The sequence below is a fragment of the Sulfitobacter sp. SH24 genome (assembly GCF_965641895.1).
Classification (GTDB): Bacteria; Pseudomonadota; Alphaproteobacteria; order Rhodobacterales; family Rhodobacteraceae; genus Sulfitobacter; species Sulfitobacter dubius.
Window position 1 is genome coordinate 2,779,908 of the sequence record NZ_OZ282575.1, and the last position, 54,238, is coordinate 2,834,145.

Sequence of the window (54,238 nt, forward strand, 5' to 3'; positions counted from 1 at the left end):
AGGTCTTTGCTCACCTGTTCTGACAGCGCGGTTTTCGGCGGCACCTCAGCCTGTGTGGCAAAGCCGGGCTGCAAGGGCACCCCATCCACATAGCGCCACATGAAGCTGTCAAAGCCCTCGCGTGCCTCCAGCTCCTGCCAAGCACGGGCATTGGTAATCGCGGCCTCAATCTTGCCCCGGTGGCGAATAATTCCCGGATCGCTTAGCAGGCGCAGCACATCCGCCTCGCCCCATTCGGCGATCTGATGCGGATCGAACCCGGCGAAAGCGGCGCGAAAGTTGTCACGTTTTTTAAGGATCGTGATCCAGCTTAGCCCGGCCTGAAATCCGTCGAGAATCAGTTTTTCCCAAAGCGCGCGGCTGTCATATTCGGGCACGCCCCACTCGGTGTCATGGTAGGCTTGGTAAATCGGGTCCTCCCCGGCCCAGTCACAGCGCTGCATCTTTGCCTCTCCCGCCCGTGATCCACCGCGGAAAACGCCGCTGATTAAGACCGTGTTATCACCTTTGCGCCCATACCCACGGCAGGACAGAAAGAAGAGTACCGCCGTGCCCCGTCGATTCCAACGCCCTATCGCCGATATCCCCCCCGGTGGGGACAGCCCGCTTAACCACGCGATAACGCAACGCGATGCCGCGACGCTGGAAATGGTGCGCGACGCCGTGGCGCACCGTCAGACCCTGCTGGCCTTTCAGCCGGTCATGCGGGCCAGCGATCCGACGCGCATTGCCTTTCATGAGGGGTTGATCCGCCTGCTTGACCCCACGGGCCGTGTGATCCCGGCCAAGGACTTCATGCCAGCGATTGAGGACACGGAGACCGGGCGGCAGGTGGATGTTCTGGCCCTGCGCCTCGGGCTGAACGCGCTGCACCACCACCCCGGACTGCGGCTGTCGATCAATATGTCGGCCCGCTCCATTGGGTATCAGGAATGGACCCGCGTCTTGCGCCACTGGCTGGCCCGCGACGCGACCTTGGGCGAACGGCTGATTCTAGAGATTACCGAAAGCTCCGCCATGATGGTGCCGGAACTGGTGGCGAACTTTATGGATCAGTTACAGCCTTATGGCATTTGCTTTGCCATGGATGATTTCGGGGCGGGGCAAACGGCGATCCGCTATTTCAAGGATTTCTACTTCGACATCCTGAAACTCGACGGGCAGTTCATTCGGGGCATCGCGACAAACCCCGACAACCGCGCCCTGACCGCCGCGCTGATGTCGATCGCCACACATTTCGACATGCTCACCGTGGCCGAATGTGTGGAGAACGCGGCTGACGCAGCGGTCCTGGTCGAGATGGGTGTCGACTGTTTGCAGGGCTACCATTTTGCCGCCCCCACGACCCGGCCTGCCTGGCTTGGGTTCGACCGCATGCGCGCCACAGGCTGACCGCAAAAAGAGGGTAACGCCATGTCGGCAGCGTGCCGCTGCCTGCTCAGTTGCCGCATTGCAGCGCATCCGCTATCACTACATCAGAGGGACGGGAGCGCCCACGCCCGACGATGGCGCGTGTCGGTGTGCCCCCGCCCAACAAGGTAGAGGAAAGTCACATCATGACCAATGTCGTCATCGCATCCGCCGCCCGTACCGCCGTGGGCAGTTTCGGCGGGGCGTTTGCCAATACACCCGCCCATGATCTGGGTGCCGCCGTTCTAAAAGAACTGGTGGCCCGCGCCGGGGTCGACCCGTCCGAAGTCTCTGAGACCATTCTGGGGCAGGTGCTGACCGCCGCCCAAGGCCAGAACCCCGCGCGTCAGGCGCATATCAATGCGGGCCTGCCGAAAGAAAGCGCCGCTTGGGGCATCAACCAAGTCTGCGGCTCGGGCCTGCGCGCCGTGGCACTTGCAGCTCAGCACATCCAACTGGGCGATGCGAGCATCGTTTGCGCCGGTGGTCAGGAAAACATGACCCTAAGCCCCCATGCGCAGAACCTCCGCGCGGGTCAGAAAATGGGCGACTTGCAGTTCATCGACACGATGATCCGCGACGGTTTGTGGGATGCCTTCAACGGCTACCATATGGGCCAAACCGCCGAGAATGTTGCCGAAAAATGGCAGATTTCCCGCGACCAGCAGGACGAATTCGCCGTCGCCTCGCAAAACAAGGCCGAAGCCGCCCAGAAGGCTGGCAAATTTGCGGATGAGATTGTCGCCTATACCATCAAAACCCGCAAAGGTGAGACAGTCGTCGATCAGGACGAATACATCCGCCATGGAGCCACCATCGAAGCAATGCAGAAACTGCGCCCCGCCTTTACCAAGGACGGCTCGGTTACTGCGGCCAACGCCTCCGGCCTCAACGACGGCGCGGCGGGTGCGCTGCTGATGAGCGCTGATGAGGCTGAAAAGCGCGGCATCACCCCGCTAGCGCGGATCGCCTCCTATGCCACCGCCGGTCTTGACCCGTCGATCATGGGTGTCGGCCCCGTCTATGCCTCGCGCAAGGCGTTGGAGAAAGCAGGCTGGAAGCCCGAGGACCTAGACTTGGTCGAAGCCAACGAAGCTTTCGCCGCGCAGGCCTGTGCCGTGAACAAGGAAATGGGCTGGGATCCGGAAATCGTGAACGTCAACGGCGGTGCCATTGCCATCGGTCACCCCATCGGCGCCTCCGGCGCGCGCGTGCTCAATACTCTACTGTTCGAAATGCAGCGCCGCGGAGCCAAAAAAGGTTTGGCGACGCTGTGTATCGGCGGCGGTATGGGTGTTGCCATGTGCCTTGAGCGCCCCTAAGACTATATTCGGCGCGCAACTTTATTGCGCGCCGAAACATGCATTTGCAAGAACATTACCTTGAGGGAGGGATTACATGTCACGCATCGCTTTGGTCACCGGAGGCAGTCGCGGCATTGGCGCGGCCATCTCCACCACGCTGAAGGACAAAGGCTATACCGTCGCCGCCACCTATGCCGGCAATGACGAGGCTGCCGCGAAATTCACCGAAGAGACCGGCATCAAGACCTATAAATGGAATGTGGCAGACTACGAGGCCTCCAAAGCAGGGATCGAACAGGTCGAAGCCGATCTTGGCCCTATCGAAGTGGTCGTTGCCAACGCAGGCATCACCCGCGATGCGCCGTTCCACAAAATGACCCCCGATCAGTGGAATGAGGTCATCGCGACCAATCTCACCGGCGTTTTCAACACGATCCACCCGGTCTGGCCCGGCATGCGTGAACGCAAATTCGGGCGCGTGGTCGTGATCTCTTCGATCAATGGGCAGAAAGGTCAGTTCGCGCAGGTAAACTATGCCGCCACCAAGGCAGGCGATCTGGGCATCGTGAAATCACTGGCCCAGGAAGGCGCGCGCGCAGGCATCACCGCGAATGCGATCTGCCCCGGCTATATCGCAACCGATATGGTCATGGCCGTGCCCGAAAAAGTCCGTGAGAGCATCATCGCGCAGATCCCCGCAGGCCGTCTGGGTGAACCCGAAGAAATCGCCCGCGCCGTGGCCTTTTTGGTCTCGGACGATGCAGGTTTCATCAATGGCTCGACCATCTCAGCCAATGGCGCGCAATTCGTCGTTTAACTGGCGAGACCTATCAGGATTGAAAAGGCCAGCCCTTCACGAGGCTGGCCTTTTTCATATTGGCTAGGGGCGACATCCGCCCCTCCAAGCCACCGCGCGGCATGAGTATGCGCCAGCCGTAAACAACAACTAAGCTGCCGCCCCGCCAAGACGGAACGACAGCCATCAAGAGAGCTTTAACTCTTGTTAAGGATTAGCTCGACAGTCGGCTAATCTCCTCCTTCAGGCGCAGTTTTTCCTTTTTCATGGAAGCCACTTTTAGATCGTCCATACCGGGGGCGCGTTGAGCAGTTTCAACCGCCTCACTCATTGCCTGATGCTTTCGCTTCAGGGTATCCAGATGTGCGCTCAAAGCCATACAATCCTCCATGATTGGTGTTTAGAAATTCAGTGGACCACAGCGCGACACACAAGTCACGCAGCACCGCAGCATAGGGGTGAAGTTGGTGAAAAAATGCTTAAGAAGTAGGAAAAACCAGCGGCGCACCGCTGCGCAGGACCGCTTCGATTTCGGGCACATAGCTTTTGCCGTCACCTTCATGCCGCGTGCCGAGGTGCATGGCATAGCTGTGATGTAATCGGAATGCGCCCCGACCGTTCTTGCGGGCACGCAAGAGAATCAGCTCAGGCAACCGCCCGACCCGCGAGGCCAGGGGCAGCACTTCGACCGATCCCATCTCATGCGGCAGCGCCGCCAGAAGCTCGGGCAGCCGCTCCGCGCGGTGGATAAAATGCGCCTGCCCCTTGGGTTTTAATCGTTTCGCCGCCATGCGGACCCATTGCCGTAAGGGCGTGGCCTCACCCAAGGCGGCCTCTCGCCCCGGATCGCGGGACTGGACCGAAGCCGCGCGGTCAAAATAAGGCGGGTTGGCCAGCACGTGATCAAATTGCCGTTGGCGTAGATGTAGGGGCATGTCGGTCAGGTCCGCTTCGACCACCTCCAACACATCTCTGCCATTGCGTCGCGCGAGATCGGCGTAGGCAGGCTGCAGTTCACACCCCGTCAGCGCCAGCCCCGGCACCCGAGCGCCCAAGCACAGCACCGCAGCCCCCACCCCGCAGCCCAGTTCCAGCACGCTTTGGCCCGCGGTCGCTTCAACACTTGCGGCCAGTAAAACCGGGTCCACCCCGGCGCGATAGCCCCGCCCTCGCCGCGGCTGCCATAGGTGCAGCTTGCCGCCCAGAAAGGCGTCACATGTCAGATCATCTTCGGCAAAAAGGCTCACAGCCCGAGGGGAATCTCATTGTCGCGCATCACCCGCAGGGCGGCGTCGTGATCGTTGGGATGCACCATTAAGCGGCGTGGGAAAATTCCGATGCCCCCTTCGAGCACGCTCATGTTTACGTCCATTTCAAAGCAGTCTATATCCTCCCCCCTGAGAAGGGCGGTGGCAAAGGCGATGATGGTCAAGTCGGTGCTGCGCAAAAGTTCCTTCATATCAAAGATGTAGAGCCGGATCACCGGCATGTCGAGCGGGACGTGGGAAATAACAATGAAAAGTGATGCAACGATGAAACCGCACGACCGCATGGCGGCCTATTTGGCCGATGATATGGATGCCGTCAGCGCGCTGATCCGCGAGCGGATGGCGTCGAAACACGCGCCCCGCATCCCCGAAGTTACCGCCCATCTGGTCGAGGCAGGCGGCAAGCGTCTACGCCCGATGCTGACACTCGCGGCGGCGCGGATGTGTGGTTACGACGGCCCCTATCACGTCCATCTGGCCGCTACGGTGGAGTTCATCCACACCGCGACGCTGCTGCATGACGATGTGGTGGACGAAAGCGCCCAGCGGCGGGGGCGGCCCACGGCGAATCTCTTGTGGGACAACCAGTCGTCGGTGCTGGTCGGCGATTACCTCTTCGCGCGCAGCTTTCAGTTGATGACCGAACCGGGCTCAATGCCCGTCATGCGCATCCTGTCCAATGCTGCGGCGACGATTGCAGAGGGCGAGGTGTTGCAACTGACAGCGGCGCAGAATTTGGCTACGGACGAGGCGGTCTACCTGCAAGTCGTGCGGGGCAAAACGGCGGCGTTGTTCTCGGCCGCGACGGAAGTGGGTGGCGTGATCGCCGACGCGCCAGAAGGTCAGGTCAAAGCGCTTTACGACTATGGTGACGCCCTTGGCATCGCATTCCAGATCGTCGACGACCTGCTGGATTATCAAGGCGATACCGGCGCCACAGGCAAAAACGTGGGCGATGATTTCCGCGAGCGCAAGCTGACCCTGCCGGTGATTAAGGCCGTGGCCAAGGCCGATGCGGAGGAGCGCGCCTTTTGGGTGCGCACCATCGAAAAGGGCAAGCAGGAGGATGGTGACCTCGACCATGCGCTGATGCTGCTGTACAAGCACGACACGCTGACCGCGACGCAGCGCGATGCCTGTGACTGGGCGGAAAAGGCCAAAGCGGCGCTTGCCCCCCTGCCCGACCATGAGTTGAAAGACATGTTGATCGATCTGGCCGACTACGTGGTCAGCCGGATCAGCTAAGCGGCCAGAATCGGCCCGGCGGCGACCCACCAGTGGAGCGCGGCGGCGCTGATGCGGTGGGCGGCGGCTTTAGCCTGCGCGGCATTGGCGTAGAGGCCGAAACAAGTCGCGCCGGAGCCCGACATCCGCGCCAGCGCCGCGTCGCTCAATGCCTCTAGACAAGACGCGATGACCGGTTCCCGTGCGATGGCCGGGGCAGCGAGGTCATTGCGCTGCTCGCGGAGAAAATCGATGAGATCAGAAAAGCCTGCGAAAGTCGGGATCACATCCGGCATCGGCGGCTGGTTCTTGTCGCTCAGGGCCGAGAAGACAGCAGGCGTCGGCACATCCACACCGGGGTTCACCAGCACCATCTGGCAGGGCGGCAGCGCGGAGAGCGGCGTGAGGACCTCCCCCACCCCCTGCATCCGCTGCGGGCCGCGTGTCAGGCAAACCGGCACATCGGCCCCGAGCCGCGCCGTGTCTGCGGGCAGCGGGACGCCCCAATGCGCGGAGAGCAAATCTAACGCCGCCGCCGCATCTGCAGAGCCGCCCCCGATCCCCGCGGCAGCAGGCAAATGTTTCTCCAGATGCAATGCCGCGCCCCGGCCCGCGCCAGCGTCCAACATCTCTGCCGCCTGCAACACGAGGTTGCGCGCATCGGTCGGCACCCCTTCGGCCCGTGTGCCGCTCACCGTAAGGCTCAGGTCTTCGGCGGGGACTACATGCAACGCATCGCCCACGCCAGCCCTGACCACCAGCGAATCCAGCAGGTGATAGCCGTCTGCGCGTTGTCCGGTGCAATGTAGCGTTAGGTTCACCTTGGCCCAGGCCATCCGCGACGCCGCAGCGCCGGGGCTAGCGGGTGCCGCATCTTCCAGAAAGCTCATTCGTCCGCAGCAACCTTCAAGGGCGGCGCGCCTTCTTCGGACAGCACGGCATCAAGCCCCACTTCCAGTTTACGTCGCATCCGCTCGGGGTCGGCCTCGGAATCCGCATCGGTGAGGTCGACGAAGGACAGCGCCCGGCGCCATTGGAACTCAGCCTCGCGTTTGCGGCCCACGGCCCAGTAAACGTCTCCGAGGTGATCATTCACCACCGGATCGACGGGCTCCAACTCAACCGCGCGTTCCATCTGCTCCACCGCCTCGTCGTAGCGGTCCAGACGGTAGAACACCCAGCCCAGAGAATCGACGATATAACCGCTGTCGGGGCTGGCCGCGACGGCGCGTTCGATCATGTCCAACGCCTCGTCCAAGCTGCGCTGCTGTTCGACCAGTGAATAGCCGAGATAGTTCAAGACCTGCGGCTGCTCGGGGTTCAGTTTGAGCGCCGCGCGGAAATCAGCCTCGGATCCTTCCCAATCGCCACTGCGTTCCTTGGCGATGGCGCGGGCGTAGAACAGCACCCAACGGGCGCGGGCGGTTTCGGCGGTCAGGTCAAGCGCCTGATCGTAGGAGGCAATGGCCGCCTCATAATCTTCCTCGGCCCGCAGCATGTCGCCCAGCGTGGAATGCACCACGGCCAGATCACCATGGCTCCGCGCAAGCTGCTCTAACACCTCGATGGCCTGCGCGGTCTTGCCTGAGCGGCGCAGCGCTTCGGCACGGCCCAACTCGGCGGCGTGATAGGCGGGGCTATTGGCAGGCAGGGATTTATACTCGGCAATCGCCAGATCATGTTCTCCGAGGTTTTCCAAAAGGCTCGCCGTCAGCAGCAGCGCGTCGATGTGATCGGGGCGCAGGTAGCGGGCGATGCGGGAATAAAGCAGCACATAGTAATCCCCCGCCGCCTCATTGCGCAGAACGGCGGCGAAAGTGAAGAACACCTCGGCCATCCCGGCTTGGGCGTCGGGCATATGGCTGAAGGGGGCGGGTGTGTCCTGCTGCAAGGCTTCAATCAGCCGCGCAATCTCTGGATCGGTGTCATCGCCAAAGCCGTTTTTGAGCACGGCCAGCGCATCATCGCTGCGACCCAATTGGCCCAGAACCTCAGCATGGGCCATCACTCCGCGTCGGGTTTGACCCGCCGCCCCTGCCGCATCACTGGCAAAGATCGCCTCCGCCCCTTCGAAATCCCCCACGCTCGCCAGCGCCAAGGCTTTGTGATACATCACAAAACCCTGCATCCCGGCCTCTTCGCTCAGGCCGTCGAATGCAGCCATTGCGGCAGTCACATCGCCCGCGCCCATATGCGCCCATGCCTGAACCAGCCCGCCGACCCACGGACCAATGGCTGACGTGTCACGCTCTAACAATGCGCTGTAATCGCCCTCTTTCGCCATGCCGGCGACGAGTGCCATCTCCGCCACTTGGCTCTTGGTGCCAATGGTAATCATGCTGCGCGCCAGCGGCAGTGCTTTTTCCACTCGCCCAAGCGACAGGTAGGACAACACGGCGCTTTCCATCAGCTCGATATTCTTGGGATCACGCGCCAGCGCCTCGGTGTAATAGCGCGCGGCCTCGGGGTAGTCGCTGTTCACAGCCGCATGGCGCCCAGCCAAATAGGGGCCCGCGACCGATTGCGCCATCAGTGGCGCAGAAAGACCGATGCAAAGCGCCGCAACGCTGGTGAACCCTAGAACATTCCGAAACATGCAAACCGCCTCATATCGCTTTGCGCTCAGGCTATCACCTCTGGGCCCGGGTGCAATGGCGCGGTCCCGATGAAGCATGCCGCTGACGACATTTCGCCGATTCAGATACAAAAAAGGACCGACACGCCCTCGCGTATCGGTCCTTTCAACGTGCCCTTTGGCGGCCCGTTTACATGTTTGGGTAGTTTGGCCCGTCGCCGCCCTGCGGGGTGGTCCAAACGATATTCTGCGTTGGGTCTTTGATGTCGCAGGTCTTGCAGTGAACACAGTTCTGGAAGTTGATCTGGAACCGCGTCTCGTTGGTCTTCTCATCCTCAACGAACTCATAGACCCCCGCGGGACAGTAACGTGCCGAAGGGCCTGCGTATTTCGGCAGGTTCACCTCGACCGGAATGCTCGGGTCTTTCAGCTTAAGGTGCGCGGGCTGGCCTTCCTCGTGATTAGTAAACGAGAAGGCCACGTTGGTCAGACGGTCAAAGCTGAGTTTGCCGTCGGGCTTGGGGTAGTCGATCTTCTTGTGCTGATCCGCAGGCTCAGTCGCTTCGGCGTCCGATTTCCCGTGGCCGAGCGTGCCCAAGAGCGAGAAGCCGAGCGTGTTGGTCCACATGTCAATGCCACCAAGCGCCAGCGAAGCGGTCAGCCCGTATTTCGACCACAGCGGTTTCACGTTGCGCACTTTCTTGAGGTCCGTCGCGATCGGGCCTTCGCGGACATCGGTCTCATACTCGGTCAGCTCATCACCGCCCCGGCCTGCTTGGATCGCGGCATAGGCGGCCTCAGCCGCTGCCTTGCCCGAGAGCATGGCGTTGTGGTTGCCCTTGATGCGCGGCACGTTGACCATGCCCACCGAACAGCCGAGCAGCGCCACACCGGGGGCCACCATCTTGGGCATGGACTGATAGCCACCCTCGGTGATCGCCCGCGCGCCGTAGGCGACACGTTTGCCGCCTTTAAGCAGTTCGGCCACCATCGGGTGATGTTTGAAGCGCTGGAATTCCATGTAAGGAAAAACATGCGGGTTCTTGTAACCAAGGTGGACAACGAAGCCGACGTAAACCTGATTGTTCTCAAGGTGGTAGATGAACGACCCGCCGCCCGCATTGCTGTTCAGCGGCCAGCCCATCGTGTGGGTGACGGTGCCCTCGCGGTGCTTGGCGGGGTCGATCTCCCAAATCTCTTTCATGCCAAGGCCGTATTTCTGCGGCTCTTTACCCTCATCCAGACCGTATTTCGCAATGACCTGCTTGCTCAGGCTGCCGCGCACGCCTTCGGAGAGGAAGACATATTTGCCGTGCAGCTCCATGCCCGGCTCATAGCTTGGGCCGGGGGTGCCATCGGCCTGACGCCCCATCTCACCGGCGACAACGCCCTTAACTTCACCATTCTCGCCGAACACAAGTTCAGAGCAGGCCATACCGGGGAAAACTTCGACGCCCAGTTCCTCGGCCTGTTCGGCCATCCAACGGCAGACATTGCCCATGGAGACAATGTAGTTGCCGTGGTTTTTCATCAGCGGGGGCATGGGGAATTCGGGGATGCGCAGCTTACCCGCCTCGCCCAGCAGATAGAAGTTGTCTTCTTTCACCGGCACGTTGATCGGCGCGCCTTTTTCTTTCCAATCGGGGATCAGCGCATCCAGCCCGCAGGGGTCAAGCACCGCACCCGACAGGATATGCGCGCCCACTTCCGAGCCCTTCTCCAGCACCACAACATTGCAATCGGCATCCAACTGCTTGAGCCGGATCGCAGCCGACAGGCCAGCAGGCCCGGCGCCGACGATCACAACGTCATATTCCATCGCTTCGCGTTCAATCTCGGCCATTTTTGGTGCTCCCTCACGGCAAATTCGGTTTGGATTTGGCTAAACCACCGCCGCGCGCAATGCAATCGCGACCCTGCGTTTATTGCGCAAAACGTGGTCGCAGCGACATAACATGACGCGCGACCTATCAGGCCGCCGCTTCGTCCCCCATCAAATAGCGCGAATGGTCACGATTTCACCACCACAATGATCGTGGTCATATTGCACAAGCAAGATACGATTGACGGCATTCAACCGCCGATCTTGAGGCCGTTAGGCACTTGCAATTGGCGGGCAGTTTGGGTCAGGTAACTGCCAAGTTGACACGCAATTGGCCGCCCCCCGGCGAAAACCCGGGTGCGGCCCTCATTATATAGGCACACCGCCATGGAAAAGATCCCGATGACCCGCGACGGTCACACCGCGCTCGAAGTTGAACTCAAGCATCTCAAGTCGGTTGAACGTCCCGCCATCATCAAGGCCATCGCCGAAGCGCGCGAACATGGTGACCTGTCGGAAAATGCCGAGTATCATTCCGCCAAGGAAAAGCAGTCTTTCATCGAAGGCCGCATCAAAGAGCTTGAGGGCGTGATCTCGCTCGCGGATGTGATTGATCCCAAGAAACTGTCGGGATCGATCAAGTTCGGGGCCACGGTGACGCTGGTGGACGAAGACACCGACGAAGAGAAAACCTATCAGATCGTTGGCGAATATGAGGCCAACATCGAAAAGGGCCTTTTGAACATCAAGTCGCCCATCGCCCGCGCGCTGATCGGCAAGGAAGAAGGTGATTCCGTCGAGGTGCGCACCCCCGGGGGGCAAAAGTCCTATGAGGTTCTCAAGATCGTCTACGCTTGAACGGGAAGGCTGACATGGCAGAGCCCGACGCTTCCGCACCCCAAGACCAAGCCCCCCGCGCCCCGCGCGGCGGGAACGGCGCCGCGCGGCCTGCGCAGATCGGTCTCTATGACCGGCCCAAGGGCAGCAGCATCACCGAAATTGAGATCATAGCGGGCGGGCTTTCAGCGCTTTGGCTGCTCGGCACGGCGATCTATTTCACCTTTATCGCCGCAGAGGTGCCAGAAGGCGCGAGTGAGGCTGGGCTGCGCGGGTTATTGACCCTGCTGGTCGTGGTTCTTCCCGTGGCGATGATTTGGGTGGCGGCCACTGCGGCGCGTGCCGGGCGGGTCATGCGCGAAGAAAGCCAGCGCCTGCAAGCTGCAATCGACGCCATCCGCCATTCCTATATCTCGCAACAGCAGGGCAACAAGCCTGCGGGCGAGAGCAGCATTGCACGTAAACTAGATGAATTGACCGCCAGCCTCCGCAAAACCGAGATTGCGCTGGCGGGTCTTCATGGCCGCGAAGAGCCAGCGCGCCCTGCGGTCCCTGCCCCCGCGCCAACACCCCCCGCCGCCGAAGATCAGCCCACGCTGGCGCTTGGCACGCAGGCGGGCGATATGACCCAACCGCTGTCTGCCGAAGATTTTACCCGAGCTTTGAACTTTCCAGAAACGGCTGAAGATAAAGCAGGTTTCGACGCACTACGCCGTGCGCTGAAAGACCGCTCCGCCGCGCAGCTTGTGCAGGCCGCGCAGGATGTGCTGACCCTGCTGAGCCAAGATGGCATCTATATGGACGACCTGCGCCCCGACCGCGCGCGCCCCGAGGTCTGGCGGCAGTTCGCCAGCGGTGCGCGGGGCCGCACGATTGCGCCTCTCGGCGGAATTCGGGATCGCTCCTCGCTGGCGCTGGCCAATGCGCGGATGCGGCAAGACCCGATCTTCCGCGATGCCGCGCATCACTTCCTGCGCCGCTTTGACCGGACCTTTGCCGAGTTTGAAAAGCAGGCAACAGATGAGGAAATCTCGATGCTGGCCGACACCCGCACCGCCCGCGCCTTCATGCTGCTGGGCCGCTGCGCGGGCACCTTCGATTGACGCGCGACCTTAGCTGGTAAAGCTGCCGTAAGGGATAAAGCGCACGGTGTCGCCCGGCTTGATGTCGCGGGCGGCCTCGTCCAACTCTACCAAGCCTTCTGCCCAGCTTAACCCGCTGATCCGACCCGACCCTTCTGAGGCAAAGACCTCGGCCCGGCCATTGCGCATCCGTGCGCGCAGGTATTCCCGCCGCCCGGCCTTTTTGCGTTTGTCGAACGCCGCGGGCACATCAAAACCTTGAGGTTCCTGCCAGCCGTGTCCGGCGAGCAGCGCCATGGCGGGCCGGGCGAAGATCAGCGAACAGACCATCGCCGCCACCGGATTGCCCGGCAGCCCGAAGACCGGCACCCCCTGCCACATCCCAAGCGCCAAGGGCCGCCCCGGCTTTACCGCGATCCGCCAAAGCTGCATCGCCCCCGCTTCGGTCAACAGGGCCGAGACGTGGTCTTCGTCCCCCGCCGATGCGCCGCCGCTGGTGAGGATTACATCGACCTGCGCTGCCGCCGCATCAAGCCGCGCACGCAGCGCGGCGCTGTCGTCGGCCACGCGGCCCAGATCGACCGCCTCATGGCCAAAGTCGGCGACGAGTTGCAGCAGCATCGGGCGGTTGGCGTCGTAAATCTGCCCGTCGCGTGCTGCCTCCCCCATCTCGACCAATTCGTCGCCGGTGGAGATCACGCCGACCTTGAGCCTTTCGCGCAAGGATACCTCCGCCACACCGGCGGCAGCCAGAAGCGCCAGCTCCGCCGGGCCGATGCGCGTGCCCGCGGCGAGGATCACTTCGCCCGCCTGCACATCCTCCCCGGCCTTGCGGGTGTTGGCCCCCTGTTTGACCGGCCCGTGAAAGCGCAGCACGCCCCCCTCGGCGGTGACATCCTCTTGCAGGATGACAGTATCGACGCCTTCGGGCAGCGCCGCGCCGGTCAGAACGCGGATCGCTTGGCCCGCAGGCACCGCGCCGGGGCGATCGCCCGCCGCCGCGCGGCCCGGCACCAGCGGCATTTCGTGCAGGCCTTCGCCCCGGCCCCCGGCAAAACCATAGCCATCGACCGCCGTGTTGGGCAGCGGCGGGTTGGCGCGGATGGCGGTGACATCTTCGGCCAAAATGCGCCCCCCGGCATCGGGGGCAGGCCGTATCTCGGCCTCTGTCACCGCGTGAAGCCGCGCGCGCAGCAGGTCCAGCGCATCATCCACCGGGGTCCAATACACGCCGGGCGGCAGGGCAAAGCAATCGTTGCGCAGGGGCGGCGGTGCGGTGGTGGCAGGTGCCGTTGGGGCGGCGATCAGCCCCACTTCGTGCAGGATGAAGTCGGCAATCGCACGGGTGTCGTTCAGATCAAAAACAGGCCGGTCCATCTCAAGCGCTACGTCGCTGGCCACCGCCCGCACCGTAGGGTCATCCGGCGCGATCAACGGGTTTCCGGTCTCGGCCCGATGGGCTTCGACCTTCGGATGTCCGTCACGTTTGTAGCCTTCGATCAGCACCAGATCGACGGGCGAAAGCCGTGCGAGATGCGCCTCCAGCGGCGGCTCTTCGGCCCCGCGCAGCTCATGCATCAAGGCAAAGCGCGCGCCGGAGGCCAACAGCACCTCGAGCGCGCCCGCGATCCGGTGGCGGTGGCTGTCCTTGCCGGGGTGGTCCACGTCGAAAGTGTGATGCGCATGTTTGACGGTGGAGACGGTAAACCCACGGCCCGTGATCTCCGCCACCAGCCGCTCCATCAGCCCGGTCTTACCGGCGTTCTTCCAACCGACGACGCCGTAAACCCTCATACCATCGCCTCTGCTTTCGCCAGATCCTCGGGCGTGTTCACGTTGAAGAATGCCGCCTCATCGGGGAAGAGCGCCTCGCGCCCGTCGTGGCGTTCCGTCCAGAGCACCACCTTGCGCAGCCCGCCCGCCAGGGCGCTGCGCAGATCGTCCCGCAGCACCACGGGCCAGAGGCCAAAGGTCGGATGCCGCGCCGTGCCGCGCTTCGCGTCCGGCGTTGCGGCCAAGGCGAGCGGATGGGCCATATCATCGGCGGCCAGCAGCAGACGCGGCACCAGATCGCAGGGGAAGAAAGGCGTGTCGGCGGCAGCGGTCACGATACTCTCGGCCCCTTGTTCGGCGGCCCAGTCCAGCCCGGCAAGCACCCCCGCCAGCGGCCCGGCGAAACCCTCGATGCTATCGGCCAGCACCGGCAGCCCGAGGTCGGCAAACCGCGCCGCATCGCCATTGGCGTTGAGCGCCAGCCCCGCGACCTGCGGCTCCAGCCGGTCGATCACCGAGGATAGCAGCGTGCCCTGCCCCAGCGGCAGCAGCCCCTTATCGCCGCCGCCCATACGGGTCGCCTGCCCGCCCGCCAGAATGACGCCAAGTGGTTGTTTCATCGCTTTATTCCTTCGCGCCCTTGCGGCCGCTTTTGCGCGGCTCCTCGGCCACGGTGGTCGGATCCGCGTCGCGGATCAACCGACCCTCGCCCGCCAGACAGGTAAATCGCTGCCCGCGCATCCGACCGATCAGCGTGAGGTTCACCTGCTGCGCAATCTCCACCCCCCAAGCGGTGAAGCCCGAGCGGGACGCCAGCACCGGAATGCCCATCATCGCCGTCTTGATCACCATCTCAGAGGTCAGCCGCCCGGTGGTATAGAGCACCTTATCTTCGGCCCCCACGCCTTCGGAGAGCATCCAACCGGCGATCTTGTCGACCGCATTGTGGCGGCCCACGTCTTCCATATAAACGAGTGGCCGGTCGCCTTGGCACAGCACGGTGCCGTGGATCGCGCCAGCTTCAAGATAAAGGCTCGGCGTGCGGTTGATCTTGGCCGCCAGCGCATAGAGGTCCGAGGTGCGCACCGGCGTTTGGGGCAGACGCACATCGGCCAGCCCCTCCATCATATCACCAAAAACGGTGCCCACGGCGCAGCCGCTGGTCCGGGTCTTGCGCTGCATCTTGTCTTCGTAATCAGTGGCGCGTTTCGTGCGAACGACGACGGTCTCAAGCTCTTCGTCATAGTCGACACCGGTGATCTTCTCGTCCGGGCGCAACATCCCCTGATTGCGCAGAAACCCGAGCGCCAGATAGGCCGGATAGTCGCCGATGGTCATCGCGGTCACGATCTCTTGACGGTTGAGGAATATCGTCAGGGGGCGCTCTTCGACCACATTGATCGCCACCTCCGCGCCGGTGTGATCTACGCCAGAGACATTCCGCGTCAGTCGAACAGCAGTGGGATCGGGGGCGATCAGATAATTGCTAAGTTCATTGTCGCGGGCCAATTGTATCCCCTTCCGGTTAGGTCTAAGCCTTTGACATTATATTTAAGAGTTCGTCATGGCCATCACCACCACCAAATCCGCCTATCGCAAAGGTATCGTTGACGCATTGCCCTTTGTGCTGGTCATTATCCCCTTCGCCTCGCTCTTTGGCCTTCTGGCCACCGAAGCCGGGTTGAACGTCTTTGAAACACTGACCTTCTCCATTGTGGTGATCGCGGGGGCCGCGCAGTTTACGGCCCTGCAGCTGCTGCAAGAGGATGTACCTACGGCCATCGTGCTCGCCTCGGCGCTGGCGGTAAACCTGCGGATGGCGATGTATTCGGCCTCTCTTACCCCGTGGATCGGAGGCGCGCCGGTCTGGCAGCGGGCACTGGCGGCCTATATGACGGTGGATCAATCCTATGTCGCGGCCATGACCCAATATGAACGCGCCCCAGAAATGACCGTGCCGCAACGCATGGCCTACTTCTTTGGGACCGTGACCCCGGTGGTGCCGCTTTGGTATATTTTCACGCTTGTCGGCGCGATGGTCGGCTCGAGTGTCCCTGACAGTTGGGCGCTGGATTTTGCGATTCCGATCACCTTCCTTGCTATGATCGCGCCGATGTTTCGCACATTGGCCCATGTGGCCGCGGCGCTTGTCGCAGTGATTGTAAGCCTTATTGCCGTTAATGTGCCCTATGCGCTTGGGCTGATCATCGCGGGGCTCGCGGGTATGATTACCGGCGCGCAGGTTGAGGCATGGATGGAACGGCGCAAGCCGGGGAGCATGGCACGATGATTGATAAAACCGCACTTTGGACCGTAATCATCGGCCTCGGGCTGGGCAGCTTTTTCCTGCGCTTTGTCTTTACCGGGCTGGTGGGCGACAAGCAGATGCCTGCGTGGCTTTTGCGGCACCTGCGCTATACCGCCGTGGCGATCCTGCCCGCGTTGGTCGCGCCACAGGTGTTATGGCCCTCGGCCACCGATGGGCAATTTGATCTGCCCCGAGTCAGCGCCGCCGTGGTCACGCTGGGCGTCGGGCTGTTAACGAAAAACGTACTCGCCGCGATCCTGTCAGGAGCCGTGGCGCTTTATGGTATGCTGTACTTGGTCGGCTAAGCGCGGGCGTTACTGGCGTGCCAGTTCCGCCGCGCGCAGGGCATCGATCACGTCGCCCTCATCGTCTTCGTAATATTTCGTGGTGGTCACGCCCGGCAACGCCTCAAACCGCTCTTGCAGTTTGACGGGATAGAAGGTCGATCCAACATTCTGAAAGCCGGGGATTTCACCAAGGATCCCGCTGGTGGCACTGGCACAAAAAGCACCGGGCACGGCACCGTGGGTCGTAACCAATTGCAGCGCCCGTTCGGCCACGGCGGGGGTTACTTGAATTTCTTGGGTAACAACGTGAAAGGTACTGCGCGCATGGGCCGATTTGTAGGCCTGCAACCAACCCGGCGTCACACCGTAAAGCACATCGCCCCGTTCGACCAAACGCGCATCGCGAAACGATCCTGCTGGGTCAAAGATCACGCGCTGCGACCCATTCACCATCAGCGCGGTATGACCGCCACTGCCCGTGCGGTTGTTCACCATGGTCATTAATGTCAGCGAAGGCGGTTCGGGCGAGCGATAGGCGGCACGCGCGACGACGTCGGGCGGGCTATCGGGGCTTTGATCCACCGAACAGCCAGCCAACACGCCTACAAGCGCGATCGCAGTCAAGAGAGTTCTCAAAGGCTTACCCTCTTGAACAAGAGTGTGGGTCGATTAACCAGCAAAGAGCGCCAGCAGAACCAAGATCGCGAGGATGACGACAACGCTGCGTGTTACGAAGGTCATGAACCCGTCAAAGGTCTTTTCCTGAGCATCGTAATCCATGCTACCGTGTTCATGTTCAGCCATTTTCGTCTCCCTAGGAAAATCTGTTCGCGGTGATTAACCTATATAATTCTCCCTGTCACGGGGGGATAACAATCTGAATACCATACTAGCAATAGGCGAAACTGCGCGTTATAGGGGAATTTGATAGGCGGCTGCACGCCACGGATTCGTGCAAATTCAAGTTTTCTCCAGATCAGCGACCAAGCGGAACCCAATCCTCTTTGGTTCGGCATCTGGGGCCTTCTTTGGCAGCGCGCGCAACATCACATTCAGTTGTCCCACATGTTGTACCAACTGCGCCCGTGCGCCTGCTGGATCGACGCCGTAGAATGTAATGATGTCCGGGTCGAAATACCCCATTCCTTCGATCCGAAGCACGCCTGCATCGCCCCCTGCAAAGCCAATCGCCGCCTCGTGATCGTTGTCGAGCTTTTCTTCAAAGTTCTTGAGATAGAGCACCACCCGCTCATAGGCCCATTGGGCCGGAGATTTCTGCTTTACCGACTTGTCTGTGACCGATTTAGGCAGGGGCTGATCGCCTGATTTGGGCTGATCCGGGTCCGTATGCACCTCATGCATGCGCGGCAATGCCGCAGCTTCATAGGCTTCGGCCGCTGTTTTCACTTCATCACCCATCGCTCACCCCCTGCGCTGATACACCCAAGCGCCGTCGGCTTCGCGCAACTCGCGCGTGGCGTCTCCGGCTTGGTAAAGGTGGCTTAGATGGGCGACGGCTTCAACCAGTGCGAGGCCATATTCCGCCTCGCCGATGTTGCGCTTGAACAGCGACGCAAAACATTCGGATGCTGATTTCGGCGTGTCGATATAGGCCAGCAGGCGACGCAACGCAGAGTGATGGTTTTCGATCAACTGTTTCAAGCGCGTCGGCAGACCGGTGAAGGGCAGTTTATGCCCGCCCAGCACCAGATGATCCTCGCGCGCCAATGGAAGAAGACGCTCGCAGGCTTCAAGCCACTCCCCGATCGGATCGGCCATCGGCTCGGTCGGGTAGACGCCGATATTGGGACTGATGGAGGGCAGGATTTGATCGCCCGCAATCACCAGATTGTCGTCCCGGCTCCAGAATGTTGCATGTTCGGGCGCATGCCCATTGCCGATATGCACCTCCCAATCGCGCCCACCCATGCGGATCACATCGTTCTGGCGGATACGGGTAAAGCCCAACGGCATCGGTGCCACGACGTCAGAAAAGTTAAAGGGCCGCTCGCTGGCGCGTTTGTCATAAAGCTCGGCCGCCATGCCCGCCTTGCGGTAAAACGACAAAGATTCGGCGAGCGGCACCTCTTGAACATCCAACGTCAGCATCCGCGCGGTCAGCCACGCAGTGCGGGTGGTGACCAGCTCCGCACCGAATTCGCTTTGCAGCCAGCCCGCAAGGCCTACGTGATCTGGGTGATGATGGGTCACGATCACACGGGAAATAGGCTTGCCACCCAGTGGGCCTGCCATCAACCCACGCCAAAGCCCCTTGCTACGGCGTGAGGCAAAGCCCGTATCGACTACCGTCCAGCTATCGCCCTCGTCCAATGCATAGACATTGACGTGATCCAACTTCATCGGCAGCGGCAGGCGGAACCAGAGCACCCCCGGCGCCACCTCGATTGCCTCCCCCTCGGCGGGCGGCACATCCCACGGATAGCGCAGCCCTTGGGGCGGTTTCGGCGCCGCGACGGGGATGGTAGCCTGCTCAGACATCAGCGGCTCAGGTCTTCAACTTCAAGCGCATAAAGGTCCTCTGCCCCGGCCTGCGCATGGGCCAGCAGACCCTGATGCTCGGGCAAGAGACGTTGGATATAAAAACGCGCCAGCTTCTCACGCGCGCCGCTGCCGCTTGCGGCTTTTTCGGCCATCGCGGCTTGTAGATGCAGATGCCCACCCAGCACACGGGCAAAGGCGCGCAGATAGGGCACGGCCCCGGCGAAACGCTCATTCATGTCCTTTTGCGCGGTCATCCATTCGGTCGCCTCGCGCAGGGTTTCGCTGGCCTGCCAGACGGCATCGGCCATGCGCGGGAACGGGTCGCGCGCGGTCTCGGCATCGGCTTCGATCTCGTCAAGCAGCCGGTTCGCCGCCTCGCCGCCGTCCATCATCTTGCGGCCCACAAGGTCCATCGCTTGAATGCCGTTGGTGCCTTCATAGATCGCCGTGACACGCACGTCGCGGCTGAACTGCGCGGCGCCGGTTTCCTCGATAAAGCCCATGCCGCCATGCACCTGCACACCCATCTCGGCAACGCTCATGCCTACGTCGGTGCCGAATGCCTTGGTGATCGGGGTCAGGAACGCCGCCCGCGCCGCCCATTCGTCGCCCTGTCCGGCGCGCGCCATGTCGCTGGCATAGGCACAGCTCAGCGCGATGGCGCGAGAGGCAAAGATATCGGCTTTCATGCTCAGCAGCATCCGGCGCACGTCGGCGTGATCCACAATGGTGCCGGTGCCGCCTTCGACGGAGGACCGGCCCTGCTTGCGCTCCAGCGCATAGTCCAGTGCCAGCTGATAGGCGCCTTCGGCGGCGCCGATGCCCTGTTCGCCAACGCCAAGCCGGGCGTTGTTCATCATGGTGAACATTGCCGCCATGCCGCCGCCCTCACGGCCAACGATCCAGCCGGTCGCGTTGTCATATTGCATCACAGCGGTAGGCGAGCCGTGCAGGCCCATTTTGTGCTCAAGGCTGACAACGCTCACGCCATTGCGCTGACCCGGTTCACCATTCTCATCAGGGATGAACTTTGGCACGAGGAACAGGCTGATTCCTTTGGTGCCCGCAGGTGCCCCCGGCAGGCGGGCAAGAACCAGATGGCAGACATTGCCCGCGAAATCATTGTCGCCCCAAGAGATGTAAATCTTCTGGCCAGAGACCGCATAAGTCCCGTCGCCATTGTCTTCGGCCCGGCTGCTGAGCGCGCCCACGTCCGAGCCCGCCTGCGACTCAGTCAGGTTCATCGTACCGGTCCACTCGCCGCTGATCAGCTTAGGCAGGTACAATTCCTTGATCGCGTCGCTCGCATGATGCTCCAGCGCTTCGATCTGGCCCTGGCTCATCAGGGGGGCGAGTTGCAGCGACAGGCAAGCGCCGCTCATCATCTCGTTCACCGCGCTGGTCAGGGTCATCGGCAGGCCCATGCCGCCAAACTCAGGGTCAGCCGACATGCCGATCCAGCCGCCCTCAGCGATAGCGGCAAAGCCTTCGGCGAACCCGGGAGAGGTGCGCACGATGCCGTTTTCCAGCTTCGCCGGGTGCAGATCTCCGCCCCGTTGCAGGGGCGCGAGCACATCATCACAAAGACGCCCGGCCTCCGACAAGATCGCGCTGGTCACGTCATCCGTGGCCTCCGCATAGCGATCAGTGGCACGGAGCGCTGCGAAATCCAGCACATCCTCGATCAGAAAACGGTAGTCATCCACGGCGGCGCGGTACGGCATATCATATCCTCCTGAAAGGCGCGCTTGATCTGGCAAGCCTGACATGGCCTTGTTAAAGGCGGGTTGGCGTTGCCGCCAGCATGAAATGCCCGGCCGCTGCTCGCAACCCAAACGCGGCGTCACTGGATGCCGCGTATCCGACAGGCCCAAATCCGGTAACACGCCCATGCCCAACACCTTGACTGAGACGCTGACCCCCACGCCCCAAGGCATCGCCCGTGCGGCCCATTTGCTGCAAGATGGGGCGCTGGTCGCCCTGCCGACCGAAACGGTCTATGGCCTTGGCGCAGATGCGCGCAATGGCGAAGCGGTGGCGGGCATCTACGCGGCCAAGGGGCGGCCCAGCTTTAACCCGCTGATCGTGCATTTGCCGGACGTTGAAACCGCCAAACGCTATGTTGAGTGGACCGAGCAAGCCGACCGACTGGCACAAGCCTTCTGGCCCGGCGCGCTGACCTTGGTACTGCCACTGAAACCTGACAGCGGGCTGTCGTCACTGGTGACCGCCGGCCTGCCCAGCCTTGCAGTACGTGTGCCAGCGCATCCGGTAATGCGGCAGGTCTTGCAGGCGCTCGACGGCCCTGTTGCCGCCCCCTCGGCCAATCCATCCGGCAAGATCAGCGCCACAACAGCGGCGCATGTCATGGCAGGGCTTGCGGGTAAAATCGCGGCAGTGATAGACGACGGTGCCTGCGCTGTAGGCGTGGAAAGCACCATTGTTGGTCTCACTGGCCCCCGCCCTGCCCTTCTGCGTGCGGGCGGCGTACCGGGCGAGGCGCTCGAAGCGACGCTTGGCAGAGAGTTGGACATAGTCGACGGAGCAGAGATCATCGCACCGGGGCAACTGGCCTCACATTACGCGCCCGGCGCGGCGGTGCGGTTGAATGTAGGGCAAGCGACAGAGGGCGAAGTGCTGCTCGGTTTCGGACAGATGGACTGCGACCTCAATCTCTCCCCTTCCGGCGATTTGACTGAGGCGGCGGCAAACCTGTTTGACCACCTTCATCGATTGGACGCGACCGGCCAACCCATTGCCGTGGCACCGATCCCCGATCATGGGTTGGGCCGCGCGATCAACGACCGTCTGACCCGCGCCGCCGCCCCCCGCTGATAAGTTCAGGCGTGGCCAGCCGAGGCCGACAACCCTAGCGGATCAATGCCCAGCGTTTTAAGCGCCGCGCCCCATTTCTCACCATCTGGTAGATCAAAGATGACTTCGGGCGAGGCCTCACAGGTTAACCAACCGTTTTGGGCGATCTCGCCCTCCAACTGTCCCGGACCCCAACCCGCATAGCCCAGCATCAACTGGGCACGCTCGGGGCCTTTACCGGTAGCGATGTCTTCTAGGATGTCGCGGGTGGCGGTCAGGGCAATGCCATCACCCACCCGCAGGGTCTCAATGGCAGAGCGGTATTCGTCAGAATGCAGCACAAAACCGCGCCCCGTCTCAACCGGACCGCCGAAATGCACTGCCAGTGTTTTCGCATGTGGCGGCGGCGTATCGTCAACCAGTTGATCCAACACATCCGACAGGCGCAATTCCGGCGCGGGTTTATTGACCATCAGCCCCATCGCGCCCTGTTCGGAATGCGCCGAAAGATAGATCACAGAATGGGCAAAACGCGTGTCCCCCATGCCCGGCATCGCGACCAGCAGCTTGCCCGTCAGTTCCATTGTCTGACCCGTCAACGCCCACCTCCTAAAGGTAACCTTTCTTTGAACATGGCCGCTTGTGCCCCACAAAACAAGAGAGGCAGCGCACCGCCAACCGCATCGGCGAAACATGGATGATGCAAATGTGACTTGGCAGGCGCGGATGGATACCGCATCAAGGCCGCATGAATATATCGCGCTTCTTCTCCGCCGTTCTTTCCTGCCTTGCCCTTGCCCTGCCCGCCGTGGCGCAGGACGGGGTTGGCACACCTTTGCAGGGCGATCTGCTTACCGGTTGGCAGCAAGCCGACGGTCGGCGGGTGGCGGCGGTTCGGCTGCGCATGGCACCGGGCTGGAAGACCTATTGGCGCAGCCCCGGTGACGCTGGCATTCCGCCGGAGTTCGATTGGTCCGGCTCGGACAACCTGCGCGACGTGCAGATCACATGGCCCGCGCCCAAGGTCTTTGATCAAGGCGGGGTGAACTCCATCGGCTATGCCCGCGAAGTGATCCTGCCGCTGACCATCACCCCGCGCCGCCCCGGTGCCCCGGTGATATTGGACACCAGCATCGACCTTGGCGTGTGCAGCGACATCTGCCTGCCGCAAACCATCCACCTGCGCGCCCTGCTCGACACCAAAGACAGCAAGCCCACCCCGGCCATCGCCGCCGCCTTTGCCGCGCGGCCCTTTTCGGGGGCCGAGGCCGGTCTGAAAAGCGCCCAATGCAGCCTGCGCCCCACCGGGCGGGGGCTGGAGATCGAAACCCGGCTCGCCCTGCCCTCTGCCGGGGGTAAGGAGACCGTGGTAATTGAGCCCGGCAACCCCAACATGTGGATGAGCGAGATGGACAGCCAGCGGTCGGGCAATACGCTTGTCGCCAGCGGAGAGATGATCGCCGAGAACGGCTCGGCGCTGGCATTGGACCGCTCTGCCATTCGGATCACCGTCATCGGGCAGGATCACAGTGTCGAGATCACGGGCTGCACCTCTGGCTGACCTGCGGCGCTACTTGCGGCGTTGATGCTCGTCCAGCCGGGGCATGATCTCAACGAAATTGCAGGGCATATGGCGGTAGTCCAACTGCTTCAGCAGGATGCCGTCCCATGCGTCTTTGCAGGCCCCCGGGCTGCCGGGCAGCGCGAAGAGATACGTCCCCTGCGCCACGCCGCCCGTGGCGCGGCTTTGCACCGCGCTGGTGCCGATCTTCTCCATCGAGATCATGGTGAAGACCGTGCCGAAAGCATCGATCTCTTTCTCATAGACATCCCGGTGCGCCTCGACCGTTACGTCGCGCCCGGTAAGGCCGGTGCCGCCGGTGCTGATCACCACATCGATCTCAGGATCCGCGCACCAGTGGTGCAGTTGCGCCGCGATGGCGGGGCGGTCGTCGGTCACGATCTCGCGGGCGGCCAGCACATGGCCCGCAGCTTCAATCCGCGCGACCAAAACGTCGCCCGAGCGGTCTTCGGCCAAGCTGCGGCTGTCCGAGACGGTCAGCACGGCGATTCTCACGGGGATGAACTCCCGGCTGTCGTCAATCCTTCTCATGTCCGCTCCATCATTGCCAAACGCGCGGCCAGTGCCACGAAAATACCGCTGCTGATCCAGCCGAGCACACGCCCGCCCCCAGCCAGCCGCCGCCCGATGCCAGCGGCAAATACCCCAACCGCACCGTTGATGACAAAACCGCCCAAAGCCAGCACCGCGCCAAAGGTTAAGAACTGCGCCAAGACCGGACCGGCCTCGGGCACCACGAATTGCGGCAGAAAGGCCAGCACGAAAAGGATCACCTTGGGGTTCGTCAGATTGACGATGAACCCGGTGTTAAACGCCCGCCAGCCGCCCATACCGGGCGTCGTGTCGCGCGGTTTTCCGGCCTGTCGCAACGTCTGCACCGCAAGCCAGAGCAGATAGGCCACGCCGAGCCAGCGGATGATGTCCAGCGCCCAAGGCAGCGCCGCGACGACCGCGCCCAGCCCCAACCCGGCCAAGGCCACATGCACCAGCACGCCCGCCGAGATCCCCGCGCTCGCCGCCAATGCGGCACGCGGGCCCGAGCGCAGCCCCTGCCCAAGGCAGAACATCATATCCGCCCCCGGCGTGAGGTTCAGCGCCAAGGCGGCGGGCACGAAGGCCAGAAGGGTCAGCGCATCAACCATCGCGCAGCTTGGCCTGAACGCTGAGCAGATCGGCCCAAGCCTCGCGCTTGGCCTCGGGGTTGCGCAGAAGGTAGCCGGGATGCACCATCGGCATGCAAGAAAGATCGGCGGCCTTGGTCCAATTGCCGCGCAGGCGCATTATGCTGCGTTTTTCCAAAAGCGACTGGCAAGACCAATTGCCAAAGAGCACCAGCACCTTGGGCTTGGCCAATTCGATATGACGCTGCACAAAGGGGCGCATCATCGCAATCTCATCTGGCTTCGGGTCGCGCCCCTGCGGCGTGCGCCACGGCAGGATGTTCGACAGATAGACATTGCGGTCGCGCCCCATGTCGATCGCCGCCAGCATCCGGTCGAGCATCTGACCCGCCCGCCCCACGAAGGGCTTGCCCGCGCGGTCTTCGTCCCGGTCGGGGGATTCGCCCAAAATCATCAATGGCGCGCCGGGCACCCCATCGGCGAAAACCAGATTGCGCGCGCCCTTGTGCAGTTCGCAATGCTCGAACCCTTGGATCGCGGCGCGCAGCTCTTCCAATGTCTGCGCGGACTGCGCGGCGCGGCGGGCCAGCGCCACCGGGTCGGGTTGCTCAGAGGCTTGCAGGGGCTGCGGCCCTTTGGCCAGCTTGGCGCTGGCCTTGGGCGCGCTTGCGGGCACCTCATAGCGGTTGACCGGCGCGTCGCAGATCGCCTCGGTCGCGCCAAGCTCGACCTGCCACGCCAGCATCTCTGCCGCCTGATGATAATCGAATGATTCCATGGCCGCAGCTTACGCCCTGTGGGCGGGGGGCGAAATGCCCTATCGCTGCGCTTTACCTGCCAACCCGCCCGCGCCTATAAGGCGGCAACAGCAGAAGGGATCGTCACCATGTCATTCGCCCATCGCCACCTGCTTGGCATCGAGCAGCTCTCGCAATCCGACATTACCACCCTTCTGGATCTGGCCGACACCTATGCCGACCGCAACCGCCAGCCGAACAAGCATTCCGACGCGCTGCGCGGGCTGACGCAGATCAACATGTTTTTTGAGAACTCCACCCGCACGCAGGCGAGTTTTGAAATCGCGGGCAAGCGTCTTGGCGCGGATGTGATGAACATGGCGATGCAGGCCAGCTCGATCAAAAAGGGCGAGACACTGATCGACACGGCAATGACGCTGAATGCGATGCACCCCGATCTGCTGGTGGTACGCCATCCGCAATCCGGTGCGGTGGACCTACTGGCGCAGAAGGTGAACTGCGCCGTGCTCAACGCAGGCGACGGGCGGCATGAGCATCCCACGCAGGCGCTGCTGGATGCGTTGACGATCCGCCGCGCCAAGGGGCGGCTGCACCGCCTCAGCATCGCCATCTGCGGCGACATCGCGCACAGCCGCGTGGCGCGGTCGAACATCCTACTCTTGGGCAAGATGGAGAACCGCATCCGCCTTGTCGGCCCGCCGACATTAATGCCGAGCCAGATCGACCAATTTGGCGTCGAAGTCTTTGACGACATGAAAAAAGGGCTCGAAGGCGTCGACGTGGTGATGATGCTGCGGCTTCAGAAAGAGCGGATGGACGGCGGCTTCATCCCTTCGGAGCGCGAGTATTACCACCGCTACGGGCTGGATGCCGAAAAGCTCGCCCATGCCAGCGCTGACGCCATCGTCATGCACCCCGGCCCGATGAACCGCGGGGTTGAGATTGACGGCACGCTGGCTGACGACATCAACCGCTCAGTCATTCAGGATCAGGTCGAGATGGGCGTTGCCGTCCGCATGGCCGCGATGGACCTACTGGCGCGCAACCACATCGCCGCTCAGCCCGGCGCGGCCTGAGCGGAACCCCAAAGGGCCGCGCGGCGTTTTCCTGAGAACAGTCAAAGGAAGCCGTCATGCCCCATACAGAAGTCGCCCCGCAAGAAGCCGGCAAGGTCCGCGTCTATGCCCTCTCGCTCTCGGATGCCGAGGCGCGGGCGATGCGTGATGACGAGACCGCACAGGCCGCCGCCCTTGGGATTGAGCGGATCGACGCGGGCTACACAGAGGTCTTCCGGGTGGCCGACCTCGATCAACTGGGGCTGGCGGGCTATCTGCGCGACGGCAATGGCGTGAACCCCGATCAGATCGAGACGGACCGCAGCAAGCTTGCCGCGCTCGACGGTTGGGTGATGATCGTCTACTCCCGCGCTTTCGCCGGGCAGTCGCTGCAACTGGCCCCGATCCCGGCGCTGACCCATATCGGCACCTATAGCGAAAGCGGCCCTGAAACCTCTGTCCAAGCGATGGAAGCGGAGGCCGCACAGCCGTATACCGGTATCCCTCGCGTCTCTCCGACCGAGCCTGCTAAGGGCGGTGGCGGCAAGACGATGGTGATTGTCGGGATTGCGGTATTGGTACTGGTCGTTGTCTGGTGGCTGTTGGCCTAAGCGCGAAAATCGCTGGCGCCCTAAGCGCCAGCGCGGTACATCAGCCCTATGCAAGAACCTGAACAGGATCCTAAAATGTCTGGTCGCATCGCCATGGTTGCGCTGCTGGTCGCTTTTGGCGTGGTCGGAATGATGATTTGGATTGGCGGTTAAGGGCGGAACCTGCCTGAGAAACCTGCGGAAACCGCTTGGTTTGGGGGGCGATTTGGGGCATGACAGCGGCGCATCTGCTATCGCATCAAAGGCCCGTCCATGACCCAGTTCTTCACCAATCTGCGCCTTCTTGACCCTCAGGCAGGCACGCTTGAGCCCGCCGCGGTTTTGGTCCGCAACGGGGTGATTGCCGAGGTTTTGGCCGATGGGGCCACAACGCCCGAGAGCGCGGAACTGGTCGATTGCGGCGGCCATATCCTCGCCCCCGGTATCGTCGACATCGGCGTCAAAGTTTGCGAACCGGGCGAGCGGCACAAGGAAAGCTACCGCTCCGCGGGCCTTGCCGCGGCGGCGGGCGGGGTGACCACCATGGTCACGCGCCCGGACACCGATCCGGCCATCGACAGCCCCGAGACACTCGAATTCGTCACCCGCCGCGCCAACGAGGCCGCCCCGGTGAACGTGGTGCCTATGGCCGCGCTCACCAAAGGCCGCGAAGGGCGCGAAATGACCGAGATTGGCTTCCTGATGGACGCCGGTGCCACCGCCTTTACCGATTGCGACCGCGTGGTGACGGATACCAAAGTCTTCTCTCGCGCGCTCACCTATGCGCGCAGCCTCGGCGCGCTGGTCATCGCACACCCGCAGGATCCGGGGCTGAGCAAGGGGGCGGCTGTCACCTCCGGCAAATTCGCCTCGCTGCGCGGGTTGCCTGCCGTCTCGCCCATGGCCGAGCGGATGGGGCTGGACCGCGACATTGCCCTCATTGAGATGACCGGCGCGCGGTATCACGCAGACCAGATCACCACCGCACGCGCCCTGCCCGCGCTGGAACGCGCCAAGCGCAACGGGCTGGATATCACTGCAGGCGTTGGCATCCACCACCTGACGCTGAACGCACTGGATGTGGCCGACTACCGCACCTTCTTTAAGGTGAAGCCCCCGTTGCGCGACGAGGAAGACCGCATCGCCGTGGTCGAAGCCGTCGCCAGCGGTCTCATCGACATCATCTGCTCCATGCACACCCCACAGGATGAAGAAAGCAAACGCCTGCCGTTTGAGGAGGCCGCCAGCGGCGCGGTAGGATTGGAAACGCTGCTGCCCGCCGCCCTGCGACTGGTCCATGCTGAGATGATGGACCTGCCGACGCTCTGGCGCGCGCTGTCACTGAACCCGGCCAAACGCCTCGGCCTGCCCGGCGGGCGGATCGCCGTGGGGGCGCCTGCGGATATGGTTCTGTTCAACCCCGACGCCCCCTTCGTGTTGGACCGCGCGACGCTGCGGTCGAAATCCCGCAACACGCCCTTTGACGGGATGCGGATGCAGGGTAAGGTCGTGGCAACTTATGTAGCAGGCTCCTGCGTTTACGAGGCGAATTGATGCCCCCTATCGACACTTCTATTGAAATGATCCTCTTTTGGGCGCTGGCGGGCTATATCATCGGCTCCATCGCTTTTGGCATGTTGCTGGCGCGGCTGATGGGGCTGGGCAACCTGCGCGATATCGGGTCGGGCAATATCGGCGCGACCAATGTGCTGCGCACCGGCAACAAAAAAGCCGCGGCGCTGACGCTGTTGCTGGATGGGGCCAAAGGGGCCGTGGCAGTGCTGCTGGCCCGGGCCTTTGCGGGCGAAGATGCCGCACAGGCGGCGGCGCTCGGCGCGATGATAGGCCATTGCTACCCGGTCTGGCTGGGTTTTCGTGGCGGCAAAGGCGTGGCGACCTTTTTGGGCCTCTTGCTGGCGCTGGCTTGGCCGGTTGGGCTGACATGCTGTGCGGTCTGGTTGATCACTGCGGCACTCTCGCGCATCTCGTCCCTGTCGGCGCTAGCGGCGGCGGCAAGCTCAACCTTCTTGCTGGTATTTCTCGGCTACGGGGAAATGCTGCTCTTGGGGATCGCGCTGACGCTGTTGATCTTCTGGCGGCACCGCGACAACATCCGCCGCATCCGTGCAGGTACGGAATCGCGGATCGGTCAGAAAGGCTGACACCGCCCCGAAGGCGGCATCAGCCTCTTCATGCTTTAGTAGGAATATTCGGCGTAGATACGGCTTAGGTCGCCGTTCCATGGCCCATGATAATCTGCCAGCAGATCATCTGCAGGCACGCGGCCTGTCTCGATACTGTCGCGCAGGGCATTGAGGAAATGCGTTTCATCCGGCACAAGACCACCGGCACCGGGACGCGCGCGGGATTTCAAACCGGCCTCTGACAGGGCCACCGCCTCGCGCGCAAGATCATGCATCTTGAGCTCGCCAACCTCGGCCTGAAGGCCATGGGTCGAGGCGGCGATGCGCAGTTCTTCCCGCGTCTCTGCATCCCAGTCCTTGACCAAATCCCAAGCGCCATCCAGCGCGGATTGGTCATACATCAGCCCTACCCAGAAGGCGGGCAGCGCGCAAAGACGCCGCCAAGGGCCACCATCGGCCCCGCGCATCTCGATGAACTTCTTTACCCGCGCCTCGGGGAAAAGGGTCGTCAGATGATCGGCCCAATCGCTGAGCGTTGGCTTTTCGCCGGGCAGCGCAGGCAGTTCGCCTTTCAGGAAATCGCGGAAAGACTGGCCAAGCGCGTCGATATATTTACCATCGCGGTAGACAAAATACATCGGCACATCGAGCGCATATTGCACCCAAGCCTCAAACCCGAAACTTTCATCAAAGACGAAAGGCACCATCCCGGTGCGAGCATCATCCAGATTGCGCCAAACCAGACCGCGGGTGGATTTCACGCCATTGGGCTTGCCGTCGAGGAAGGGTGAATTGGCGAAAAGCGCATTGGCGATCGGCTGCATCGCCACGGCCACGCGCATCTTTTGGACCATGTCGGCTTCACTCGCGAAATCGAGGTTCACCTGAACGGTGCAGGTGCGGCGCATCATGGTGGTGCCCATGGTGCCGACCTTTTGCATATAGCTGTCCATTAGCTTGTAACGGCCCTTGGGCATCAGATCCATTTGCTCATGCGACCATTCGGGTGCCGCCCCCAGACCGATGAAGCCCACGCCGATCTCATCGGCCACGTCTTTCACTTCGCGCAGATGGGTGTTCACCTCATCGCAGGTCTCATGGATGGTCTCGACCGGCGCGCCTGACAGCTCCAACTGGCCGCCCGGCTCAAGACTGATGTTGGCACCGTCTTTCTCAAGCCCGATCAGCTTGCCACCCTCTTCGACAGGGGCCCAATTGTGACGGTCGCGCAGCCCTTCGAGCATCACCCGGATCGAGCGGTCCCCCTCATAGGGAAGCGGTTTGAGCGTGTCTTTGCAGTAGCCGAACTTCTCGTGCTCGGTGCCAATGCGCCAGTCTTCGCGCGGCTTGCAACCGTCGGCCAGATACTGCGCCATTTGGTCGTGATGTTCGATCGGGCCGCCGCCGGATTGAGGAATGGACATATGCGAAGGCTCCGTTTTGAAGGGTCGTCTTAGGGTGTCGACTTGGCGTCGTGTCTAGCAGGGATGGGCGGATTTGCCGGGGCTGTCAATGCAGCAAGACATGCGCCGGGCGCAGGGGCGCGCGCTCCCAGATCACAACGGCGTCATGGCGGGTCTTGCGCAACTCAAAGAGCATCCTCTCGGTGCGCAGGCCCGGCAGGGCGGCGAAAGCGTCAAACAGCGCCTCGGATCCGGCAGCATTCACCGGGATCAACAGGGGCGCTTCATCGTCGCGCGGCTCAAGCCGCCAATGGGCTGGAAACATCTGCCGGTCGAGGCTGAGCCGCTGCAATTCGCGCAGAGCCACCGTGCCGCCGGTCAGCGGGCCGAAATAGGTGATCTGCCCCTCGACGACCTGAACGGCCCCCGCCCCGTCACCTTCACCGCGAAAGCGAGCACGTTGCACGCCAAGCCAGATCAGCGCCGCGCCACCGGCAAGCGCCGCATAGCCCGGCACCGCGAGTAAAAACCCCGGCCCGGCCACCAGCCAGAGACCGAAAAGCATCAGCCCCCCACCGATAATCGCCTCGCGCCAACGCCAAAGCTGGTCGCGGGCCCCTTGGCGCAGAAAACTCATTGGGCCATCCTTTGCATCACCAGTCTCCCAAAGCCTGCTGCCACATGGTCATCGCAGCCACCGCCGCCGTATCGGCACGCAGGATGCGCGGGCCTAGCGTGACGGCATGAGCGTGATCGAATGAGTGGAGCCGTTTGCGTTCGCTCTCGGAAAAGCCGCCTTCGGGGCCAATCAGGATGGCCCAAGGCCCCTGCGCGCCTACAGGCAGCGCGCCGCTCTCTCCGACCAGAGCCTCATCGCAGAACATGATCTGCCGGGTGCTGTCCCACTGGTCCAGCAGCCGCCCCAGCTTCTCGGCCTCGGCCACTTCCGGCACATAGGTGCCGCCGCATTGCTCTGCCGCCTCGACCGCATGGGCTTGAAGACGGGACTGCTGCACGCGGCCTGCGTTGGTAAACTCTGTCATCACTGGCATAATGCGGGACGCACCCATCTCGGCGGCTTTTTCAACAATAAAGTCGGTGCGTGTCTTTTTGATAGGGGCAAAGAGCAGCCACAGGTCAGGCGGCATCTGCAAGGGGCGGGTCTGCTCAACACAGGTCAGCACCCCGCCGCGTTTGCCCGCCTCGGTGACCTCCGCCAGCCATTCGCCATCGCGCCCGTTGAACAAAAGCACCCCGGCCCCGACCGAGAGCCGCATCACCCCAAAGAGGTAATGCGCCTGCTCACGCGCCAAAGGAACCGTTTGCCCCTGCCCCAAGGGCTGATCTACATACAATCTGATTTTTGCGTTCATAGGGCCAGATATATGCACAACCAGCCGCCTTCGCCAGATGCTACGCCCGATGCGCCTGTTGCCGATGCGGTGGCCGACAATTGGGTCGACCGCCATGCCCCCCGCGCCTTGCGGCCCTATCTGCGGCTGAGCCGCGCGGATCGGCCCATCGGCACATGGCTTTTGCTACTTCCGTGCTGGTGGGGGCTGAGCCTTGCGATCCTGTTCGACCAATTGCCACGGTGGGAGGATCTGTGGATTTTCGCAGGCTGCGGCATCGGCGCGTTTCTGATGCGCGGCGCAGGCTGTACGTGGAACGACATCACCGACCGCAACATCGACGGCAAGGTCGCGCGCACCCGCTCGCGGCCTATTCCTTCGGGCGCGGTCACGGTGAAACAGGCGCTGGCGTGGATGGTGCTGCAGATGCTGCTGGCGCTGCTGATCCTGCTGACGTTTAACCAAGCGGCCATCGCCATGGGCGTTCTGGCGCTGCTGCCGGTGGCGGTCTACCCCTTTGCAAAACGCTTTACATGGTGGCCGCAGGTCTTTCTGGGGCTGGCCTTCAACTGGGGCGCGATGCTGGCTTGGACAGCCCACGCAGGCACGCTGCACGCGCCTGCCGTGGTGCTCTACCTCGCAGGGATTGCTTGGACGCTATTCTATGACACGATCTATGCCCATCAGGACGCCGAGGATGACGCGCTGATCGGGGTGAAATCCACCGCGCGGCTTTTTGGTGAGAATTCGGGCCAATGGCTGCGACGCTTCTTAATGGCGACCGTGGGGCTGATGGGGATCGCGGTGATCTATGCCGGGTTGCCGCAGGCTTCGGTGCTGGCGCTGGCGATTGCCCTCGGCGGGCCTTGGGCGATGGGCTGGCATATGGCGTGGCAGCTTCGGGGGCTGGATACGAAGGACAACGCCAAGCTTTTGCAACTCTTTCGCGCTAACCGTGATACCGGCATGATCCCGCTGTTGTTTTTCGCAGCAAGTCTTCTGGCCTGATTGCACCCCCGGCAGGACGCGCGTATCAAGTCTTGAGCTCAACAACCAGAAGGCCGCCCATGCGCCTCTCCGCCATTTTCATGATCGCCCTGACCTTTGCAGCCGCAGCGGTGGTCTCTTTAGTGGCGGCAAGCTTTTCGGTGCAACTGATCGAGGATACTTCCGAAATCGGTGTGCGTGACGCGCTGGACGATCAGGGCATGACATGGGCCGAGGTGCAGGCCGACGGTTTGCAGGTCACCCTCGCCGGGATCGCGCCGACCGAAGCGGTCCGCTTCCGCGCCCTCTCAACTGCTGGAACCGTGGTCGACGCCGCCCGTGTGATCGACGAGATGGAGGTTGAAGCCCAATCCGGAATCGCCCCGCCGCGTTTCTCTGCCGAAGTGCTGCGCAACGATGCGGGCATTTCGATCATCGGCCTGATCCCCACCAGCACCGACCGCGACGCGGTGATCGAAGCCTTTGGCGACATGGCGGGTGAGGCCACGGTGACTGACCTTTTGGAATCCGCCAATTACCCTGCTCCTGATGGCTGGGAAGACGCGCTGAACTTTGCCGTGCGTGCCATGGCAGACCTGCCCCGCGCTAAGGCCTCGGTCAACGCGGGTCGCGTGACCATCACCGCGATTGCCGACAGCCCCGAAGCGAAAGCACAGATGGAGCGCAAGCTGCAACGCGCAGCCCCGCCCAGCCTGCGTCTGCGGCTCGACATCGCCGCACCGCGGCCGGTGATTACGCCTTTCACCTTGCGGTTTGAGATCGACGAAGAGGGCGCGCGGTTCGATGCCTGTTCTGCCGATAGCGACGCCGCCGCCAGCCGCATCCTCAAAGCGGGCATCGCCGCTGGCGCGGCTGAGAGCGCCAATTGCACCATCGGTCTGGGTGTACCCAGCCCGAACTGGGGCCGCGCCGTGGCGCTGGCGATCGATGCGCTGAGCCGTGTGGGCCAAGGCTCCATCTCTTTCGCGGACGCAGACATCACCTTGCTCGCGGCGCCGGGCACCGATTCCGATAGTTTCGACCGCGTGGTGGGAGAGCTGGAAAATGCCCTTCCGGACGTTTTCGCCCTGACCGCAAGATTGCCCAAGGTCGAAGACCCCGACGCTGGCCCGCCTGAATTCACCGCGACCCTGTCCCCCGAGGGGCAAGTGCAACTCCGTGGACGGCTTACCAGCGAAGGGCTGCGCGATCTGGCGGACAGCTATGCGAAATCGCATTTCGGGTCGGCCAATGTCTACACCGCCGCCCGTCTGGATGAGACCCTGCCCGCCGATTGGGCCACCCGCGTTTTGACCGGGCTTGAGGCGATGGCCTCGCTCGCCAATGGCTCTGTCACGGTCACCCCCGACCGGCTTGAAGTGATCGGCGACACCGGTAGCAAAGAGGCGAACACCACCGTTGCCTCCCTTCTGGCCGACAAGCTGGGCGAAAGCGCCGATTACAGCATCGACATCACCTATAAAGAAAAACTCGATCCCATCGCCGGGCTGCCGACCCCCGAGGAGTGCGAAGCCGAGATCCGCGAAATCCTCAAGATCGGCAAGATTACCTTTGAACCGGGCAACGCCACGATTGACGCCTCGGCACTTGGTACGATGGATGACATCGCCGAAGTTCTGAAACATTGCGGGGACATTCCGCTCGAGATCCAAGGCTACACCGACAGTCAAGGCCGCGAATCGATGAACCAGTCACTCTCGCAAAGCCGCGCGGAATCGGTTCTAAACGAACTGCGCGCCCGCCGGGTTCTGACTTCTTCCTTCGTAGCCAAAGGCTATGGTGAGGAAAATCCCATCGCCGATAACCAGACCGAAGAGGGCCGCGAAGCCAACCGCCGCATCGAATTCCGCCTGATCCAGCCCGAGGCTGAGACCCCCGAAAACGAAACAGCGCTGGAATCTGCTGAAGAAACGGGCGATACCACGGCAGAAGAGATCGGGGAATCCGACGAAACCGAAGAAGGCAGCGGTGATGAGCAGAACTGAGTTTGTCCTGGCAACAGCCATCATTCTTTTCGTGGCCTTCTGCATGGGATGGTTCGCCAACTGGCTGCTGAACCGCTTCACCCGCGTGGCCGCAGATGATGTGGCCCAGCTTGACCGGATGAGCCAAGAGCTGCACGAGGCTGAAGAAACCCGCGATCAGGCGATCACCTATCTGCAACAGCGCGAAGCCGAACTGACCAACCAGCTTGCCCAGACAGAAGCAGAGCTGCGCGCCGCAATGGACGGCCTGCGCGACGCCCGCCACGAGGCCGAAGAGATGCGCGCCTATATCGAGCGTCAGAAAGCCTAACCACACGCCCTGCCGGAGGCTCCCATGGCCAAACTTGCCCATTCCATGATCCGCGTCCTTGATGAGGCGGCATCAGTGAAATTCTACGAAGACGTGTTTGGCCTTAGAATCGCCGACAGGCTGGATTTCGACAGCTTCACCCTGATCTACTTGCGCGATGCTGCGGGCGATTTCGAGCTGGAGCTGACGGTCAACAAGGACCGCGACACGCCCTATGACTTGGGCGACGGCTATGGCCATCTGGCTTTTGTGGTCGAAGACCTTGAGGCCGCCCGCGACACCGCGATCGAAGCCGGTGCCGCCCCGCGTGACATCGTTGATTTTCGCCCTGCGGGGGAGACTGTGGCAAAGTTCTTCTTTGTGGCGGACCCCGATGGCTATCAGATCGAAGTCATAGAAAAAGGCGGGCGCTTCGCCTAAAGCGATCGCTTACCAGCGCTCTAGCGCGGCCTCATCCTCGTCTTTTGCGGCGACCCAAGTGTCCCCCTCTGCAGTGATCTCGCGCTTCCAGAACGGCGCGCGGGATTTAAGGTAATCCATCAGGAACTCCGCCGCCTCGAAAGCATGACGCCGGTGCCGCGCCGCTGTGGCGACCATCATGATCTGTTCCCCCGGCACCAGCCGCCCGTAACGGTGGATCACCAGCGCATCTTGCAGTTCGAACCGCGTAACGGCCTGCTGCGCAATCTCGCGCAGCGCCTTTTCGGTCATGCCCGGGTAATGTTCGATCTCCATCGCGCTCAGCGTGCCTGCATCATTGTCGCGCACGACGCCTGTAAAGGTCACAATCGCACCGCTGCCGCACTCGCCCTTGGCGAAATGCGCGGTCTCCTCGGACAGATCAAAGGGGTCTTCCTGCACCAAAACGCGCATCGGTCAGCCCCCGGTCATCGGGGGGAAAAAGGCCACTTCGCGCGCGCCTTGGAGCGGGGCGTCGAAATCGGTCAACTCCTGATCCACAGCCACGCGCAATGCGGAGAGATCAGAAAACGCCATCTCGTAGCGTTCCTCTCGGCCACGCAATTCTTCGACCAATTCGGCCACGGTCGCAGCGGTGCTCTCCACCCGTTCGCGGGGCAGGCCGATGCGTTCGCGGACCCATGCGAAATATAGAACGTCCATCAACGTGGCTCCTTCAGATGCGGCAGCGCCTTGCGCAGATAGTCAAAGCCGGTGATGGCGGTCAGCACGGCGGCGACCCACAACAGCGCCAGCCCCAACAGCCCGGCCCATTCCATCCCGGCGAGTTTCCAGCCCAGCCCCAGAGTATCTTCGACCTCGCCATCGAGGATCGCTTCGATCATCTGCTGGTCCATCCCGAAAACGCTCATCCCGAGGTAATGCTCGAATACGCCCTGAGAAAACAGCACGGCGATGGCGATCATCTGTAGCGTCGTTTTCCATTTGGCCAGTTGGGTGACCTTTAGCGTCCCCGCAACATCGCCCAGATATTCCCGCAAGCCCGAAACGAAGACTTCGCGAAACAGGATCAACGTAGCGGGCAGCACCAGCCACGGCGACCAACTGGAGAAGGCCACGATCACCATCAACGCGATCACGACCATCGCCTTGTCGGCAATCGGGTCGAGCATGGCCCCGAGTTTCGTTTCCTGCGCCCACGCGCGGGCAAGGTAGCCGTCAAACCAATCCGTCACCGCCGCCCCGACAAAGAGCAGCAAGGCGAACCAGTCGGCATAGGGACGCGTAAAATATAGAAACATGACCGCCACACCGGGCGCCGCGACCAGCCTGAGCAGGGTCAGGATATTGGGCAAATTCCATTTCATGACGTTATCCTACCTTGCGCCGTTCGCGGCTGAAAGGACGAAACCGCGCCAGCGGTCTGCCCTTCGGCGGGCGCGTCGCTAGCCCTTCTCATGGAAATATCCATAAATTGTCTCTGCCAGCGCATCCGACACGCCATCAACGGCCTTAAGGTCGCTGAGGTTCGCGCGGCCCACCGCCTTGGCCGAGCCGAAATGCGCCAAAAGCGCGCGTTTGCGCGCGGCCCCGACGCCCGGCACATCATCGAGCGGCGTGGCGCTGACCCCCTTGGCGCGTTTCGCGCGGTGGGTACCGATGGCGAAACGGTGCGCTTCATCGCGCAGACGCTGCACGAAATAAAGCACCGGATCATTGTGCCGCAGCGCCATGACCCGCTTGCCGACGCGGTGGAACTCCTCCTTGCCCGCGTCACGGTCGATACCTTTGGCCACGCCGACCATCGGAATATCCTCAACCCCATGCTGCGCCATGATGGAGGCCACGGCGCTCACCTGCCCCGCGCCGCCGTCGATCAGCAGCAGGTCAGGCCAAAGGCCCCGGCTCCGGTCCGGGTCTTCTTTGATGAGCCGTTTGAAGCGGCGGTGGAGCACCTCTTTCATCATGCCAAAGTCATCGCCCGGGGTCAGGTCATCACCACGGATGTTGAACTTGCGGTATTGGTTTTTCATCATGCCCTCTGGGCCCGCGACAATCATCGCGCCGACAGCATTGGTGCCTTGGATGTGCGAGTTGTCGTAAACCTCGATCCGTTCGGGCGGTTTTGGCAAATCAAAGGCATCGGCCAGCCCCTGTAGCAGCTTGGTCTGGGTCGCCGTCTCGGCCATCTTGCGAGCAAGGCTTTCGCGCGCATTGCGCAGGGCACCGTCGACCAGTTCGGCCTTCTCCCCTCGCTGCGGCACCAACAGTTCCACCTTGCGACCGATCTTGCCACTCAGCGCTTCGGCCATCAGATCGGGGTTTTCGATCTCATTGCTCAGGATCAACTGCCGTGGCGGCTCGCGGGTATCGTAGAACTGGCCAATGAACGCCTCCAGCACCTCGGCGGCATCCACATCGGCCCCGACGCGCGGGTAGTAATCGCGGTTGCCCCAGTTCTGGTTGGCGCGGATGAAGAAGACCTGCACGCAGGCCTGTCCGCCTTCCATATGCAGCGCAATGATGTCGGCCTCATTCACCCCTTGCGGATTGATACCTTGGGCCGTCTGAACCTGCGTTAGCGCCTTGATCCGGTCGCGCAGGGCGGCGGCGCGTTCAAACTCCATCGCCTCAGACGCTTCGGCCATATCCTGCGCCAGACGGCCCTGAATCTCGGTCGATTTGCCACTTAGAAACCGCTCCGCATCGCGGACGGTCTGGCGATACTCTTCGGCCGAGATTTTACCGACGCAAGGAGCAGAGCAGCGTTTGATCTGGTGCTGCAAACAGGGCCGCGTGCGGCTGTCGAACATCGAGTTGGAGCAATCACGCAAGAGAAAGACCCGCTGCAACTGGTTCAGCGTGCGGTTCACCGCGCCCGCGCTGGCGAAGGGGCCATAATAGCTGCCCTTTTCCTTCTTCGCGCCGCGGTGTTTCTTGATCTGCGGGTAGTCGTGATCGGCGGTGACAAGAATATTGGGAAAGCTCTTGTCGTCGCGCAGCAGCACGTTGAACTTAGGCTTGAGCTGTTTAATCAGGTTTTGCTCAAGAAGCAGCGCCTCGGTTTCCGTTTTTGTGGTCAGAAACATCATCGAAGCGGTATTGGCGATCATCCGTGAGATGCGCCCCGAATGTCCTGTGGGCCGCGCGTAGGACGACACCCGCGCCCGCAGGTTCCGCGCCTTGCCGACATAGAGAACACGGCTTTCCGCATCGAGCATCCGGTAGACGCCCGGCGAGGAATCGAGCGACTTCAGATAGGCCTGAATCACTTGGCGGCCTTGCGGCGGAGGGCTGTCGTTTGGCGTGGTCATCTCAGGCGCTGATTCTCGTGCTTCGCTGCAATAGGACGGCAATGGGGGCAAGCTTTAACATGTCCACCAAACATGTGGATAAGTCTGACGATAACTTCTGGGCATCTAGGAATTTCCGTTGTTTTTGACTGGCTTCTCTGATTTGCCCATTTTTTAAGCACGTCAATAATTCGTTGTTATTGCTGTATTTTTTATCTCGCATGAAACAAGTCTCTGAAAACAAAGAGGTTTCGGTAACAGTTTGGTGACATACGTTAAGAACGTGCAAAACTTCCTGCATTGCGCTTACGTCAAGGGACCTTTGGGGCTTGTATTCCACTGCAAATGTTCCCCTCCGTCGGTGCAGATCAGCTGTCCTGTCACCCCCGGTGAATCGATGAAATAGCCCAGTGCGGCTGTGATATCCTCAGGGTTTGAACCACGGGCTAGAACCGTGTTGCGGCGCTGTGCGGCGAAGTCGTCGGTGCTTTGGGCACTGCCCTTCAGCGTCGGGCCGGGGCCGATGCCGTTAACCCTGATCGCCGGGGCCAAAGCCTGCGCTGTGCTGCGCGTCATGGCCCAAAGCCCCATCTTGGCGATCGTGTAGGTCGTGAACTCTGGCGTGAGGTTCCGCACCCGCTGGTCAAGCATATTGACGATCAGCCCGGCGGCGCGGGGCTCTCCGTTTTGGTCTTTTCCGGGCTTTAACCCCTGCCCCGCCATCGCTTGTGTCAACACGAATGGCGCACGGAGGTTGCTGCCCATATGCCGGTCCCAGCTTTCGCGGGTGGCGCTGGTGATATCGTCATATTCGAAAATCGAAGCGTTGTTTACAAGGCAGGTAATCGGCCCGCCAAGCGCCTCTGCCGCGCGGGGCAAAAGCGCCGCGGCTGCGGCATCGTCAAGAAGGTCGGCTTGCAGGGCCACGGCACGGCGGCCCATGGCCGCGATCTCGTCGGCGGTCGCCTCGGCCCCAACACGCGAGGTGGCATAATGTACCGCCACGTCAAAGCCCCGCTGCCCAAGATACAGCGCCATGGCACGGCCCAGACGCTGCCCGGCCCCGGTCACCAATGCCCGCCGCATCTGCCGCCCTCCTCAGATCAGGATGATTAACAAATAAAGCCCGTAAAGCGCGCTGAGCACCACGCCCCAAAGCCGGGTAATGTCGCGCCCCAGATAGACGAAGGGGATCAGCAACAGCGACGCGCCCAGCATCACCCAAAGGTCGATCCGCAAGAAGGCTTCGTCGACTTCAATCGGGCCAACAAGACTTGCGATGCCGATGATCGCAAGAAGGTTAAACATGTTCGAACCGATGACGTTGCCAAGCGCCACATCCGCCTGACGGCGCAGCGCGGCCATCACGGTGGTCGCCAATTCCGGCAGCGATGTGCCCACGGCCACAAGCGTCAGGCCAATCACTGTGTCACTCACCCCATAGGTCTGGGCGATGATCGTGGCGTTATCCACCAGAAGGCTTGCGCCCAAGGGCAAGCCGATCAGGCCAAGGATGAGGAACAGCGCAATCTGCCAACCGGCCATATTGGGGTCCGCGCCTTCGGGCTCTTCGTCATCATCCGCCGCACCGGCCCGGCAGGCATGACGGTGATCCTTGGCGTCGCCAAAGGCGTCATAGAGCATATAGGCCAGCCCAGCGAGCAGGATCAGCCCCGCGATCCAGTCAAAGACCCCGCGGAAAGCCAGCGCGATGAACAAGACCGAGGCGGCGATCATCTGGTTATAGGTCTTACGCGTGCTGCATTCCGAGGTGTGCATCGTCGCCAGCAACGCCGGAATACCCAATACCATCAGGATGTTCGCGGTGTTCGACCCGACGACATTCCCAAGCGCCAAACCCGGCGCGTTGTCCAAGATCGCCTTGACCGAAATCAGCAGTTCAGGCGCAGAGGTGCCAAAGGCCACGATCGTCAGACTAACAATCAGCGCGGGCACCCCAAGGCGCAGCGACAGGTTCACCGCCCCTTTGACCAGAGCATCCCCCGCGAACAGCAGGATTACGAGGCCAAGCCCCGACAGTAGCCACGGCATCAGCATTAACGCCCTCCCTTACAGGCACAATCGCCTTTGCCAATGCGGTAACGTCCGCAGTCACGGCATTTGGTCCGGGACAGGCGTTTGCCTCCTAGCCAATGCATTTTTCCAAACCAAGCCAAAAGGCCCATGGCCACCAGAAAGAGCAGAACGATCTTAAAAACCATGCGCTAGAGACCAAACCGCGCATAGGCTGCGCGTTCCTCTATGCCCTGCACTGCGTCTTGTACCATCTGTACGCCAAAGCGTGACAGAAGCCCGCGTTTCGCTCCGTAGCGGCGCAGTTTGACCTTCTCGCCAAAGCGCTTTTTCAGCAGGGGTTTCAGATGGCCGATACCGTCGATCAACCCCAGTTCGGCGGCGCGTTTCGCCAGCCAAATTTCCCCGGTGAAGAGGTCTTGCCCCTCGGGCAGTTTGCCCGCACGGCGTGTCTTTACATGGTCGATAAAATTCTCGTGGATGTCTTCCAACAGCACCTTCAGCCGGGCAACATCCTCGGGGTTTTCAGGGCGGAACGGGTCGAGCATGGATTTGCTCTGCCCTGCCGTATAGACGCGCCGCTCAACTCCATGTTCCCGGATGAACTCATGCACCCCGAAAGAGGCCGAGATCACCCCGATTGAGCCCAAGATCGAGCTTGGGTCCGCGTAAATCTCATCCGCCGCAGCCGCCAGCCAGTAACCGCCCGAGGCCGCGACATCTTCGACAAAAGCGATGACGGGGATGTTCTTTTCCTCCGCCAACCGCCGAATGCGCGCGCCGATCAGCGATGATTGCACCGGACTGCCACCGGGAGAGTTAATCTCCAACGCGACAGCGGCAGGCTTGCCCTTGGCAAAAGCCTTTTCGATGACCGGACCCATGATGGCATCGTTCAACACCGCGCGGCCCTGCGATCCGATCATGCCGGAAAGCCGGATCACGGAAACGCTGGGCGGGGATTTAAGGAAGGGCAGCCGAATTCTCATTCTTCTCATGTAGAACGCCCACCCCGCGCAAACAAGGCGGGCGTCCAAGTTTCGCAGCCCTCAAGCCCGCAGACGCCAGCCGGTGCGGAAAATCCACCAGATCACGCCGAGGCAAAGCGCCGTGAACAGCGCGATTGCCGCAAGGCTGGTCAGGATCGGCACATCGGCAGAGCCGAAAAATGCCCAACGAAAGCCTGAGATCAGATAGACCACCGGGTTGAAGTGCGAGATCACCTGCCAAACCGGCGGCAGCATCGAGATCGAGTAGAAAGACCCGCCAAGGAAGACCAGCGGCGTGACAATTAAGAGCGGCACCAGTTGCAACTGCTCAAAATTCCCTGCCCAGATGCCGATGATAAAGCCCATCAGCGCGAAGCTGATGCAGGTCAGGATCAGGAAAGCGACCATGGCGATGGGATGCTGGATCGTGATGTCGACAAAGAAAAACGCCGTAATCAGGATGATCGTACCGATGAACAGCGCCTTGGTGGCCGCCGCACCGACATATCCGATGACGATCTCGAAAAAGTTGATCGGGGCCGAGAGCAATTCATAGACCGTGCCGATAAATTTCGGGAAATAGATGCCGAAAGAGGCGTTGGAGATCGACTGCGTGATGACGCTGAGCATGATCAGCCCCGGCACGATAAAGGCGCCATAGCTCACGCCCTCGACCTCTTCGATACGGCTGCCGATGGCTGCGCCAAAGACGACGAAGTAGAGCGAGGTCGACAGCACCGGCGAGATGATGCTTTGCGTGATGGTGCGAAAGAAACGCGCCATTTCAAAGGCGTAGATGGCTTTGATCGCGGTCCAGTTCATGCCGCATCCTCCTTGAGCAGATCGACAAAGATATCTTCCAGACTGCTTTGCCGTGTCGCCACGTCTTGCAGCACCAGACCGCTTTCCGCGACTTTCGAGAGCAGCTTGGTGATGCCGGTCCGCTCGGCATTGGTGTCATAGGTATAGATCAGGGACCGCCCATCGGCGGACAACTCCACATCGGGCGACTGCAGCGTCAGTGGGACTTCGGTGATCGGCTCGGTAAGCTGCACTTCGAGTTGTTTTTTGCCCATCCGCGCCATCAGCGCGTCTTTCTCTTCGACCAGCAGCAATTCGCCCTTGGCGATGACGCCAATCCGGTCCGCGATGGCCTCGGCCTCTTCGATGTAATGGGTGGTCAGGATGATCGTCACGCCAGAGGCTTTCAGCCCTGCGACGATCTCCCACATGTCCTTGCGCAGTTCCACGTCGACGCCCGCGGTGGGCTCGTCCAGAAACAGCACCTTTGGGTCATGCGACAGCGCCTTGGCGATCAGCACCCGGCGCTTCATCCCGCCCGAAAGCTCACGGATCTGGCTGTCTTTCTTGTCCCAGAGCGAAAGTTGACGCAGGATTTTCTCCAGCACCGCCTCATCCGCCGGCCGGCCAAACAGCCCGCGCGAGAAGCGCACGGTGTTGAGCACCCGCTCGAAGGGCTCCAAATTGATCTCCTGCGGGACCAGTCCAATCATCGAACGTGCCGCGCGGAAATCATCCTTAATGTCATGGCCGCCCACGGTCACCTTGCCACTGGTCGCGGTGGTGATGCCACAGATGGTCGAGATCAGCGTCGTCTTGCCCGCCCCGTTGGAGCCTAGGAGCGCAAGGATTTCGCCCTGCTCAATCTCCAGATTGACCCCTTTAAGCGCCTCGAAACCGCCCGCGTAGGATTTACGCAGGTTCTGAATATCCACGATTGTCGGCATGGTCGTCTCCGCTTTGGTAAGGCGGGCAACCTAACTGGCTTTGGCGGCGGTGAACAGATGCCTTCAAGTCTTGGCGCGGCCGAACCAGCCCTTTTTGGCGGGGGCGTCATCATCAGCTTCCGCGCTTTCGCCCGTCTCTTCTGTCGGACCTTCGAGCGAAGATTGCAGATTGTCGAAGAACTGATCCGCAATTTTCTTGGCGAAACCGTCGATGATCCGGCTGCCAAGCTGCGCCAGCTTGCCGCCGACCTTGGCCTCAACATCGTAACTGAGCTCGGTGCCGCCGTCCTTTTCGGCCAGCCGCACTTCTGCGCCGCCCTTGGCGAAACCGGCTGCACCGCCCTTGCCCTCGCCCGTGATGGTCAGCGCTTCGTTCGGCACCAAATCGGAGAGCGTCACGTGCCCCTTAAAGGTCGCCTTCACCGGGCCGACCTTTTGCACGACGGTGGCGTCATACCCCTCTTCAACCGAACCAGTCACATCCTGCGCGCCGGGCACGCAGGTTTGCAGCATCTCAGGGTCCAGCAGCGCGGCATAGACCTCAGCTGGGGTGGCGGCGATCTGACGGGTGTCGGACATCTGCATGGCTGGCTCTCCCTTAAAGCGATGCGCCCAGCCTAGCGGGTAATTCTGCGCAAACCAATGTCAAAGCGCTGGACGTTACGCGCCGGGCTGGTAGGTCTTTGCCATGACAACTACTCCCCATAACCGCGCCGGACTGGCGATCGGGCTGATCCTTCTCGGCGTGGCCGCGATTTCGGTCAATGACATGCTGATCAAACGTCTGTCGGGCGGCTATCCGCTGCATCAGATCGTTTTTACGCGCTCGGCCATCGGGATCATTCTGGGGCTGGTACTGGTCAAACTTGAGGGCGGGTTTCATCTGCTCAAGACGCGCCAGCCGGGGCTGCATCTGCTGCGCGGGCTGCTGATCGTGATCTCGAACATGTCCTTCTTTCTGGCGCTGTCGGTCCTGCCCTTGGCCGAAGCGACGGCGCTGTTCTTTGCCGCACCCCTGTTCATCACCCTGCTGTCGATCCCGCTTCTGGGCGAAAAGGTCGGCCCGCTGCGTCTTGGCGCCGTAATCGTGGGGTTTGTTGGCGTGGTCATCATGATGCGGCCATGGGCTTCGACGGCGACGCTCGACGTCTCCCGCTGGGTCTTGCTGCTGCCGGTACTGGCGGCGCTGACCTATGCGCTGAACCAATTGATGACCCGTAAGCTGGGCGTGAACTCTAAAGCTTCGGCCTTGATGGTCTATATTCAGGCCGCCTTCGTTGCCGTGTCCCTTGGGTTCTTCCTGATCGCTGGTGACGGGCGGTTCGTGGATGAGGGCAGCAGTGCTTCGCTCCAGTTCCTGCTGCGGGCGTGGATTTGGCCGGCGCAGGAGGATTACCTTACCTTCCTCGGCATCGGCCTCAACATCGCGCTGATCGGCTATTGCCTGAGCCAAGCCTACCGGCTGGGGGATGCCGCCACCGTGGCCCCGTTCGAATACATTGGCCTGCCGCTGGCGGTGTTCTGGGGTTTCGTGATCTTCGGTGACCTGCCGGTTTGGGAAGTCTGGGTCGGGATCGCGCTGATCCTTGCCTCGGGCCTGTTCGTCTATCTGCGCGAGCGCCAAAAGGCGCTGCGCGTGACCCGTTTGCAGGGCGGGCGGCGCGCTTAGCGCGCCACTTCCACCACCACCTTGCCTGTTGCCTTGCGGTCGCGCAGCAGGGCCAGCGCCTCATTCGCCTGCTCCAGCGGTATGACGTTGCTGACATGGGGCTTCAGCTTGCCCGCGACATACCATTTGATCAGCTCGGCGAAACTGTCGGTCAGCACCGAAGGTTTGATCTTGGCATAGCCACCCCAGTAAAAGCCCAGCGCGGTGAGGTTCTTGACCAGCAGGATATTGGCCGGAATCTGCGGCACCTCACCGCTAGCAAAGCCCAGCGGGATCAGCCGCGCTTCGGGATTGCAGGCACGCATGGCGGCTTTGAACTGGTCGCCGCCCACCGGGTCATAGACCACATCGGCCCCGCCCAATTCCTTGACGATCGCGCGGATGTCGTCGGTCTCGGAGTTGATCAGATGATCGGCCCCCGCCTCTTTGCAGACAGCGAGCTTGTCCGCACCCCGCGCCACGGCGATCACCTCGGCCCCCATCAGTTTGCCCAGCTCCACCGCCGTCAGGCCAATGCCGCCCGATGCGCCCAAGACCAGCAACCGCTCGCCCGGCTGCAGCCGCGCCTTATAGTCCAGCGCCACATGGCTGGTGCCATAGGCGATCAGGAAGGCGGCGGCGTCGACCGAACTCATTTCTTCAGGGATCGGCACGCAGACTGCGGCGGGAATGGCGGCGTATTCGGCCAGCCCGTCGAACCCGGTATAGGCCGCCACGCGCTGCCCGACTTTCAAATTCTCGACCCCCGCGCCCAGAGCGGTGATCGTGCCCGCCATTTCCATCCCCAAGGTAAAGGGCAGCGGCGGCTTTTCCTGATAGGTGCCTTTGATGATCAGCAAATCGCCAAAGTTCAGCCCGCAGGTATCGACTTGGATCAGCACCTCGCCCTGCCCCGGCATCGGCATCTCAAGCTCTTTCAGGGTGAGCGGTTCGTCATAGGCGGTGACCTGCATGGCGCGCATCGGGCTGTCCTTTCGTGCTGCTTTGGCCCGAAGAGGCCAGAAGCGCGCGCCCTTGGCAAGGCCCGCAAGCCGCATCGCTGCGTCAGCCCGGCATGATTACCAGACGGATGCCATAGGCAACCACTGCCAGCAGCAACACGCTGGCCAGCCAAAGCGCCACGAACCAGCCGCTACGTTTCAGCCAATGGCGCATCAGTGATAGCCCTCCTCAGGGTCGATCTTGCCGCGGAACACCCAATAGGCGTAGGCGGTGTAGCTGAGTATCAGGGGCAGCAGCACCAGCGTACCGACCAGTGCGAAAGCAAGGCTTTCGTCGGGGGCGGCGGCATCGGCGATGGTCAGGCTTGGCGGCACCATATGCGGATAAAAACTGATCCCGATGCCGATGAACCCCAGAACAAAAAGCGCCTGCGCACAGAGGAACGGCTGAATGTCAGCCTTGCGTTGCAAACCGCGCAGCATCCCAAAGGCCGCAAGCGCGACCAAAAGCGGCACCAAACCGCTGAAGAGCGCGGTGGGCCACGCGAACCACCGCTCGAAGTAGACCGCATCGGTGAAGGGGGTCCAAAGGCTGACCAACCCCATAAAGACCAGCGTCGCCACCGCCAGCGGCCATGCCAAACGGCGCATATGCGCCTGAATGCGGCCTTCGAGCTTCATGTTAAGCCATGTCGCGCCCAGCAAAGCATAGCCCACGGTCACGGCCACGCCGGTCAAGATCGAAAAGGGCGTGAACCAATCCCACCAGCCACCCGCATAGGCGCGGCCTTCGATTTCGATCCCCTGCACCAGCGCGCCAAGAGCGATGCCCTGACAGAAGGAGGCCACCAGCGAGCCGCCAAAAAACGCCATGTCCCAAAGGGGTTTCCAACGCTTCGTGCGCCAACGGTACTCAAACGCCACGCCGCGAAAGATAAGGCCCAGGAGCATCAGGATGATCGGCATGTAAAGTGCAGGCATCACCACCGCATAGGCCAGCGGGAAGACGGCGAACAACCCGCCGCCGCCCAGCACCAGCCAAGTCTCATTGCCGTCCCAGATGGGCGCGACCGAGTTCATCATCACGTTACGCTCGCCTTCATCCTTGGTCATCGGGAACAACAGCCCCACGCCCAGATCAAACCCATCAAGGATGACATAGATCAGCACCGCAGCGGCGATGATCCCGGCCCAGATGAACGACAGTTCAAATCCCAACATCTCAGCTCTCCTTCGGTTTGCCGCGATGGGCGGCTTCTGCGCCAACAGCAAGCACGGGTCCATCGTCTTGTGCATCGTCGCGTTCGTCTTCAAGCGCGCGATCTACAACCGGTTTGCGCATCATGGCCAGAATGTACCAAGTGCCCGCGCCAAACACGAAGAAGTACACCACGATAAAGGCAATAAGCGAGGTTGCCACCGCCGGCGCCTCGACCGGGGCGAGGCTGTCAGAGGTCCGCAGCAGCCCGTAAACGGTGAAGGGCTGACGCCCCACTTCTGTTGTGATCCAGCCTGCCAGCACCGCAACAAAGCCGGTCGGCCCCATGAGCAGCGCCAGCCGATGCAACAGCGGCGAATCATAGAGCCGCCCCCGCAGCCGCGCCAGCGCAGCCCAAAGACCCAGCCCCAGCATGGCAAAGCCAAGTGCAATCATGATACGGAAGGACCAGAAGACAATCGCCACCGGCGGCTCATCCTCGTCCGGGATCGTATCCAACCCGTCCAAGGGCGCGTTCAGGTCGTGTTTGAGGATCAGCGATGACAGCTTGGGGATCTGAATGGCATAGTCGATGCGCTTTTCCTCGGGGTTCGGAATGCCGAACAGGATCAGCGGTGCACCGTCGGGGTGGCTATCGTAATGCCCCTCCATCGCCATGACCTTGGCGGGCTGATGCTCCAGCGTGTTAAGGCCATGCATGTCGCCCGCGAGAATTTGCAGCGGCGTGACCAACAGAAGCATCCACATCGCCATAGAGAACATCCGCCGCGCGGCCCGGTCGGCGTGATCGCGCAGCAAGTGCAAGCCACCGACCGCGCCCACGACCAGCGCCGTGGTCAGATAGGCCGCCAGCACCATATGGACCAACCGGTAGGGGAAGGACGGGTTGAACACGATCGCCCACCAATCCTCGGGCACGAATTGACCGACGTCATTAATGCCAAAGCCCGCAGGCGTCTGCATCCAACTGTTGACCGACAGGATCCATGTGGCCGAGGCCAGCGTGCCCAGTGCCACAAGTGCTGTGGCGAACATATGCAGCCCATCGCCGACCCGTTTGCGGCCAAAGAGCATGATGCCAAGGAAACCGGCCTCAAGAAAGAAGGCCGAAAGCACCTCATAGGCCATGAGCGGCCCGACGACCGGCCCGGCCTTGTCAGAAAACACCGACCAGTTTGTGCCAATCTGGTAGGACATGACGATGCCCGAGACGACCCCCATGCCAAAGGCCACGGCAAAGATTTTCTTCCAATAGTTAAAGAGCTTCAGATAGGTCTCTTCCCGTTTCCACAGCCAAAGCGCGTTAAGCACGGCCAGAAAACTTGCCAACCCGATTGAGAAAGCCGGGAAGATGATATGAAACGAAACCGTGAATGCAAACTGCACCCGCGCTAGGATTTCGGCGGTGTAACCGTCGAGCATGAGAAGCCCCCGCGTGTTGTTTCCTGACCTATATAGGACCGGGGGGGTGTAGAGGCACAGGCTAAATTGCCGCAGCCGCTGCCGGATCGCCTATCGCTCGAATGTCACCACCACACGCAGCCCCGGCGCGTTGTCGATGAGTTCCAGCCGTGCCCGGTGCAGTTTCACGACCCCATCGACCAGCGCCAGCCCCAGCCCATGGCCCGGCGTGCCCCGGCTGCGATCAAGCCGGTAGAGCCGCTGCAACACTTTGTCGCGGTCCTGCGCCGGAATGCCGGGGCCGCCATCTGCGACACTGAGTGTGACCTGACCCGCCGCCTGTTCCAGCGAAATGTCCACCGCCTCGGCGTCGCCAGAATGGCGCAGGGCATTCTCGATCAGATTGGCGATCATCTGACCCAGCAATGCACGGTCGCCTGTGACATGGGCAGGCGTCTTTGGCAGGGTGCAGATCAGGCGCTTGCCCTGTTCGCCCGCCGCGGGCTCATAAAGCTCGACCATGGTTCGGCACAGCGCGGTCAGATCGACGGGGGTGAAATGGGCGCGGGCATCGCCCTGCTCCACCTGCGCGAGTTGTAGCAGAGATTGAAAGATCGCGGCGATGCCGTCCAATTCGGCACGTGCACGGGCCAGCGGTTCGGTTCTGTTTTCGCCCGTGGCCTCGGCCCTGTCGAGATCGTCCAGATGCACCGAGACACGTTGGATCGGGGTTTTCAGGTCATGGGCGATATCCAGCGACACCTGCCGCAGCGCTGCCACCGACGTTTCCTGCGCCCGGGCCATTTGGTTGACCGCCTCACCGATGCGCAGGAGGTCGTCCGACCAGCGCGCACCCGGTGCCACCCGCGCGGTTAGATCGCCCGTGGTCAGCCGATCCAGCGTGCCGCGGATCACCTCGACATGCCGTTTGGATCGTCGGGCAAGGATCAACCCCCCTGAAAGTGCGATCAGCACCGTGGGCAACAGGCTCACCAGCAAGATATTTATAAAAACCTCGCGCAGGGCCGTGATCTCGGCCCGGCTGCGCGCGATGGTCAGAAGCCCGCCATAAAGCGTGTCGGTGAGCGTGAGGTAAACGCCGTCATATTGCGCCCGCGCCGCGCCGATTGAGACGATGTGATAGCCCTCGTTGTCCCGCGCGATGGCCCCGTTGCCATAGATGCGTCCGTTGGGACCGATGTAGCTAAGGATCAGCCGGTTGGGATCAGTCTCGCGCGATTCCGCCTCGACCAGCCGCGCCAATGCCGAGGCGCCCGGGGCGGCGCGAAAGCCTGCCATGTCCTGCGCTAGATCGGCGCGGATGGCCTGCTCGAACGACCGCTGCGTGACCGCATAGCTGGCGGCGAGGCTTAAAAGACTGACGATGGTGAACAAAAGCACCAGTAAAAGCGCCAACCGCAGCGGCATCGAACGCCACAGCCCCGCCAGCCGCGCCTTCACGCGTCGATCCTATAGCCCGCGCCGCGCACGGTCTGGATTAACTCGCTGTCAAAGGGCCGGTCGACCTTGGCTCGCAGGCGGCTGATATGGGTCTCGACCACATTGGTCATCGGGTCAAAGGAAATGTCCCAGACCGCCTCAAGCAGCATGGTTCGCGTTTGCACCCGGCCTTTCCGGCGCAGCAGATGCTCTAACAAAGCGAATTCGCGCGGCAGCAAATCGATGTCCTGCCCGGCCCGCGTTACCCGGCGGCTGATGAGGTCCATCGTCAAGTCGCCAGCGCGGAGGGTCGTTTCCTGCTCCAGCGCCTGCGGGCGACGTGCCAATGCGTTCACCCGCGCCGACAGTTCGCCAAAGGCGAAGGGTTTGACCAGATAATCATCCGCCCCGGCGTTCAGCCCATCAATCCGATCCTCCACCGCCCCCATCGCCGTGAGCAGCAACACCGGCGTGGCATTGCCCGCCCCGCGCAGGGTTTTCAACAGCGTCAGCCCGTCCAACTCAGGCAGCATCCGATCAAGGATCAGCACGTCATATTGCCCGGTGGTGGCCTGCACCAACCCGTCGCGGCCATCGGCCACCACATCCACGGCATGCCCCTCTTCGCGCAGGCCGCGCGCGATATAGGTGCTGGTGGTGGTATCGTCTTCGACAACAAGCAGTTTCATCGCGGTCTCATCTAGGTTCAGCCAAGAGGTAAGGCAATTCTGCCGCCCGCGCATCCCGCCACCTGCATTCTCACAGATTTGTATAGCGCCTGCGACGAAGCTGTAAAACGCGGCCCCCAGATAGGGGTCCAGAAACACTGAATGCACAGCAAGGAGCATCTCATGAACCAGACCTTTTCCAAGGCCCCCCGCGCCGCCGCCCTTGCGCTGAGCGCCGCCGTCGCCACGACCCCGATGCTGGCGCTTGCGCCCACAGCCGCGCTGGCCGTCCCGGCTGGCGGCTATGCCGACTTGGTCGAGGCCGTCTCTCCCGCCGTGGTCTTTATCGAAGTGACCGCGAAACAGCAAAGCGCACAGATCCAGCAGCAACTGCCCCCTGGCATGCCCGAAGAACTGCGCCGCCGGTTCGAGCAGATGTTGCCCGACCAGCACGGTGCCGAGGCGACTCCGCGCCAAGGTTTGGGGTCCGGTTTCATCATCTCCGAAGACGGTCAGATCGTGACCAACCATCATGTCGTGGCAGGCGCTGAAACGGTAACTGTGAAACTTGCCGATGGTCGTAGCTTTGACGCCGAAGTGGTCGGCAGTGATGCGATGACCGACATCGCGCTGCTCAAAGTCAAAGCGGATGTGGACCTCCCTAAGGTGGACTTTGGCACGTCCAAAACCCTGCGCGTCGGCGATGAAGTCGTCGCCGTGGGCAACCCCTTTGGCCTTGGCGGCACCGTGACCTCAGGCATTGTTTCGGCTCTGTCGCGTGACATCCAGGCCGGGCCGTTCGATGATTTCATCCAAACCGATGCGGCGATCAACCGTGGCAACTCTGGTGGGCCGCTGTTTAACAACGATGGCGAAGTCGTGGGCGTGAACACCGCGATCCTGTCGCCGGGCGGCGGCTCTGTCGGGATCGGCTTCTCGGTGCCTTCTGACCTTGTGCAGACCATCGTGGCTGATCTCGCCGATGACGGCTTGGTTGAGCGCGGCTGGCTGGGTGTGCAAATCCGACAGATGACCCCCGAGGTTGCCAATGTGCTGGGCTATGACAAGCCGCGCGGCGCGGTGATTGAGGCCATTAGCGAAGAAAGCCCTGCCGCCAAAGCGGGCCTTAAGAGAGGCGACATCATTCTATCCTTTGGCGAAACAGAGGTGGATGATCTGCGCGATCTGACGCGCGCCGTGGCCACCACAACACCAGAGAGCGCAGCGGAGGTTGTCGTCCTGCGCAAGGGCACGGAACAGACCCTTGAGGTGACCGTGGGCGCGCTGAAACCCAAGCCGGCGTGACCCATGCCTTCCCGGAAATCCTCATGCTGCCGGGAAGACCCCCAGCCCTTCCCCCCTCGCCGGGGCTGGGCATCCTGCCCCGGTGGTTTTCATGCTGCCGGGGCTTTTTGGTGCAGCTAACCACCTTCCGTCGTGGATGCACTGTGCAGATGAAACCGCACCAATTCCGCAACCGAATTAGCCTCTAGCTTGCGCATCACCCGTGCGCGATGCACCTCGACCGTCTTAACAGAAATATCCATCTCATTGCCTATTTCACGATTGGCCAACCCCGCTACTACGCGCTCGAACACGCGATGTTCTTGCGGGGTAAGTCGGGCCAGCAATTGCGCATTTTCGACGGCCACCTCTTTGCTTTTGCGCCGCGCTGCATCGGCCTGAAGGGCGGTGTTGATAAGGTCGAGCATGTTTTGATTGTTGAAGGGCTTTTCAATAAAATCTACCGCGCCAGCCTTCATCGCCTTGACCGCCGTCGACACATCGCCAAAAGCCGTCATCAGAATAAGCGGTATCTGGATGCCCCTTGCGTTTAGCGCCTTTTGCAATTCCAGACCACTCATCTCCGGCATGCGGACATCGCTGACCAGACAGCAGGTGCCAATATCCTCATACCCTTCAAGAAACTCAGCGGCCGAGCCAAAGGAAAGGGCGCGTAGCCCGACAGAGCCAAGCAACCACACCAACGAATCTCGCACGGCGGCGTCATCGTCGACAACGTAAACGATCCTGTCTTCAGTCATTCTACACCTGCACCTCAGCCGGTAGGCGAACGGACAGGCAGGCCCCCTCTGCATCAGATTTGGTCACGGCGATTGAGCCCCCATGCGAAAGCACGATCGTTTCGCAAATCGCCAACCCCACACCAAGGCCCTTGTCCTTGGTCGACCGGAAGGCGCTGAAAGCCGTTTGAGCGGGCATATCCGAAGCAAAGCCGCTCCCTCCGTCGGCCACGTCAACCACGATCTCACCCTCCGTGCAGCGGGCGGACAAAATGACTTCGGCATCGGGGCGGCCCGCGTCCCGGCAGGCATCAATGCCGTTCTTGATCAGATTGATCAGCAGTTGCTCAATCTCAATTCGGGCGCAGTGAAGTTCGGCATCATTGCATTGATCGTCGATCACCACAGTGACGCCGGTGGCAGAGCTTTCCGGCTGGATCAGCAGTTGAACCGAGCGGAGGATTTCGGTGAAGCCCACGGCAACACGATCTGCGTCATCGTTGTGCAGATAGTTCGACATGGACCGTAGGATGGCACTTGCACGCTCAGATTGCTTTTGCATGTTGTTAAGCACAGAGATCATGTCCTTTCTCTCAAGCTGGTCGTTTTCGGCCCGCAGCACACAGCCTGCGGCAAAATTATGAATAGCGGCTAAAGGTTGGTTCAATTCATGGGCGATGGCGGCCGTCATCTGGCCCAGCGTCTCGCGCCGGTTAAGCAATTGCAGCGCCGTTTCATGGCGGTGAAGCCGCTCTTCACGCTCAACCTTTTCGGTGATGTCAGAGGCAATCGTCAAAAGCCCCCCTGCGGCCACGGGATAATCCGTAACCTCCAACCAGCGCCCCTCTGACGACCGTGCGCGAAAGAATTTGGCGGGTGTGTTTCGACGGTCGCGCCGCTGTTCGCCCCAGCGAACTTTGCCTTCAGATGACATGGCCAATTTGCCGGTGCGCGTGAAATGCGCCAGTAGCTCATCAAAATGCCGACCAATGATATCACCGCCGATCCCAGCATAGGTTGCGCGGTATTTCTCGTTACAATAGACGAGCCGGTCGTTCCTGTCGAAAAGCGCGACCATCGTC

Annotated in this window: 60 protein-coding genes (2 of these 60 only partly in view); 20 read left to right on the forward strand and 40 right to left on the reverse strand. The window is 61.9% G+C overall.

Features of this window, described 5'->3' with window-relative positions; all coding sequences use genetic code 11:
- A protein-coding gene (locus tag ACSQ16_RS16285) for a DNA-3-methyladenine glycosylase I (RefSeq protein ID WP_243262334.1) crosses the window boundary here: on the reverse strand, positions 1-443 show its 5' portion. It extends 127 nt beyond the left edge of the window; the window shows 443 of its 570 coding nt (coding positions 1-443); it begins with the start codon at positions 441-443; its stop codon lies off the left edge, out of view.
- A 106-nt stretch (positions 444-549) separates the two neighbouring features.
- Here ACSQ16_RS16285 and ACSQ16_RS16290 point away from each other — a divergent pair, with 106 nt between their 5' ends.
- From ACSQ16_RS16290 to phbB, 3 genes are all read left to right on the forward strand, one after another.
- Positions 550-1,392 carry an EAL domain-containing protein gene (locus ACSQ16_RS16290; RefSeq protein WP_243262333.1) on the forward strand — a complete coding sequence of 281 codons (843 nt, stop codon included), beginning with the start codon at positions 550-552 and terminating at the stop codon, positions 1,390-1,392.
- A 164-nt stretch (positions 1,393-1,556) separates the two neighbouring features.
- Positions 1,557-2,732 (forward strand): acetyl-CoA C-acetyltransferase, encoded by a 1,176-nt coding sequence (locus ACSQ16_RS16295; RefSeq protein ID WP_243262332.1) that lies wholly within the window; start codon positions 1,557-1,559, stop codon positions 2,730-2,732.
- Between the two features lie 76 nt (positions 2,733-2,808).
- Positions 2,809-3,531: an acetoacetyl-CoA reductase gene (gene phbB / locus ACSQ16_RS16300; RefSeq protein ID WP_243262331.1), complete on the forward strand. Its 723-nt coding sequence runs from the start codon at positions 2,809-2,811 to the stop codon at positions 3,529-3,531.
- A gap of 193 nt (positions 3,532-3,724) precedes the next feature.
- Here the strand turns inward: phbB and ACSQ16_RS16305 are convergent, their stop codons facing one another.
- The 3 genes from ACSQ16_RS16305 to ACSQ16_RS16315 all read right to left on the reverse strand — a co-directional run bounded on the left by ACSQ16_RS16305 (position 3,725) and on the right by ACSQ16_RS16315 (position 4,969).
- On the reverse strand, positions 3,725-3,889 hold the full coding sequence (locus ACSQ16_RS16305) for a YdcH family protein (RefSeq protein WP_093927025.1): 165 nt from the start codon (positions 3,887-3,889) through the stop codon (positions 3,725-3,727).
- A gap of 100 nt (positions 3,890-3,989) precedes the next feature.
- Positions 3,990-4,757, reverse strand: coding sequence for a tRNA1(Val) (adenine(37)-N6)-methyltransferase (locus ACSQ16_RS16310; protein WP_243262330.1), 768 nt, complete (start codon positions 4,755-4,757; stop codon positions 3,990-3,992).
- Positions 4,754-4,969 (reverse strand): putative signal transducing protein, encoded by a 216-nt coding sequence (locus ACSQ16_RS16315; RefSeq protein ID WP_093927273.1) that lies wholly within the window; start codon positions 4,967-4,969, stop codon positions 4,754-4,756. Before ACSQ16_RS16315 ends, ACSQ16_RS16310 begins: the two co-directional genes overlap by 4 nt.
- Before the next feature lie 55 nt (positions 4,970-5,024).
- Here ACSQ16_RS16315 and ACSQ16_RS16320 point away from each other — a divergent pair, with 55 nt between their 5' ends.
- Positions 5,025-6,023, forward strand: coding sequence for a polyprenyl synthetase family protein (locus ACSQ16_RS16320; RefSeq protein ID WP_243262329.1), 999 nt, complete (start codon positions 5,025-5,027; stop codon positions 6,021-6,023).
- On the opposite strand, the gene ACSQ16_RS16325 is transcribed toward ACSQ16_RS16320, so the two are convergent.
- From ACSQ16_RS16325 to ACSQ16_RS16335, 3 genes are all read right to left on the reverse strand, one after another.
- Positions 6,020-6,892: a 4-(cytidine 5'-diphospho)-2-C-methyl-D-erythritol kinase gene (locus ACSQ16_RS16325; RefSeq protein WP_243262328.1), complete on the reverse strand. Its 873-nt coding sequence runs from the start codon at positions 6,890-6,892 to the stop codon at positions 6,020-6,022. The two genes, ACSQ16_RS16320 and ACSQ16_RS16325, sit on opposite strands and share 4 nt — an antisense overlap.
- On the reverse strand, positions 6,889-8,598 hold the full coding sequence (locus ACSQ16_RS16330) for a tetratricopeptide repeat protein (protein ID WP_243262327.1): 1,710 nt from the start codon (positions 8,596-8,598) through the stop codon (positions 6,889-6,891). Before ACSQ16_RS16330 ends, ACSQ16_RS16325 begins: the two co-directional genes overlap by 4 nt.
- A 169-nt stretch (positions 8,599-8,767) precedes the next feature.
- Complete coding sequence (locus ACSQ16_RS16335) at positions 8,768-10,420, reverse strand: electron transfer flavoprotein-ubiquinone oxidoreductase (protein ID WP_243262326.1); 1,653 nt, start codon at positions 10,418-10,420, stop codon at positions 8,768-8,770.
- Positions 10,421-10,786: 366 nt separating this feature from the next.
- Between ACSQ16_RS16335 and greA the strand changes: the two genes are divergently transcribed.
- Positions 10,787-11,257, forward strand: coding sequence for a transcription elongation factor GreA (gene greA / locus ACSQ16_RS16340; RefSeq protein ID WP_093927031.1), 471 nt, complete (start codon positions 10,787-10,789; stop codon positions 11,255-11,257).
- Between the two features lie 14 nt (positions 11,258-11,271).
- Positions 11,272-12,339: a hypothetical protein gene (locus tag ACSQ16_RS16345; RefSeq protein WP_243262325.1), complete on the forward strand. Its 1,068-nt coding sequence runs from the start codon at positions 11,272-11,274 to the stop codon at positions 12,337-12,339.
- A gap of 9 nt (positions 12,340-12,348) precedes the next feature.
- Here the strand turns inward: ACSQ16_RS16345 and ACSQ16_RS16350 are convergent, their stop codons facing one another.
- From ACSQ16_RS16350 to ACSQ16_RS16360, 3 genes are read right to left on the reverse strand one after another with little or no spacing between them, the layout of a single operon-like run.
- The gene (locus ACSQ16_RS16350; RefSeq protein WP_243262324.1) at positions 12,349-14,112 is read right to left on the reverse strand and encodes a bifunctional molybdopterin-guanine dinucleotide biosynthesis adaptor protein MobB/molybdopterin molybdotransferase MoeA; all 1,764 of its coding nucleotides are present in this window, start codon (positions 14,110-14,112) and stop codon (positions 12,349-12,351) included.
- Entirely contained in the window at positions 14,109-14,711 is a 603-nt protein-coding gene (gene mobA / locus ACSQ16_RS16355) for a molybdenum cofactor guanylyltransferase MobA (RefSeq protein ID WP_243262322.1), read from the reverse strand. Before mobA ends, ACSQ16_RS16350 begins: the two co-directional genes overlap by 4 nt.
- A 4-nt stretch (positions 14,712-14,715) precedes the next feature.
- Entirely contained in the window at positions 14,716-15,606 is an 891-nt protein-coding gene (locus tag ACSQ16_RS16360; protein WP_243263122.1) for a formate dehydrogenase accessory sulfurtransferase FdhD, read from the reverse strand.
- 49 nt (positions 15,607-15,655) lie between these two features.
- Here ACSQ16_RS16360 and ACSQ16_RS16365 point away from each other — a divergent pair, with 49 nt between their 5' ends.
- Together ACSQ16_RS16365 and ACSQ16_RS16370 are read left to right on the forward strand one after the other, a co-directional pair.
- Complete coding sequence (locus ACSQ16_RS16365; protein ID WP_243262321.1) at positions 15,656-16,381, forward strand: AzlC family ABC transporter permease; 726 nt, start codon at positions 15,656-15,658, stop codon at positions 16,379-16,381.
- Complete coding sequence (locus ACSQ16_RS16370; RefSeq protein ID WP_243262319.1) at positions 16,378-16,704, forward strand: AzlD domain-containing protein; 327 nt, start codon at positions 16,378-16,380, stop codon at positions 16,702-16,704. Before ACSQ16_RS16365 ends, ACSQ16_RS16370 begins: the two co-directional genes overlap by 4 nt.
- 9 nt (positions 16,705-16,713) lie before the next feature.
- Here the strand turns inward: ACSQ16_RS16370 and ACSQ16_RS16375 are convergent, their stop codons facing one another.
- From ACSQ16_RS16375 to ACSQ16_RS16395, 5 genes are all read right to left on the reverse strand, one after another.
- The gene (locus tag ACSQ16_RS16375; RefSeq protein ID WP_243262318.1) at positions 16,714-17,322 is read right to left on the reverse strand and encodes a hypothetical protein; all 609 of its coding nucleotides are present in this window, start codon (positions 17,320-17,322) and stop codon (positions 16,714-16,716) included.
- A gap of 33 nt (positions 17,323-17,355) precedes the next feature.
- Entirely contained in the window at positions 17,356-17,490 is a 135-nt protein-coding gene (locus ACSQ16_RS16380) for an aa3-type cytochrome c oxidase subunit IV (protein ID WP_093927039.1), read from the reverse strand.
- Positions 17,491-17,646: 156 nt separating this feature from the next.
- Positions 17,647-18,105, reverse strand: a complete 459-nt coding sequence (locus tag ACSQ16_RS16385; RefSeq protein WP_243262316.1) for a DUF6173 family protein — start codon at positions 18,103-18,105, stop codon at positions 17,647-17,649.
- A 3-nt stretch (positions 18,106-18,108) separates the two neighbouring features.
- Positions 18,109-19,185 carry an MBL fold metallo-hydrolase gene (locus ACSQ16_RS16390; RefSeq protein WP_317405352.1) on the reverse strand — a complete coding sequence of 359 codons (1,077 nt, stop codon included), beginning with the start codon at positions 19,183-19,185 and terminating at the stop codon, positions 18,109-18,111.
- Positions 19,185-20,912, reverse strand: coding sequence for an acyl-CoA dehydrogenase (locus tag ACSQ16_RS16395; RefSeq protein WP_243262314.1), 1,728 nt, complete (start codon positions 20,910-20,912; stop codon positions 19,185-19,187). The genes ACSQ16_RS16390 and ACSQ16_RS16395 overlap by 1 nt, the downstream gene beginning before the upstream one ends.
- 166 nt (positions 20,913-21,078) lie before the next feature.
- On the opposite strand from ACSQ16_RS16395, the gene ACSQ16_RS16400 reads away from it, so the two are divergent.
- The gene (locus ACSQ16_RS16400) at positions 21,079-22,023 is read left to right on the forward strand and encodes an L-threonylcarbamoyladenylate synthase (RefSeq protein ID WP_243262313.1); all 945 of its coding nucleotides are present in this window, start codon (positions 21,079-21,081) and stop codon (positions 22,021-22,023) included.
- Between the two features lie 5 nt (positions 22,024-22,028).
- On the opposite strand, the gene ACSQ16_RS16405 is transcribed toward ACSQ16_RS16400, so the two are convergent.
- Positions 22,029-22,586, reverse strand: a complete 558-nt coding sequence (locus ACSQ16_RS16405; protein WP_243263120.1) for a YqgE/AlgH family protein — start codon at positions 22,584-22,586, stop codon at positions 22,029-22,031.
- 164 nt (positions 22,587-22,750) lie between these two features.
- Between ACSQ16_RS16405 and ACSQ16_RS16410 the strand changes: the two genes are divergently transcribed.
- Positions 22,751-23,563, forward strand: a complete 813-nt coding sequence (locus ACSQ16_RS16410; protein ID WP_243262311.1) for a protein-disulfide reductase DsbD domain-containing protein — start codon at positions 22,751-22,753, stop codon at positions 23,561-23,563.
- 9 nt (positions 23,564-23,572) lie between these two features.
- On the opposite strand, the gene moaB is transcribed toward ACSQ16_RS16410, so the two are convergent.
- The 3 genes from moaB to ACSQ16_RS16425 are packed head-to-tail and all read right to left on the reverse strand — an operon-like array spanning position 23,573 to position 25,483.
- Complete coding sequence (gene moaB, locus ACSQ16_RS16415) at positions 23,573-24,115, reverse strand: molybdenum cofactor biosynthesis protein B (protein WP_243262310.1); 543 nt, start codon at positions 24,113-24,115, stop codon at positions 23,573-23,575.
- A complete protein-coding gene (locus ACSQ16_RS16420) occupies positions 24,112-24,726 on the reverse strand; it encodes a LysE family translocator (protein WP_243262308.1) in 615 nt (204 codons plus the stop codon). Before ACSQ16_RS16420 ends, moaB begins: the two co-directional genes overlap by 4 nt.
- The gene (locus ACSQ16_RS16425; RefSeq protein WP_243262307.1) at positions 24,719-25,483 is read right to left on the reverse strand and encodes a uracil-DNA glycosylase; all 765 of its coding nucleotides are present in this window, start codon (positions 25,481-25,483) and stop codon (positions 24,719-24,721) included. The genes ACSQ16_RS16420 and ACSQ16_RS16425 overlap by 8 nt, the downstream gene beginning before the upstream one ends.
- Before the next feature lie 108 nt (positions 25,484-25,591).
- On the opposite strand from ACSQ16_RS16425, the gene ACSQ16_RS16430 reads away from it, so the two are divergent.
- From ACSQ16_RS16430 to plsY, 4 genes are all read left to right on the forward strand, one after another.
- The gene (locus ACSQ16_RS16430; protein ID WP_243262306.1) at positions 25,592-26,539 is read left to right on the forward strand and encodes an aspartate carbamoyltransferase catalytic subunit; all 948 of its coding nucleotides are present in this window, start codon (positions 25,592-25,594) and stop codon (positions 26,537-26,539) included.
- Positions 26,540-26,595: 56 nt separating this feature from the next.
- A complete protein-coding gene (locus ACSQ16_RS16435; protein ID WP_243262305.1) occupies positions 26,596-27,129 on the forward strand; it encodes a hypothetical protein in 534 nt (177 codons plus the stop codon).
- A gap of 252 nt (positions 27,130-27,381) precedes the next feature.
- A complete protein-coding gene (gene pyrC, locus ACSQ16_RS16440; protein ID WP_243262304.1) occupies positions 27,382-28,662 on the forward strand; it encodes a dihydroorotase in 1,281 nt (426 codons plus the stop codon).
- Positions 28,662-29,270: a glycerol-3-phosphate 1-O-acyltransferase PlsY gene (plsY, locus tag ACSQ16_RS16445; RefSeq protein WP_243262303.1), complete on the forward strand. Its 609-nt coding sequence runs from the start codon at positions 28,662-28,664 to the stop codon at positions 29,268-29,270. Before pyrC ends, plsY begins: the two co-directional genes overlap by 1 nt.
- A 35-nt stretch (positions 29,271-29,305) precedes the next feature.
- Here plsY and ACSQ16_RS16450 read toward each other — a convergent pair whose 3' ends face one another.
- From ACSQ16_RS16450 to ACSQ16_RS16460, 3 genes are all read right to left on the reverse strand, one after another.
- On the reverse strand, positions 29,306-30,676 hold the full coding sequence (locus ACSQ16_RS16450; RefSeq protein ID WP_243262302.1) for a glutamate--cysteine ligase: 1,371 nt from the start codon (positions 30,674-30,676) through the stop codon (positions 29,306-29,308).
- A gap of 85 nt (positions 30,677-30,761) precedes the next feature.
- Positions 30,762-31,292 (reverse strand): hypothetical protein, encoded by a 531-nt coding sequence (locus ACSQ16_RS16455; RefSeq protein ID WP_243262301.1) that lies wholly within the window; start codon positions 31,290-31,292, stop codon positions 30,762-30,764.
- A 16-nt stretch (positions 31,293-31,308) separates the two neighbouring features.
- Entirely contained in the window at positions 31,309-32,028 is a 720-nt protein-coding gene (locus tag ACSQ16_RS16460; protein ID WP_243262300.1) for a 16S rRNA (uracil(1498)-N(3))-methyltransferase, read from the reverse strand.
- 12 nt (positions 32,029-32,040) lie between these two features.
- On the opposite strand from ACSQ16_RS16460, the gene ubiA reads away from it, so the two are divergent.
- Genes ubiA through ACSQ16_RS16480 form a run of 4 tightly spaced genes read left to right on the forward strand, consistent with a single transcriptional unit; the run spans position 32,041 to position 35,730 of the window.
- Positions 32,041-33,015: a 4-hydroxybenzoate octaprenyltransferase gene (gene ubiA / locus ACSQ16_RS16465; protein ID WP_243262299.1), complete on the forward strand. Its 975-nt coding sequence runs from the start codon at positions 32,041-32,043 to the stop codon at positions 33,013-33,015.
- A gap of 59 nt (positions 33,016-33,074) precedes the next feature.
- A complete protein-coding gene (locus ACSQ16_RS16470; RefSeq protein WP_243262298.1) occupies positions 33,075-35,000 on the forward strand; it encodes an OmpA family protein in 1,926 nt (641 codons plus the stop codon).
- On the forward strand, positions 34,987-35,310 hold the full coding sequence (locus ACSQ16_RS16475) for a hypothetical protein (protein WP_007118939.1): 324 nt from the start codon (positions 34,987-34,989) through the stop codon (positions 35,308-35,310). The genes ACSQ16_RS16470 and ACSQ16_RS16475 overlap by 14 nt, the downstream gene beginning before the upstream one ends.
- A 24-nt stretch (positions 35,311-35,334) precedes the next feature.
- Positions 35,335-35,730, forward strand: coding sequence for a VOC family protein (locus ACSQ16_RS16480; RefSeq protein WP_243262297.1), 396 nt, complete (start codon positions 35,335-35,337; stop codon positions 35,728-35,730).
- A 9-nt stretch (positions 35,731-35,739) separates the two neighbouring features.
- On the opposite strand, the gene ACSQ16_RS16485 is transcribed toward ACSQ16_RS16480, so the two are convergent.
- From ACSQ16_RS16485 to ACSQ16_RS16530, 10 genes are all read right to left on the reverse strand, one after another.
- Positions 35,740-36,183 (reverse strand): molybdenum cofactor biosynthesis protein MoaE, encoded by a 444-nt coding sequence (locus ACSQ16_RS16485; protein ID WP_243262296.1) that lies wholly within the window; start codon positions 36,181-36,183, stop codon positions 35,740-35,742.
- Between the two features lie 3 nt (positions 36,184-36,186).
- On the reverse strand, positions 36,187-36,435 hold the full coding sequence (moaD, locus tag ACSQ16_RS16490) for a molybdopterin converting factor subunit 1 (RefSeq protein WP_093927058.1): 249 nt from the start codon (positions 36,433-36,435) through the stop codon (positions 36,187-36,189).
- Positions 36,432-37,097: a CDP-diacylglycerol--glycerol-3-phosphate 3-phosphatidyltransferase gene (pgsA, locus tag ACSQ16_RS16495; RefSeq protein WP_093927059.1), complete on the reverse strand. Its 666-nt coding sequence runs from the start codon at positions 37,095-37,097 to the stop codon at positions 36,432-36,434. Before pgsA ends, moaD begins: the two co-directional genes overlap by 4 nt.
- A gap of 78 nt (positions 37,098-37,175) precedes the next feature.
- Positions 37,176-39,044, reverse strand: a complete 1,869-nt coding sequence (uvrC, locus tag ACSQ16_RS16500; protein WP_243262294.1) for an excinuclease ABC subunit UvrC — start codon at positions 39,042-39,044, stop codon at positions 37,176-37,178.
- A gap of 285 nt (positions 39,045-39,329) precedes the next feature.
- On the reverse strand, positions 39,330-40,109 hold the full coding sequence (locus ACSQ16_RS16505; protein WP_243262293.1) for an SDR family oxidoreductase: 780 nt from the start codon (positions 40,107-40,109) through the stop codon (positions 39,330-39,332).
- A gap of 12 nt (positions 40,110-40,121) precedes the next feature.
- Positions 40,122-41,081, reverse strand: coding sequence for a calcium/sodium antiporter (locus ACSQ16_RS16510; RefSeq protein WP_243262291.1), 960 nt, complete (start codon positions 41,079-41,081; stop codon positions 40,122-40,124).
- 167 nt (positions 41,082-41,248) lie between these two features.
- On the reverse strand, positions 41,249-42,046 hold the full coding sequence (locus ACSQ16_RS16515) for a S49 family peptidase (RefSeq protein ID WP_243263119.1): 798 nt from the start codon (positions 42,044-42,046) through the stop codon (positions 41,249-41,251).
- Between the two features lie 60 nt (positions 42,047-42,106).
- Positions 42,107-42,868 carry an ABC transporter permease gene (locus ACSQ16_RS16520; RefSeq protein ID WP_067629772.1) on the reverse strand — a complete coding sequence of 254 codons (762 nt, stop codon included), beginning with the start codon at positions 42,866-42,868 and terminating at the stop codon, positions 42,107-42,109.
- Positions 42,865-43,794, reverse strand: a complete 930-nt coding sequence (locus ACSQ16_RS16525) for an ABC transporter ATP-binding protein (protein ID WP_243262289.1) — start codon at positions 43,792-43,794, stop codon at positions 42,865-42,867. The genes ACSQ16_RS16520 and ACSQ16_RS16525 overlap by 4 nt, the downstream gene beginning before the upstream one ends.
- A gap of 63 nt (positions 43,795-43,857) precedes the next feature.
- A complete protein-coding gene (locus tag ACSQ16_RS16530; RefSeq protein WP_243262288.1) occupies positions 43,858-44,379 on the reverse strand; it encodes a CoxG family protein in 522 nt (173 codons plus the stop codon).
- A gap of 103 nt (positions 44,380-44,482) precedes the next feature.
- On the opposite strand from ACSQ16_RS16530, the gene ACSQ16_RS16535 reads away from it, so the two are divergent.
- A complete protein-coding gene (locus ACSQ16_RS16535; RefSeq protein WP_243262287.1) occupies positions 44,483-45,463 on the forward strand; it encodes a DMT family transporter in 981 nt (326 codons plus the stop codon).
- On the opposite strand, the gene ACSQ16_RS16540 is transcribed toward ACSQ16_RS16535, so the two are convergent.
- The 6 genes from ACSQ16_RS16540 to ACSQ16_RS16565 form a co-directional block, all read right to left on the reverse strand.
- A complete protein-coding gene (locus tag ACSQ16_RS16540) occupies positions 45,460-46,425 on the reverse strand; it encodes an NADPH:quinone oxidoreductase family protein (protein WP_243262285.1) in 966 nt (321 codons plus the stop codon). The genes ACSQ16_RS16535 and ACSQ16_RS16540 overlap by 4 nt on opposite strands.
- Before the next feature lie 82 nt (positions 46,426-46,507).
- Entirely contained in the window at positions 46,508-46,618 is a 111-nt protein-coding gene (locus ACSQ16_RS16545) for a DUF2474 family protein (protein ID WP_243262284.1), read from the reverse strand.
- Complete coding sequence (cydB, locus tag ACSQ16_RS16550; RefSeq protein WP_243262283.1) at positions 46,618-47,625, reverse strand: cytochrome d ubiquinol oxidase subunit II; 1,008 nt, start codon at positions 47,623-47,625, stop codon at positions 46,618-46,620. Before cydB ends, ACSQ16_RS16545 begins: the two co-directional genes overlap by 1 nt.
- Before the next feature lies 1 nt (position 47,626).
- A complete protein-coding gene (locus tag ACSQ16_RS16555) occupies positions 47,627-49,045 on the reverse strand; it encodes a cytochrome ubiquinol oxidase subunit I (protein WP_243262282.1) in 1,419 nt (472 codons plus the stop codon).
- Positions 49,046-49,135: 90 nt separating this feature from the next.
- The gene (locus ACSQ16_RS16560; RefSeq protein ID WP_243262281.1) at positions 49,136-50,485 is read right to left on the reverse strand and encodes a HAMP domain-containing sensor histidine kinase; all 1,350 of its coding nucleotides are present in this window, start codon (positions 50,483-50,485) and stop codon (positions 49,136-49,138) included.
- The gene (locus ACSQ16_RS16565; RefSeq protein ID WP_093927275.1) at positions 50,482-51,153 is read right to left on the reverse strand and encodes a response regulator; all 672 of its coding nucleotides are present in this window, start codon (positions 51,151-51,153) and stop codon (positions 50,482-50,484) included. The genes ACSQ16_RS16560 and ACSQ16_RS16565 overlap by 4 nt, the downstream gene beginning before the upstream one ends.
- A 162-nt stretch (positions 51,154-51,315) precedes the next feature.
- Here ACSQ16_RS16565 and ACSQ16_RS16570 point away from each other — a divergent pair, with 162 nt between their 5' ends.
- Complete coding sequence (locus ACSQ16_RS16570; protein ID WP_243262280.1) at positions 51,316-52,437, forward strand: Do family serine endopeptidase; 1,122 nt, start codon at positions 51,316-51,318, stop codon at positions 52,435-52,437.
- 116 nt (positions 52,438-52,553) lie between these two features.
- Here the strand turns inward: ACSQ16_RS16570 and ACSQ16_RS16575 are convergent, their stop codons facing one another.
- Both ACSQ16_RS16575 and ACSQ16_RS16580 read right to left on the reverse strand, forming a co-directional pair.
- The gene (locus ACSQ16_RS16575; RefSeq protein WP_093927073.1) at positions 52,554-53,177 is read right to left on the reverse strand and encodes a response regulator transcription factor; all 624 of its coding nucleotides are present in this window, start codon (positions 53,175-53,177) and stop codon (positions 52,554-52,556) included.
- Position 53,178: 1 nt separating this feature from the next.
- Positions 53,179-54,238, reverse strand: partial view of a PAS domain-containing sensor histidine kinase gene (locus ACSQ16_RS16580; protein ID WP_243262279.1) — the end only. 1,463 nt of this gene lie beyond the right edge of the window; the window shows 1,060 of its 2,523 coding nt (coding positions 1,464-2,523); its start codon lies beyond the right edge, outside the window — the gene reads right to left on this strand; the stop codon is at positions 53,179-53,181.

Coding starts and splice junctions, on each gene's coding strand:
- ACSQ16_RS16295 (WP_243262332.1), top strand. CDS start 1,557: ATGACCAATGTCGTCATCGCATCCGCCGCCCGTACCGCCGTGGGCAGT.
- phbB (WP_243262331.1), top strand. CDS start 2,809: ATGTCACGCATCGCTTTGGTCACCGGAGGCAGTCGCGGCATTGGCGCG.
- ACSQ16_RS16305 (WP_093927025.1), bottom strand. CDS start 3,889: ATGGCTTTGAGCGCACATCTGGATACCCTGAAGCGAAAGCATCAGGCA.
- ACSQ16_RS16315 (WP_093927273.1), bottom strand. CDS start 4,969: ATGAAGGAACTTTTGCGCAGCACCGACTTGACCATCATCGCCTTTGCC.
- ACSQ16_RS16320 (WP_243262329.1), top strand. CDS start 5,025: ATGAAAAGTGATGCAACGATGAAACCGCACGACCGCATGGCGGCCTAT.
- ACSQ16_RS16325 (WP_243262328.1), bottom strand. CDS start 6,892: ATGAGCTTTCTGGAAGATGCGGCACCCGCTAGCCCCGGCGCTGCGGCG.
- ACSQ16_RS16330 (WP_243262327.1), bottom strand. CDS start 8,598: ATGTTTCGGAATGTTCTAGGGTTCACCAGCGTTGCGGCGCTTTGCATC.
- ACSQ16_RS16335 (WP_243262326.1), bottom strand. CDS start 10,420: ATGGCCGAGATTGAACGCGAAGCGATGGAATATGACGTTGTGATCGTC.
- greA (WP_093927031.1), top strand. CDS start 10,787: ATGGAAAAGATCCCGATGACCCGCGACGGTCACACCGCGCTCGAAGTT.
- ACSQ16_RS16345 (WP_243262325.1), top strand. CDS start 11,272: ATGGCAGAGCCCGACGCTTCCGCACCCCAAGACCAAGCCCCCCGCGCC.
- ACSQ16_RS16350 (WP_243262324.1), bottom strand. CDS start 14,112: ATGAGGGTTTACGGCGTCGTCGGTTGGAAGAACGCCGGTAAGACCGGG.
- mobA (WP_243262322.1), bottom strand. CDS start 14,711: ATGAAACAACCACTTGGCGTCATTCTGGCGGGCGGGCAGGCGACCCGT.
- ACSQ16_RS16365 (WP_243262321.1), top strand. CDS start 15,656: ATGGCCATCACCACCACCAAATCCGCCTATCGCAAAGGTATCGTTGAC.
- ACSQ16_RS16370 (WP_243262319.1), top strand. CDS start 16,378: ATGATTGATAAAACCGCACTTTGGACCGTAATCATCGGCCTCGGGCTG.
- ACSQ16_RS16380 (WP_093927039.1), bottom strand. CDS start 17,490: ATGGCTGAACATGAACACGGTAGCATGGATTACGATGCTCAGGAAAAG.
- ACSQ16_RS16385 (WP_243262316.1), bottom strand. CDS start 18,105: ATGGGTGATGAAGTGAAAACAGCGGCCGAAGCCTATGAAGCTGCGGCA.
- ACSQ16_RS16390 (WP_317405352.1), bottom strand. CDS start 19,185: ATGTCTGAGCAGGCTACCATCCCCGTCGCGGCGCCGAAACCGCCCCAA.
- ACSQ16_RS16395 (WP_243262314.1), bottom strand. CDS start 20,912: ATGCCGTACCGCGCCGCCGTGGATGACTACCGTTTTCTGATCGAGGAT.
- ACSQ16_RS16400 (WP_243262313.1), top strand. CDS start 21,079: ATGCCCAACACCTTGACTGAGACGCTGACCCCCACGCCCCAAGGCATC.
- ACSQ16_RS16405 (WP_243263120.1), bottom strand. CDS start 22,586: ATGGAACTGACGGGCAAGCTGCTGGTCGCGATGCCGGGCATGGGGGAC.
- ACSQ16_RS16410 (WP_243262311.1), top strand. CDS start 22,751: ATGAATATATCGCGCTTCTTCTCCGCCGTTCTTTCCTGCCTTGCCCTT.
- moaB (WP_243262310.1), bottom strand. CDS start 24,115: ATGAGAAGGATTGACGACAGCCGGGAGTTCATCCCCGTGAGAATCGCC.
- ACSQ16_RS16420 (WP_243262308.1), bottom strand. CDS start 24,726: ATGGTTGATGCGCTGACCCTTCTGGCCTTCGTGCCCGCCGCCTTGGCG.
- ACSQ16_RS16425 (WP_243262307.1), bottom strand. CDS start 25,483: ATGGAATCATTCGATTATCATCAGGCGGCAGAGATGCTGGCGTGGCAG.
- ACSQ16_RS16430 (WP_243262306.1), top strand. CDS start 25,592: ATGTCATTCGCCCATCGCCACCTGCTTGGCATCGAGCAGCTCTCGCAA.
- ACSQ16_RS16435 (WP_243262305.1), top strand. CDS start 26,596: ATGCCCCATACAGAAGTCGCCCCGCAAGAAGCCGGCAAGGTCCGCGTC.
- pyrC (WP_243262304.1), top strand. CDS start 27,382: ATGACCCAGTTCTTCACCAATCTGCGCCTTCTTGACCCTCAGGCAGGC.
- plsY (WP_243262303.1), top strand. CDS start 28,662: ATGCCCCCTATCGACACTTCTATTGAAATGATCCTCTTTTGGGCGCTG.
- ACSQ16_RS16450 (WP_243262302.1), bottom strand. CDS start 30,676: ATGTCCATTCCTCAATCCGGCGGCGGCCCGATCGAACATCACGACCAA.
- ACSQ16_RS16455 (WP_243262301.1), bottom strand. CDS start 31,292: ATGAGTTTTCTGCGCCAAGGGGCCCGCGACCAGCTTTGGCGTTGGCGC.
- ACSQ16_RS16460 (WP_243262300.1), bottom strand. CDS start 32,028: ATGAACGCAAAAATCAGATTGTATGTAGATCAGCCCTTGGGGCAGGGG.
- ubiA (WP_243262299.1), top strand. CDS start 32,041: ATGCACAACCAGCCGCCTTCGCCAGATGCTACGCCCGATGCGCCTGTT.
- ACSQ16_RS16470 (WP_243262298.1), top strand. CDS start 33,075: ATGCGCCTCTCCGCCATTTTCATGATCGCCCTGACCTTTGCAGCCGCA.
- ACSQ16_RS16475 (WP_007118939.1), top strand. CDS start 34,987: ATGAGCAGAACTGAGTTTGTCCTGGCAACAGCCATCATTCTTTTCGTG.
- ACSQ16_RS16480 (WP_243262297.1), top strand. CDS start 35,335: ATGGCCAAACTTGCCCATTCCATGATCCGCGTCCTTGATGAGGCGGCA.
- ACSQ16_RS16485 (WP_243262296.1), bottom strand. CDS start 36,183: ATGCGCGTTTTGGTGCAGGAAGACCCCTTTGATCTGTCCGAGGAGACC.
- pgsA (WP_093927059.1), bottom strand. CDS start 37,097: ATGAAATGGAATTTGCCCAATATCCTGACCCTGCTCAGGCTGGTCGCG.
- uvrC (WP_243262294.1), bottom strand. CDS start 39,044: ATGACCACGCCAAACGACAGCCCTCCGCCGCAAGGCCGCCAAGTGATT.
- ACSQ16_RS16505 (WP_243262293.1), bottom strand. CDS start 40,109: ATGCGGCGGGCATTGGTGACCGGGGCCGGGCAGCGTCTGGGCCGTGCC.
- ACSQ16_RS16510 (WP_243262291.1), bottom strand. CDS start 41,081: ATGCTGATGCCGTGGCTACTGTCGGGGCTTGGCCTCGTAATCCTGCTG.
- ACSQ16_RS16515 (WP_243263119.1), bottom strand. CDS start 42,046: ATGAGAATTCGGCTGCCCTTCCTTAAATCCCCGCCCAGCGTTTCCGTG.
- ACSQ16_RS16520 (WP_067629772.1), bottom strand. CDS start 42,868: ATGAACTGGACCGCGATCAAAGCCATCTACGCCTTTGAAATGGCGCGT.
- ACSQ16_RS16525 (WP_243262289.1), bottom strand. CDS start 43,794: ATGCCGACAATCGTGGATATTCAGAACCTGCGTAAATCCTACGCGGGC.
- ACSQ16_RS16530 (WP_243262288.1), bottom strand. CDS start 44,379: ATGCAGATGTCCGACACCCGTCAGATCGCCGCCACCCCAGCTGAGGTC.
- ACSQ16_RS16535 (WP_243262287.1), top strand. CDS start 44,483: ATGACAACTACTCCCCATAACCGCGCCGGACTGGCGATCGGGCTGATC.
- ACSQ16_RS16540 (WP_243262285.1), bottom strand. CDS start 46,425: ATGCGCGCCATGCAGGTCACCGCCTATGACGAACCGCTCACCCTGAAA.
- ACSQ16_RS16545 (WP_243262284.1), bottom strand. CDS start 46,618: ATGCGCCATTGGCTGAAACGTAGCGGCTGGTTCGTGGCGCTTTGGCTG.
- cydB (WP_243262283.1), bottom strand. CDS start 47,625: ATGTTGGGATTTGAACTGTCGTTCATCTGGGCCGGGATCATCGCCGCT.
- ACSQ16_RS16555 (WP_243262282.1), bottom strand. CDS start 49,045: ATGCTCGACGGTTACACCGCCGAAATCCTAGCGCGGGTGCAGTTTGCA.
- ACSQ16_RS16565 (WP_093927275.1), bottom strand. CDS start 51,153: ATGAAACTGCTTGTTGTCGAAGACGATACCACCACCAGCACCTATATC.
- ACSQ16_RS16570 (WP_243262280.1), top strand. CDS start 51,316: ATGAACCAGACCTTTTCCAAGGCCCCCCGCGCCGCCGCCCTTGCGCTG.
- ACSQ16_RS16575 (WP_093927073.1), bottom strand. CDS start 53,177: ATGACTGAAGACAGGATCGTTTACGTTGTCGACGATGACGCCGCCGTG.